Annotated in this window: 45 protein-coding genes and 2 pseudogenes (1 of these 47 running past the window's edge); 4 read left to right on the plus strand and 43 right to left on the minus strand. The window is 47.7% G+C overall.

All coding sequences use genetic code 11. The features are described 5' to 3' along the window. Positions 1-124: 124 nt before the first annotated feature. Positions 125-778 (plus strand): ferredoxin reductase domain-containing protein, encoded by a 654-nt coding sequence (locus RIF36_RS23215; RefSeq protein ID WP_350120396.1) that lies wholly within the window; start codon positions 125-127, stop codon positions 776-778. A gap of 24 nt (positions 779-802) precedes the next feature. Here RIF36_RS23215 and ablB read toward each other — a convergent pair whose 3' ends face one another. From ablB to RIF36_RS23250, 7 genes are all read right to left on the minus strand, one after another. After that, positions 803-1639 carry a putative beta-lysine N-acetyltransferase gene (gene ablB / locus RIF36_RS23220; protein WP_350120393.1) on the minus strand — a complete coding sequence of 279 codons (837 nt, stop codon included), beginning with the start codon at positions 1637-1639 and terminating at the stop codon, positions 803-805. Between the two features lie 3 nt (positions 1640-1642). Beyond that, positions 1643-2917: a peptidase gene (locus RIF36_RS23225; protein ID WP_350120390.1), complete on the minus strand. Its 1275-nt coding sequence runs from the start codon at positions 2915-2917 to the stop codon at positions 1643-1645. Next, a complete protein-coding gene (locus RIF36_RS23230; protein ID WP_350120388.1) occupies positions 2910-3560 on the minus strand; it encodes a 3-oxoacid CoA-transferase subunit B in 651 nt (216 codons plus the stop codon). Before RIF36_RS23230 ends, RIF36_RS23225 begins: the two co-directional genes overlap by 8 nt. After that, positions 3539-4237 (minus strand): CoA transferase subunit A, encoded by a 699-nt coding sequence (locus RIF36_RS23235; protein WP_350072073.1) that lies wholly within the window; start codon positions 4235-4237, stop codon positions 3539-3541. The genes RIF36_RS23230 and RIF36_RS23235 overlap by 22 nt, the downstream gene beginning before the upstream one ends. A gap of 3 nt (positions 4238-4240) precedes the next feature. Beyond that, positions 4241-5503 (minus strand): aspartate aminotransferase family protein, encoded by a 1263-nt coding sequence (locus RIF36_RS23240; RefSeq protein ID WP_350120385.1) that lies wholly within the window; start codon positions 5501-5503, stop codon positions 4241-4243. A gap of 133 nt (positions 5504-5636) precedes the next feature. After that, complete coding sequence (locus RIF36_RS23245) at positions 5637-8066, minus strand: CehA/McbA family metallohydrolase (protein ID WP_350120382.1); 2430 nt, start codon at positions 8064-8066, stop codon at positions 5637-5639. Between the two features lie 154 nt (positions 8067-8220). Beyond that, the gene (locus RIF36_RS23250; RefSeq protein ID WP_350120379.1) at positions 8221-8772 is read right to left on the minus strand and encodes a DUF3124 domain-containing protein; all 552 of its coding nucleotides are present in this window, start codon (positions 8770-8772) and stop codon (positions 8221-8223) included. Between the two features lie 174 nt (positions 8773-8946). On the opposite strand from RIF36_RS23250, the gene RIF36_RS23255 reads away from it, so the two are divergent. Continuing rightward, positions 8947-9993, plus strand: a complete 1047-nt coding sequence (locus RIF36_RS23255; protein ID WP_151997036.1) for a potassium channel family protein — start codon at positions 8947-8949, stop codon at positions 9991-9993. Between the two features lie 2 nt (positions 9994-9995). Here RIF36_RS23255 and RIF36_RS23260 read toward each other — a convergent pair whose 3' ends face one another. The 9 genes and pseudogenes from RIF36_RS23260 to RIF36_RS23300 form a co-directional block, all read right to left on the minus strand. Continuing rightward, positions 9996-10466: a DUF6265 family protein gene (locus RIF36_RS23260; RefSeq protein WP_350120376.1), complete on the minus strand. Its 471-nt coding sequence runs from the start codon at positions 10464-10466 to the stop codon at positions 9996-9998. Between the two features lie 205 nt (positions 10467-10671). Beyond that, positions 10672-10941, minus strand: a complete 270-nt coding sequence (locus tag RIF36_RS23265; RefSeq protein WP_350120374.1) for a DUF3303 domain-containing protein — start codon at positions 10939-10941, stop codon at positions 10672-10674. Between the two features lie 16 nt (positions 10942-10957). Next, entirely contained in the window at positions 10958-12484 is a 1527-nt protein-coding gene (locus tag RIF36_RS23270) for a sulfatase family protein (RefSeq protein ID WP_350120371.1), read from the minus strand. A 306-nt stretch (positions 12485-12790) separates the two neighbouring features. Beyond that, complete coding sequence (locus RIF36_RS23275) at positions 12791-14140, minus strand: DEAD/DEAH box helicase (protein ID WP_350120368.1); 1350 nt, start codon at positions 14138-14140, stop codon at positions 12791-12793. Positions 14141-14357: 217 nt separating this feature from the next. Continuing rightward, positions 14358-15944 (minus strand): annotated as a pseudogene (locus tag RIF36_RS23280) (ATP-dependent nuclease); the annotation flags it as partial. Between the two features lie 624 nt (positions 15945-16568). Next, positions 16569-17390, minus strand: coding sequence for a hypothetical protein (locus RIF36_RS23285; RefSeq protein WP_350120362.1), 822 nt, complete (start codon positions 17388-17390; stop codon positions 16569-16571). 345 nt (positions 17391-17735) lie between these two features. Then, positions 17736-19091 (minus strand): Lcl C-terminal domain-containing protein, encoded by a 1356-nt coding sequence (locus RIF36_RS23290; protein WP_350120359.1) that lies wholly within the window; start codon positions 19089-19091, stop codon positions 17736-17738. A gap of 516 nt (positions 19092-19607) precedes the next feature. Beyond that, positions 19608-19925, minus strand: coding sequence for a HigA family addiction module antitoxin (locus RIF36_RS23295; protein WP_350120356.1), 318 nt, complete (start codon positions 19923-19925; stop codon positions 19608-19610). Next, positions 19925-20065 (minus strand): annotated as a pseudogene (locus RIF36_RS23300) (type II toxin-antitoxin system RelE/ParE family toxin); the annotation flags it as partial. The gene RIF36_RS23295 and the pseudogene RIF36_RS23300, both read right to left, overlap by 1 nt. Before the next feature lie 320 nt (positions 20066-20385). Here RIF36_RS23300 and RIF36_RS23305 point away from each other — a divergent pair. After that, positions 20386-21819 carry an ATP-binding protein gene (locus tag RIF36_RS23305; protein WP_350120353.1) on the plus strand — a complete coding sequence of 478 codons (1434 nt, stop codon included), beginning with the start codon at positions 20386-20388 and terminating at the stop codon, positions 21817-21819. A 121-nt stretch (positions 21820-21940) separates the two neighbouring features. Here the strand turns inward: RIF36_RS23305 and RIF36_RS23310 are convergent, their stop codons facing one another. From RIF36_RS23310 to RIF36_RS23440, 27 genes are all read right to left on the minus strand, one after another. Continuing rightward, positions 21941-22495 carry a dihydrofolate reductase family protein gene (locus RIF36_RS23310; protein ID WP_350120350.1) on the minus strand — a complete coding sequence of 185 codons (555 nt, stop codon included), beginning with the start codon at positions 22493-22495 and terminating at the stop codon, positions 21941-21943. A 6-nt stretch (positions 22496-22501) separates the two neighbouring features. Next, positions 22502-23137, minus strand: a complete 636-nt coding sequence (locus RIF36_RS23315) for a hypothetical protein (protein WP_350120347.1) — start codon at positions 23135-23137, stop codon at positions 22502-22504. A gap of 139 nt (positions 23138-23276) precedes the next feature. After that, a complete protein-coding gene (locus RIF36_RS23320; protein WP_350120344.1) occupies positions 23277-24593 on the minus strand; it encodes an alkaline phosphatase D family protein in 1317 nt (438 codons plus the stop codon). A 503-nt stretch (positions 24594-25096) separates the two neighbouring features. After that, positions 25097-27958 (minus strand): M16 family metallopeptidase, encoded by a 2862-nt coding sequence (locus RIF36_RS23325; protein ID WP_350120341.1) that lies wholly within the window; start codon positions 27956-27958, stop codon positions 25097-25099. Positions 27959-28147: 189 nt separating this feature from the next. Continuing rightward, the gene (locus tag RIF36_RS23330; protein WP_350120338.1) at positions 28148-29314 is read right to left on the minus strand and encodes a Fic family protein; all 1167 of its coding nucleotides are present in this window, start codon (positions 29312-29314) and stop codon (positions 28148-28150) included. 362 nt (positions 29315-29676) lie between these two features. Then, a complete protein-coding gene (locus RIF36_RS23335; RefSeq protein ID WP_350120335.1) occupies positions 29677-30063 on the minus strand; it encodes an iron chaperone in 387 nt (128 codons plus the stop codon). Positions 30064-30069: 6 nt separating this feature from the next. Then, the gene (locus tag RIF36_RS23340; protein ID WP_350120332.1) at positions 30070-30438 is read right to left on the minus strand and encodes an iron chaperone; all 369 of its coding nucleotides are present in this window, start codon (positions 30436-30438) and stop codon (positions 30070-30072) included. Between the two features lie 351 nt (positions 30439-30789). Beyond that, positions 30790-32154, minus strand: coding sequence for a sulfatase family protein (locus RIF36_RS23345; RefSeq protein ID WP_350120329.1), 1365 nt, complete (start codon positions 32152-32154; stop codon positions 30790-30792). A 24-nt stretch (positions 32155-32178) separates the two neighbouring features. Further along, positions 32179-32646 (minus strand): GNAT family N-acetyltransferase, encoded by a 468-nt coding sequence (locus tag RIF36_RS23350; protein WP_350120326.1) that lies wholly within the window; start codon positions 32644-32646, stop codon positions 32179-32181. Between the two features lie 43 nt (positions 32647-32689). Beyond that, entirely contained in the window at positions 32690-33640 is a 951-nt protein-coding gene (locus tag RIF36_RS23355) for a TonB family protein (protein ID WP_350120323.1), read from the minus strand. Positions 33641-33707: 67 nt separating this feature from the next. Next, the gene (locus RIF36_RS23360) at positions 33708-35513 is read right to left on the minus strand and encodes an SGNH/GDSL hydrolase family protein (RefSeq protein WP_350120320.1); all 1806 of its coding nucleotides are present in this window, start codon (positions 35511-35513) and stop codon (positions 33708-33710) included. A 166-nt stretch (positions 35514-35679) separates the two neighbouring features. After that, on the minus strand, positions 35680-36591 hold the full coding sequence (locus RIF36_RS23365) for a carboxypeptidase-like regulatory domain-containing protein (RefSeq protein ID WP_350120317.1): 912 nt from the start codon (positions 36589-36591) through the stop codon (positions 35680-35682). A gap of 98 nt (positions 36592-36689) precedes the next feature. Beyond that, positions 36690-37964: a hypothetical protein gene (locus tag RIF36_RS23370; protein ID WP_350120315.1), complete on the minus strand. Its 1275-nt coding sequence runs from the start codon at positions 37962-37964 to the stop codon at positions 36690-36692. Positions 37965-38257: 293 nt separating this feature from the next. Further along, complete coding sequence (locus tag RIF36_RS23375; protein ID WP_350120312.1) at positions 38258-39145, minus strand: TraB/GumN family protein; 888 nt, start codon at positions 39143-39145, stop codon at positions 38258-38260. A gap of 136 nt (positions 39146-39281) precedes the next feature. Further along, positions 39282-40109: a helix-turn-helix domain-containing protein gene (locus RIF36_RS23380; protein ID WP_350120309.1), complete on the minus strand. Its 828-nt coding sequence runs from the start codon at positions 40107-40109 to the stop codon at positions 39282-39284. A 157-nt stretch (positions 40110-40266) separates the two neighbouring features. Further along, positions 40267-41808: a glucuronyl esterase domain-containing protein gene (locus tag RIF36_RS23385; protein WP_350120306.1), complete on the minus strand. Its 1542-nt coding sequence runs from the start codon at positions 41806-41808 to the stop codon at positions 40267-40269. 52 nt (positions 41809-41860) lie between these two features. Continuing rightward, the gene (locus tag RIF36_RS23390) at positions 41861-43825 is read right to left on the minus strand and encodes a sialate O-acetylesterase (RefSeq protein ID WP_350120303.1); all 1965 of its coding nucleotides are present in this window, start codon (positions 43823-43825) and stop codon (positions 41861-41863) included. Between the two features lie 162 nt (positions 43826-43987). Continuing rightward, the gene (locus tag RIF36_RS23395) at positions 43988-45736 is read right to left on the minus strand and encodes an arylsulfatase (protein WP_350120301.1); all 1749 of its coding nucleotides are present in this window, start codon (positions 45734-45736) and stop codon (positions 43988-43990) included. Between the two features lie 26 nt (positions 45737-45762). Further along, positions 45763-47223 carry a serine hydrolase domain-containing protein gene (locus RIF36_RS23400; RefSeq protein WP_350120298.1) on the minus strand — a complete coding sequence of 487 codons (1461 nt, stop codon included), beginning with the start codon at positions 47221-47223 and terminating at the stop codon, positions 45763-45765. A 151-nt stretch (positions 47224-47374) separates the two neighbouring features. Continuing rightward, the gene (locus RIF36_RS23405) at positions 47375-50005 is read right to left on the minus strand and encodes an ABC transporter permease (RefSeq protein WP_350120295.1); all 2631 of its coding nucleotides are present in this window, start codon (positions 50003-50005) and stop codon (positions 47375-47377) included. Beyond that, the gene (locus tag RIF36_RS23410; RefSeq protein WP_350094041.1) at positions 50002-50340 is read right to left on the minus strand and encodes a PadR family transcriptional regulator; all 339 of its coding nucleotides are present in this window, start codon (positions 50338-50340) and stop codon (positions 50002-50004) included. Before RIF36_RS23410 ends, RIF36_RS23405 begins: the two co-directional genes overlap by 4 nt. 11 nt (positions 50341-50351) lie before the next feature. Further along, positions 50352-50855 (minus strand): ankyrin repeat domain-containing protein, encoded by a 504-nt coding sequence (locus RIF36_RS23415; RefSeq protein ID WP_350120292.1) that lies wholly within the window; start codon positions 50853-50855, stop codon positions 50352-50354. A gap of 195 nt (positions 50856-51050) precedes the next feature. Continuing rightward, entirely contained in the window at positions 51051-51497 is a 447-nt protein-coding gene (locus RIF36_RS23420) for a YdeI/OmpD-associated family protein (protein ID WP_350120290.1), read from the minus strand. Positions 51498-51532: 35 nt separating this feature from the next. Beyond that, on the minus strand, positions 51533-51907 hold the full coding sequence (locus tag RIF36_RS23425; RefSeq protein WP_350120287.1) for a hypothetical protein: 375 nt from the start codon (positions 51905-51907) through the stop codon (positions 51533-51535). Between the two features lie 25 nt (positions 51908-51932). Further along, complete coding sequence (locus RIF36_RS23430) at positions 51933-52346, minus strand: VOC family protein (protein ID WP_350120284.1); 414 nt, start codon at positions 52344-52346, stop codon at positions 51933-51935. Between the two features lie 119 nt (positions 52347-52465). Beyond that, positions 52466-52957: an SRPBCC family protein gene (locus RIF36_RS23435; protein ID WP_350094026.1), complete on the minus strand. Its 492-nt coding sequence runs from the start codon at positions 52955-52957 to the stop codon at positions 52466-52468. Continuing rightward, on the minus strand, positions 52950-53279 hold the full coding sequence (locus tag RIF36_RS23440) for an ArsR/SmtB family transcription factor (RefSeq protein WP_350094023.1): 330 nt from the start codon (positions 53277-53279) through the stop codon (positions 52950-52952). Before RIF36_RS23440 ends, RIF36_RS23435 begins: the two co-directional genes overlap by 8 nt. A gap of 346 nt (positions 53280-53625) precedes the next feature. Between RIF36_RS23440 and RIF36_RS23445 the strand changes: the two genes are divergently transcribed. Next, positions 53626-57671, plus strand: the 5' portion of a protein-coding gene (locus RIF36_RS23445; protein ID WP_350120281.1) for a translocation/assembly module TamB domain-containing protein. 976 nt of this gene lie beyond the right edge of the window; the window shows 4046 of its 5022 coding nt (coding positions 1-4046); its start codon is at positions 53626-53628; its stop codon lies off the right edge, out of view.

The raw sequence follows: 57671 nt of genomic DNA on the forward strand, positions 1-57671 counted from the left end.
ATTTGGGATGCGATCCACACTCACTCTATCAGTGTTGTTTGAAACAATTTGGCTGGGAGCCGTTGTTAATAAGTAGGTAAAGAAAATTCATCGCCTTAATTATTCAATGTAAACCAGCAAACACATGCAATACAACGAAAAAGTTAAAACCATCAATTGGCTAGCTCATAATGTCATTCAGCTTGAAGTAACCAAACCAGAAGGCTTTAAATTTAGCGTGGGGGATGCTGTGGAGATTAAGGTAGCTGGGCAAGATCCGGGGCCTTTTACTATGACGAACTTGCCAAACGGTGACAAGCTTGAGTTCGTTATTCGTATTTATCCCGAACATCATAAGAAAACAGAAGCCATCAGTAAGCTGAAGGTGGGTGAAGAAATTGGCTTCACCGAACCGTTCAATACCTTCCAGCCTCAGAAAAGAGCTATTTTTCTTGCAGGAGGCACAGGCATTACGCCGTTCATTGCTATAATGAGACAAATGCAAAAGGAGGGCACGCTGGCTGATTGTCACTTATTTTTTTCCAACAAAACCAGAAAAGACCTCTTTTTGGAAGAGGAACTGACCGCCATGATGGGTGATCGCTTTCAAAATATCATCGCTGAAGAAAAGGATGACCCGGACTTCTACGGAAACATCGACGAAGCCTGGCTCAAGGCCCACATCGACGACCTGTCGAGGCCTGTACTGGTGTGTGGCCCTCCGGCTTTCAATAAGGCCATGGAAAAAGCCCTAAAAAGTATTGGAGTGAAGGAGGGGCTGATTGATTTGGGGAGTTAGTAAGCACGACAAGTGAGCAGCCGCTTATGTGCTGAATTTCGGCTGCACCGCCTTGTGCCACACATTCATGTCTTCCAAGCCCGAGAAAATATAACAATTGTTGATCAGCGTGCCCCCGTAGCAATATCCCAATTGATAAAAGGCCTTGTTCATGGCATACGATTCCGCCCTGGCAATAGTGTACAGGCACTGGATGTTGTCAACAGCCAAAACCTCTTCCAATTTTGACAAGAGCTTTTTTATGTGTCCTTTTCCCTGGGCTTCCGGTAAGGTGCCGCAGTCGGTCAGCTCGGCATTGCCATACTGTGCATTTATTTCAGCGGAAGCGGCACTTACGATTTTGTTTTGCTCCCGAATGACCACATACTTTGTGCCATCCTGCATGGTTTTCAGTATGTAGGCCGACTCATTGACGGGCGTTGGGTACACGTGAAAAATAGCGGCATACAGTTGCGCCAGTCCATCTGCATCTTCCACGGTAGCCACGGAAACGATTTGCGTATCAGTTTTTCTGGCAATAGCAGGCTGGCTCAGTATACTTTCAATTATTTGCTGCTCCTGGTAATGCCCGGGATTGCTACCTCTGGTTGGCTTTTGATACTTCGCCAGAAAATGCATATCTACTCCCTGGAAATACCCTTTTATCAGGGCCTCCTTTGAATAGCCATTTGATAGAAAAACCGGCAGTTCCTCTTCCCGTGCTTTGACGATGATTTTTTCTACCCAACTATATTCAGACCGGGCAATGAGTGTAAGCACTTCCTGAGCGTCGCCGGAATAGTCGTCGATCCTGATTCTTTTGTTGAAAGAATCGGAATACAAAGTGATGCTGGCTGAGCCATTTTTGATGATTGAATTCATGGACTAACCTTTTGGTTCCACTCCACACCAGGAAGTAAGGGTAAGTGCAAAGAGCTTGGCCGCCTGAATCACTTCTTTTATTTCTATATACTCGTTGGGGTAGTGAGCCATTTTGGTTTCACCTGGCCCGATTACCAGCGAAGGTATATTGCCCACCTTCCCCAACAGCCCGGCATCCGTGCCCCAGGGTGAGGCTTCTATTTTTAGCTTTCGCTTATAGATCGTCTCAAAGTTCTTTTTCATTAGTTCCGCAAATTGATGATCAGTCTCCACCGCATTGGGCACCCACTGTGCCCCAAAAAACTCCACCTTCACCGGATGGTTCTTCAGCCAGTCGTCAGTAGCGCAAAGGTTGGCCAGGTGGTCAATCAGTTCTTTTTTCACCTCCTGCATGTTCTCGTGCGGCCCCACACCCATGCGGCCTTCCATTGTTACCAGGTCGGGTACCGACGACGGCCATGAACCGCCTTTGATCGACCCCACATTGATGGGCAGGGGAATAGGAATATGGCTGTACAAAGGGTCGTCAATGGAGGCATTGCGCTTTTTCTCGAGGGCCAGAATCCCATGGTGGACTTTGATGGCCTGCTCAATGGCCGACACGCCCTCGTAGCGTGTGCCTCCATGGGCAGAACGTCCTTCTACCGTGACCCTAAACCACATAGAGCCCTGCTGTTTGATGAACAGCTTCATGTTGGTGGGCTCTGGAATGATAGCGGCATCCGCAGTATAGCCACGAAGTACAGCGGCCAGCGTGCCCACTCCCCCCGACTCTTCCTCTATCACCGAATGGAAGATTACGTCGCCTTTCAGTTTTGTGCCGCTTTTGATCACAGCCTCAATGGCCAGTAGCAGCGCCACGTTGCCTCCCTTCATGTCGGTGGTGCCACGGCCATACATTTTGCCATTCTCGATCTTACCTGAAAATGGATCGTCTGTCCATTTACTCCTGTCTCCTTCCGGCACCACGTCAATATGGCCATTGTAGATGATCGATTTGCCGCCACCTTGTCCTTTCAGCACACCCACCACATTGGGGCTGCCCACATAGGTGTCACGGGAAGCCACGAAGTAGGTGCTTTTGGCAAGTTCGTCATAAACAGGATCCCAAACGTCTACTTCAAGGCCTAGTTTGTTCAGCTTCTCGATCACGATTTTCTGCACGCCCTGCTCGTTGGTTTGCACGCTGGGCTGCTGAATTAATTGTTGCAGGTACGACATAGCTTCATCGGCATGGGCGTCAATATAGGTTTCGAGTTGCTGTTGAAGGTCAGTCATGGGCTTTGAAGTTGGTGGAGAAGGAAAAGTCAGCTTCGGTATTGTTTTTCACGTCGGCTAAAGTATAGCCTGGCATCAGCTCATCGATATGCAGCTGCTGATCGATGATGGAAAAAACGGCCATTTCGGTGATGATTTTCTTTACGCAACGATAGGTCGTAACCGGAAGTGAACACTCAGTCACAATCTTGGGTTTTCCGTCTTTGTCGCAATGGTTCATCACGGCAATGAGGTTTTTGGCACCATAGGCCAGCTCCATGGCACCACCAACGCCGGGCACTCTTTTGCCGGGCACAATCCAGTTGGCCAGGTCGCCCCGGGCGTTGACTTGGAGCGCTCCAAGGATAGACAGGTCGATGCAGCCTCTACGGATCATGCCAAATGCAATGGCGCTGTCGAAATAGCTTGCCCCTGGTAAAACCGTTACGGGCAGACCGGCAGCATTGCTCAGGTTTCCATCCGCATTTTCTTTGGGGGTAGGCCCCATGCCCAGGATACCGTTCTCTGCCTGAAAAAAGACTCGGATATCTTTGCCAAGAAAATCGGGCACCATGGAAGGAATTCCTATCCCAAGGTTGACAATCATGCCATCCTTTACTTCCAGCGCCGCTCTTTTGGCTATTATTTGTCTTTCGTCTCCCATACCCATTTCCAGTTATAGCCTTTTGACTGCACGATGTATTTCACGTAGATGCCCGGCACCACTATTTCCTCTGGGTCAAGCTCACCCATGGGCACAATTTCGTCAGCCTCCACAATGGTCACCTTGCTGGCCATAGCCACATAAGGATTGGTATTCCGGGCTGTTTTGTCGAAGATGAGGTTGCCAAATGTATCGGCTTTTTTAGCATACACGATGCCTACGTCACCGGTGATTGGAGCCTCGTAAATGTATTCTTTGGCGCCAATGGTCACTTTTGGTTTGTCGTATTCCAGCTGAGTGCCTTTGCTGAGTTCAGTTAAAAAACCATTCAGCCCTACACCGCCTGATCGTATCCGCTCCACCAAAATGCCCTGCGGCGAAAACTCTACCTGCAACTTGCCCTGGTTCATTAAATCGCCCGCCGTGGGGTTGGAACCAATGTGGGAAGCCAAAAGGTGAGTGGCCCGCTCCAGACAAACGAACTTGCCAATACCTATCCAGGGGAAACCGGCATCGTTGCCGATCAGCTTCACATCTTTCACTCCCGAGTCTATAAGGCAGTCAATCAAGCCGGGGGGCGTGCCAACACCACCAAATCCACCAAAGAGCAGGGTCATCCCATCAAAAAAAGCTGATTGTGCGGTGGTGTAGTCGGTTACTTTATTGAATAGGTGCATAGGTTAGCTGCATTCTTTTAGTGATTGCTCCAGCTTGCCAAGGAGTTCTTCTGTTTCAGTTTTGCTGATAATAAATGGAGGGGAAATTAACACGCCATTTTCATCAATACCTTCTTTTCCTCCCACAGAGGGATAAATCAACAGTCCGTTTTGATAGCAGCGTTCAACGAGTTTTGCCTGTATTCCTTTTATCGTTGGATCCAGTTCAAGCCCCATCATCAGGCCTTTGCCCCGCACAATTTGAATGACGGGATATTTCTTTTGCAGCTCATACAGGGCCGATTTGATTGTAGCTCCCTGTCTGTTGACGTTCTTCAGCAAATAATCTTCCTCTACGGTTTCCAGCACCTTCAAGGCAGTGGCACAGGAGAGTGGATGCCCGCTATAGGTGTGGCCACTCATGATCAGCCCGCTTCCTTTTTTTATCGGCGCAAAAATCTTGTCGGTCATCAAAGTGGCAGCTATGGGCGCATAGCCTGCACCCAGGCTTTTACCTATGGCCACAATATCAGCTTGAGTACCCCAATGCTCCATGCCAAACCATGTTCCGGTTCTTCCCAGGCCTGTCATTACCTCATCGGCAATGAACAAAATCTCATTCTTGTCGCAGACTGCTTTGAAGCAGGCATAGTATTCGTTTACCGGTGCCAGGGCAGTGCCGGCCGCTCCAACCATAGGCTCAGCGATGAAGGCAGCAATCTTCGAGGCTCCAATGTTGTCTATCACTTTTTCAAATTCAGCTACCTGATCCTCCAGCGAATCGTTTTCCATGTCAGCGGATAGTGCTGGGTATTTCGCCAGCATGCCTTCAAACCGCTGCCTTCTCAGGGCATGGCCCGATAAGGAAAGTGCCCCCATGGTGATGCCGTGGTAGCTTTTCCTCCGGGTAATGAAGTGTGTCTTTTCAGGTTTGCCTTTTTCCTGCCAGTACTGAATGGCGATTTTCATGGCCGTTTCAATGGCTTCGGTACCACTGTTGACGAAAAAGCTGTGGCTGAGTGACCTGTCAGGCGATAGTTCGTACAACTTAGTGGCCAGCTGTTCGGCTTCTTCAGAGGCAAACTGCGACCGATAAACAAACTGGAGCTTATCGAGCTGTTTTTTGATAAATGGCAGGAGCTTTTCGTGGGAATGACCCAACGAGCAAGTCACCGCTCCGGAAGACCCATCGAGGTATGCCTTGCCGTTTTCATCATAAATGTAGACGCCTTTGGCACTCGTTGCCTTGAGGTACGTCTTGTTCAGGTTGGGTTGTATGTTGTGCACTTTGTTGCAATTAATTCTGTAGAAAGTTGACGTCGTAGCTGGTTTTAAGAATCGTCATCTAAAATTAGCTTAAAAATCTTCCGATTCCCTTTAGGGTCAGGGTAGTGAGGAAGACTTTAAAGCCTTCCTCATGTCATTTACGTCCTTCAAATACTTTTCGAGCTTCTTTGATGTTGCTCATCACCCTGACCTTTTCAGCTTCAGTATTCCAGGTGGTGACAGCCGATGCCGCCTCTTCAATACGATCGATCCATGTCAGAAAGTAGGCAGCAGATTCAGTAGAATGTATGGGTTGCCCATCCACACTGACAAACACCGCATTGGTAGTAGCATAAGGATAGATATCAAGTACTTCAGGGTTAGGGGCACTATAGGCCCGCAAAAGTACCCATGAACTGTTAGCAATATTCAAGGTTCCAGTGAAATCAACTGTTGTGCGGTCGCCACTTAACGTAATGGTTTTCACCACCTTCCCATTTTGAATAATTTCCAGCTTATCGATAGGCACCGATGAGCGAACAAAGCCTTTATAGTTGAGCTTTCCTTTTTTCGAAAGCGCTATGTCTCCGCCAGGCTCTTGATCATCGAGAGCAAACCCAAGCATAGGTCCATTGCTGGCAAAAGTCTTGCCTTTTTTTACGCCTTCAATGAATTTCTCATGCAGTGGCCGTTCATCACCTTCCTCCATTTTCACAAACGCTCGTGTCAGTCCGACAGGCCCCCGTAGCGAGGAGTAATTAGCCATGGCGTCGGTGCCACCGACAGGAGTCAGCCTAAATCCACAGTTCATCAGCTTGTACCATACCCCGGCTGAGATATGATGATCGCTATACCCAACCGCCTCATAGTAGTCCACTTTGCCAAGAGCTACATCTACAGGCAAGGAAAAGCTCGTGGGTTGGGAGAGGTCAGGCTCCGTTTCGAAAGGATGGACATAGCCCACAATGCCATTTTGGTCATGTGCGATGTCGGCTACCACGGCGTTGGAAGGATACGGACTCTCGGCGCCAGTATGGGTATAGCCGACGTACCCTGGAAGGAGATAATTGGACGTCAAGCCCAGTAAGCCCATGTGCCCCCAAAAGCTGGTGTGGTATTCCTGACCATGCATGATGAGGGTTTGTTCGTCTGAAGCATTGTCAGGGTCTACAGAAAAATACTCAATATCAGGAATGCGCTGTTCTTTGTTAACCACCAGGTTGTATACAATGTCCAGATCTTCTGCCTTGGCTTGTAAGGCCAGGTGCTCGGGGGTGTTGCGGTAGTGCCCACCATAGTTCATATGCACATGCACGTCGGCTGACTTCCAGGTGCCGTGGTACGACGGAATGGTGGAGGGAGCCCATGAAAAAGCAATCTCTTTTTCCTCGCCTGCTTTCACTGCGACGGTAGCATCATTTGCCTTTCGGAAGCCTTTCCAGGCGGTAATTTTCACCTCACCGACAGGCACTGTCACTTTCACTTCTCCAGGAGAATGGAAATAGTAGGTTTCGAATTTTTGCGCCTCCCGGTTAAAAACCTCGTTGCCATGCATCCATGCATCGTCAGGTGCATAGCTTTTGTCACCAACCCTTACCGTCAGGCGGGCAGGTGTCGGTTGCTTGCTATCGTGGTAGGTTTTTATAGTAACAGTTGCCGTTGGGTGGATGTACTTCTTTTCATTGATCAGCAATGGCCACTTTTTGCTGGTAAGCCAATCCATCAGGTAGAGTTCCGTGTTACCGTGTTCATTGCTTATGTAGGCGATCTTGCTTCCGTCGGGTGACCAGCGGGCATGGGTGGCGTCGAAATCGCCGTATCCCATGGCAATGGGGTAGCCTTTTTCATCGGCCGGGGTCATCCAGAGTTGGTGCCACTGCTGGCCGAGGTAAGACGAGTAAATGATGCGCTTGCCGTCAGGCGACCAGTCGGGGCTGGCCCGCCAGTTTGTTTCTTCCTCACGCAGCAAAACGGGGTTGTAGTTGTTCACTTCGGTTCTGTAAATATTGCCAGACCCATGCAGCACATCGGGGTTGGTCACAAATACCAGCGATTTGCCATCGGGTGACCAGGAAGGGCTTAGCTGATGATCGGGCTGGCCGTAGTAGTAGCGGGGAATGGCGGTGGTGCGCTCCGGTGAAAGAGGTTTGGCTGCCAGCGTATTGTTGTTCAAGCTTCCTATCCAAATGCGGAAGTTGCCAGTTTCCTTTGTTGAAACAAAAGCCATTTGTGAACCATCTGGTGAAAATCGTGGATCGATATTAACAGCACCGCCCTCTGTAAGCTGGGTTGTTTTCCCGGTTTGCAAATCCAGCAGGTGAAGCTCCATGGCATCGTTATCGTACCGAACAAATACGACGGTGCTTCCATCGGGCGACCAGTCGGGCCGGTAGTCGTAGCCTGGCCCGTCGGTAATTTGTGTGGCAGTTGTTTCATCTATTTTCTGCTCCCAAAGGCTTCCTCCCATGGAGTAGATCAGGCTTTTTCCATCGGGCGACCATGTGGCAGAAGAGGGGCCTGTGGTGAGCTGCGGCACATACATTTCCCGGTAGTAGTAGGGGTGGGGGATGTCGATTTGACTCAACACCCAAGGCCTTTGAGCCAATAGAGGAGAGAATGCTAGGCACACCAGAAACAGTAGTAGATTGATCCGCTTATTCATTTAGCTAGTTCGGAAAAAAGGGATGACAATCAAAACGTTTTACAGTGCAGCGGACAGGAATCACCCTCACAGAACTCTAGTGGATGTGAACCCCCTGCGTAGTAAAAGAAATGCCCTGCTGGCCAGAAGTAGAAATCATTACGGCTTCAAACAATGGCTCATGCGTTTCATCTTTTACCGCCCAGTCAAAGATAAAATTAGCCCCGGTGCCTCCTTCATTGTCTACTTCATCAATCACTATTTCTATCGTTTCCATAGGGCTGATGAATATCGGATTCTTAAAGTATGTTCTTAGCAACTCGCCATGGGTATTGTAGTAATCAGCTTTCAGCATGTAGATGGAGTCAGTCAGGCTGGTATTTCTCATGCTGATGGTGGACGTAAGATCGTGGGTCCTGCTTTCCGACCGGCTGTAAATTTGAGAATAGACCGACAGATAAGTTGATCCTGCGACCAGCGAGTCCGACTCGTTCAGTTCAATGAACCTTTGTTTCCAATTTACCGGGTTTACCGAACTTATAGGTTCAGGCTCGCTGCAGGCAAAAAGTACAACACCTAAAGTCGCCGCCAAAAGTATGAGGCGTGCAAGTGTTTTAATTGACGAAGTTCCCCGTATTGAAATACCCATAAATTACCTGGTTTCGTTTGTGATTCAATTTACGGAACAATTGATGAAAGCCATGCGATGGATGCCTTATTGATCGATCAAAGAAAAATGTATTGTCTCCCCCTGGAGGCTTCAGCTTTATTCCTTCCCTAAATTTCTCTAATTTCCGAGAACTATTCGGAGGCTCAATCGCAGATGTCGGAACTGAAGACCATCAATCATGTAAACAAGCAACTCAGGAATCTCATCATTTCGTTTTTCCTTTTCCTTTTCAGTTTGGGCGTGGGTTTGGCTGGATTCACGCTCATAGAAGACCTGGATTTTGTGAATGCTCTCTATATGACCATTATTACTGTGGGCACCGTTGGCTTTACAGAGGTAAAGGAGTTGAGCGCAGCAGGTAGGGTGTTTACCTCCATCTATATTTTATTGAATCTGGGTATTTTTGCCTATGTGGTCTCCGTGATATCCAGCTACATATTTGAAGGGAAACTGAAATCAATTGTCAAAAGCTATCGCTCGGGTATGGAAATAAACAAACTAAAAAACCACGTAATTGTCTGTGGGTATGGCAGAAATGGCGCCCGGTCGTGCCAGGAGCTCCAAAAGAGTGGCGAGCAATTTGTAGTAATAGAAAAGGATCCTGACATGGTGAATATTATTCCTGAGTCGATGAAGCTTTTTATTGGCGACGCCACCGAGGATGACAACCTTACCACCGTCGGCATAGACCGGGCCAGGGCTATTATCATCACCACTCCTTCCGATGCGTCGAATGTGTTCATAACGCTGACAGCGAGGGCAATGAATGAAAAGATCAGAATCATAGCCAGGGCTTCCAATATTGAAACGGAGAATAAACTCTACAGGGCTGGTGCCAACAACGTCATTCTACCAGACTTGCTGGGAGGCATGTTCATGGCGCAGCTGGTGACCAAACCTATCGTTATAGAGTTTCTAAATCTGCTCAATGGCGTGTCGGGCATGAGCTACCACCTGGAGGAAGTTGGCTACGACGACCTGAAGCCGGAGTTCAAGGACAAAACGCTTCGGGAACTGAATATTTCGGCATCTACGGGCGTCATTGTTGTGGGCGTAAAAGACAATGTCAAAGGGCTTATCCCAGGCCCCTCCGCCGACACTTTTATAGGTGAAGACGACTACCTTATCGTTTTGGGCTCCAATATTATCCTGAAGAAATTCTTTGATCAGTACACGCAGTTGAAGTACGAGAAGATGTGAGGCTAATTGGCTCGCTTCATGTGAAAAGTCTCCGTTTCTATCTTGTCTCCGTTTTTTAATCTCAGCCGTATTTCCATCTCCTCGTCTGATTTTCGTTCAAACACCAGGCCCTTTAGCTCGATTTTGTCTTTGGTGAACGACACCATTTCAAAAGTGACGTAGTTTTCTTTCGTTTCCCAACCCACCAGTTCAGGCGTAAAGTGCTTGAGGCGGAGCCCTGTTTTGTCCAGCACCATAAACTCGTAGAAGTTGAGGCTGCCATCGGCATTGTGGTGGCGGTACACGCCCATCATGGTGCCGTCAGCTGAGGGTGGTGACCATATTTCTTCCGAGGTACCGCCAAAGCCATCGCCCGTCCATCGGCCAGCCAGCCAGGCGTAGTCGTTGATGTTGAAAGGTGCCGGTTCATTGCCTGCGGAAACGTAAGGCGTGAGAAAGAAAAGGCAGATGACTAAAGAGATAATTGCTTTCATCGCTTGTTTCATTAAAGGTTTTGAAGTGTAGACAACACGACACCTGGTGAATGGACAAAATTTTATATTTAACTTTTGCACTGCCTGCAAGCTCCCATTTCTGCCACGCTCCCAAGGAAAAAGGAGGACTTTAACACAACGATTGCCAATTGAAGAGCCTTGACACTCCGATAACAACCTGCGCTCTAAACCGGTGCAAAGGCTGTCAGCCTGAAAGCGCCTTTTGCTTGGCGTCAGCAGATGATATAACGGGGAAGACCTCAAACTCACAAAGGTCGCTCCATGCGTCCATCCATTCCTGTAGTTTTTCCATCGACTCGGCTTCCATTAGTTGGAAGCATACTTCCACTTTTTCGTCAATCCAGCTGTTAATGTAGGTCACACCTTCCGGCATCAGCCTGCCTTTTTCATCAAACCTTTTGTACAGTTCCTTCACCTTCCCAGGCCGGAACTTTTCAACAATCATGTAGTTCATTTTTTGTCTGTTATCATCATTCGTCCAGGCAGGGAATCTCCTCTTTTGTAAACGGAGGCGCTATGGCGTAGTCATTGATGCCATTGGCGAGGTCAAAGTCATGATACTGATAGTTGGGCGTGTAAAGCACAGTATCCCAGTAGATTGTCTGAGGATCTGTGGCCCTCAGGTCGCCGGTGGCTTCCATCCATTGTGTCAGGTCACTTTGCAGACTGCTAAGCGTTGACCGGTACTCCGGGTCAAGGGCAAGGTTGTGCAGTTGGAAGGGATCTTTTTTGATGTCGTAGAGCTCTTCTGGTTGGCGCTTCGCAAAGGTCAGGCTGAAGTAGTCGGTTGTGGTTTCCGCAGCCTTTCCTTCCATAGCCATGATCAGGTATTTGGTGATGGAATTGTCTACATCTCCATACTGCCCCACTGACTGATGAGTAGTGGGATCACCCGCAGGCCACCTGTCGGGCATATAGTTTTTGATGTAGAGATACTGCCCGGTTCGCACGCTGCGGCTGGGGTAGCTCAGGTCGCCTGCCCGCACGTTGGCATGGCGTTCTCTTTCCGAAAATCCCCGGCTTCTGTCCTTGCTGTCAGTGCCAGCTAAAAGTGGCCACAAGCTGCTGCCCGAGGTGAACATGCTGGCGTCTAACCCAGCAGCTTCCACGAAAGTAGGCGCAAAATCCACAGCGTTTGTGAACTCAGTGACCACTGTGCCCTCGGCTATTTTGGAGGGATAGCGCATCGCTAAGGGCATGTGAGCGCCATATTCATACAAGTTGGCCTTGGCTCGGGGAAAAGGCATGCCGTTGTCGCTGGTCATCACCACAATGGTATTGTCGAGCTCACCGGCTTCCTCCAGCATTCTGAGGATGCGGCCGCTTTCTCTGTCGAAGCGCTCCACCTCGAAGTAGTAATCGAGGATGTCGTTTCTCACGCAGGGTAGGTCGGGCAGAAAAGCTGGCACAATGACGTCGTCCAGCGACATGCCTGTTTGTATGCCCGTGTTGGGTACGTAGTCCCGGTGCGGATCTGTGCTGCCAAACCAAAAAGAGAACGGCGTGCCAGCAGGCTTCTGAGCAAAGAATTCCTCAAAGGAGGCAAAATCTTTTCCGGCCGGGTTGTCGGTATAGCCGCCTGCTTTGAAGTCGCCAGGCCCCCAGCCTTTCCTTGTTTTGCCGGTAAAGTAGCCATTCTCATCCAGAATCGTGACCCAGTTCGCAAACTTCTTTGGAAACACCGACCACAGGTTGCCCGCAGACTCCAGCTGGTGAGGAAAGCGACCTGTTAAGATCGCCGCTCTGGATGGGGAGCAGCTTGGTGCTGCGGTATACGCATTTTGAAACAAGGCACCCTCATTGGCGATGCGGTCGAAGGTGGGTGTACGCACCACGGGGTCTCCGTAAATCCCGGCGTGGGGGTACGACCAGTCGTCGGCAATCAGGAACAGGACGTTAGGTTGTTTGACTTCGGCCACCTTTTTGGCAGGCTGCGAATCGGGCGTGCAGCCGATAGCGAGGAGGATTGAAAGGGTAATCAGGAAAGAGTGTTTCACTTAGTTAAGTAGGTTTTGGTTTCAATAGCCTTCATTGTCAGGAATGGAACGGACACTGAAGCCAAAAAAATAAAAACCGCCTCACGTCACTCTGAGCTATTTTCGCCTGGCATCTGAGGGTGAGGAAAATGGTCGTTCCACGTCGGGTCGGAGTCCCCTCGGGGAGATTCCTACGCCTCGCCTCCCCGCAAGGCTATGCTGAGGCTCTGAATGACGGTTTTTATTTTTATGGCCTCGGACTTTTTTCGGCATCCCAAACCCACTTGAAGGTATAAAAAATCCCTCTACCTGCCATCCTGTACTTCCCTACTTCCTCTTATTATTCTTGAACTTATCGCCCCGGGTCTTGGGCTTCGTGTATTTCAGCACGATCTCCCTTTTATAAGAACCGCCCAGGTTCACCTTCTTGTTCTTGGCTATCTTTTCGTGGAAGCTTGGCCCGGCCAGGTCCTTTTTGGCATTTCGGTGAGGATTCTTGTTGTCGCCGCTTTTGGCCCTTTCTTCGGGCAACAGCTGGTGCGATACTTCAATGCCTTCCGGCATCTCCAGCAGGGGGATCTCATGCAGCATGAGTACCTCAATGGCCAGCTTGTGTTCTTCCTCTCTGTCGGTGAAGAAAAGGATGGCGTTGCCTTTTTCCTCCATTCGCCCGGTACGACCAATGCGGTGGATGTAGTTTTCCGGGAAATTGGGCGTGTCAAAGCTCACCACATGGCTCACGGTGGCCAGATCCAACCCACGTGCCATGACGTCGGTGGCGATAAGGATGCGGTTTTTGCCGCTGTCGAAGTTCTCAATGGCGTTGATCCGGTTGTTCTGCGACTTGTCGGTATGGATGATGCCCATCTCCGGAGCGTAAGGATCTTCCAGCAGGTCGTAAAGGAGGTCTGCGTTCTTTTTGCCGGTAACGAACACCAGCACTTTTTTGAAGGTGTCTTTGTCACGCAGCAGGTGGCTCAGCAGGTTGGCCTTGGTGTGGAAATTGGGCACCCGGTAGGCCACCTGGTCGATGGTTTCCAGCCGGGCACCGCTGATGGCGATGGTTATTTTGGCTGGGGCAATAAAACTATCGTTGATCAGCTCCTCCACGTCGTCGGTCATGGTGGCGGAAAACATGATGTTTTGGCGCCGCTCGGGGATGAGTTCAAACAGGTTGGTGAGCTGAAAGCGGAAGCCCAGGTCGAGCATTACGTCCACTTCGTCGATCACCAGCTTTTTGATTTCTTTGAGCTGCACAGCCTTGCTGATGGCCAGGTCGTAGATGCGGCCGGGGGTGGCCACCAGTATGTCCATGCCCTGGGCCACGGCCAGCGCCTGGGTTTTGATATTGGTTCCGCCGTATACGCCCATCACCCGCACATTCATGTATTTGGCGTAAGTGTTTACCTGCTCCACCACCTGGAGGACCAGCTCCCGGGTGGGCACCAGGATCAGGATGCGGGGATGCGCCTGCTTCGAAAACTTCAGCTCCCTCAGCAGGGGCAACATATAGGCCAGCGTTTTGCCCGTACCGGTTTGAGCAATGCCCACCACATTTTTTCCCGACAGCACCACGGGAAAAGCCTCTTCCTGAATAGGTGTGGGCTTGGCAAAGCCCAGGTCATCAAGGGCGTTGAGAAGGGGGGTAGACAGGTTGAGTTCTCTGAAGGAATCCATTGGTTGTGCGACTTATCAAACGAACTGCAAAAGTCGGGAGTATTGGCGAGGTAAAAAAATGGGGGGAGGTGATGTTCTTGGTCATAAGCCATGAGTTATCCTCTCCAGTCGGATATCATTGATGGTTCAAGCGTCTGCCTTATTCTTTCAATATTTTGGTATCGATAGAAGCGGACGCTTCCGCCAAGGGGGGAAGGCCTTATAATCTTTTGGTGTATCAACTTTGAAGAAGGGGCGGTTGTGAATCAAGCATCCCTGACAATTGATTTAGTGCATAGTCAATTGCTCTACAAACGTTGATGAACCGATTTGCCCATGATATGTTTGATTCTGCCTCTGCCATTGAAATCAACTTACCTTGTATATTAGATTTTCGATTGTCTTTGACTTTAAATGGTTCTAGGTCTCCAGAGGCATCTTCCGAATATGCATCAAACCAAGAAGGGCTTTCTTTATAAATGGCCTTAATCCACTCATCGGGGAATAAACCTTCAATTGAAAAACGTGACCGAACAGAAACGAAATGCTTATTAGCATCGAAAGAGATTTGATGCTGGCCAAAATACCCTTGCAGAGCACGTCTTTCAATTTCGCCTGCGTCATCTCCATCAAATACTGTAACACAGGCATATTCTTTTCTTATGAATTGATAAGTTGCCCTTAAGAAACCCGAAAGGTGTTTTACTCCTCCAAAATCCTCAAACTTTGCTTGCCTTAAACTATCAAAAGGGTACTGGTCTGTTGGTAGCTTTTCTAATATCCATTGGAAAATTTCACGATCGGTAGGCCCTTCAACAAAGACGTTGAATTTCGCAAGATTATAAAAGTCACTAAAGCGGATTCCTAAAGCTGTTCGAATTGCCGAGACGGCTTCGCTGAAAGTTTTATATTGTTTAATCTCGGTTCGATTCTTCTCATTTAACATTGTGCCTGAAACAAACTTGGGATCTTGGGGCACAAATGCCATTGAATGTGTGGTCTTTAGGACTATCGCATCGTTGGAAAGATTCTCCAAAATTGTATTACAGCTACTTGCCAAATTTGGATGCAAATATGATTCTGGTTCCTCAAGAAGCCATAAAACAGTCCGTCCTTCTTCGATCTCTTGCTTTGTGATCCAGCGGAAAGCAGCTAGAAGTGCAGTCGTTTGTATTCCCATTCCTTTTTCATAAACTGGCGTTCTCTGTGGATCGGATATCATGAAATCAAAGCCTGATACAAGGCGCTCAACAGACTGATTTGGAATTGAAAAACTAGCCTGTAAATCGATCAGGCCGGCTGAGAATAACTCCGCATTTAATGAATCTGCCGCATCCTTTAAGCTTTCATCAATTTGTAGTAAATGTGGCTGGATTACTTTTGATACTTTTTTTCTGAGAAATGGAGCTAAAAGATCATTGTAGATTTGTTCCACACTTTTGGCAGATGGAACGTAATGCAAACTAAATCCACCCAGCAATCTATTGACTAGCGAAATATGCGTCCTAGAGTATTGAGCTGCCTTCGCACCACTTTTTGGTCTCTTTACATTTGGAAAAAAACTATAGACTGGAGTATTAGTGTCAGTGAAGTAAAGGGTTAATGTTAGTATGCTTCCTGATCGTTCTGTTCCTTGAAGACCATGAAGTTCATCTATGGCATCGTAGATTTCATGGTCAATTTCAGTATCACCATCAAATGTGGCTGTAATACTTGTTCGAGCACGACCAACGCCAAAAGTAAGGTCTTCATCCCGAGTGTATCCATACGAGTTTGAGGAGCCAGTAAAAAAAACTTGAACTGCTTTTAATAAATTAGTTTTTCCAGAATTATTCGGCCTACCAAGGTCATCTGTCCGGGAATTCTTATGTGCTGTTCAGCTTCAATTGTTCGAAAATTTCGAATTCTAATTTCTGTTAGTTCCATTACCTAGGCCTTTTTTTAAGCTGTCGTTGTTAATTTCCATGGTGCAAGGATAACAAGCGCACATCCCTTATTGTGGATGTATATTCAAGAAAAACTAATAATCAGAAGAAGTGAGGTATCATTGTCACCGCTGGCTAATTAAAAAAGCTGTTTGAATTTAGGTAATCTACACTTATTTTTTGAGAAATAAACCGACTGGCAACCTAGCTAAATGTAACTGTTTCCGCTGAAGCTTCCACCATCACACACACACACCACTCAAGCTTCCATCCACTCCAGTTGAAGCCTGTACCACTTCTCGCAGAAGCTTCGATCGTTAATTCTTCTAGCTTGTTGCGTTAACTTTACAAGCTTGTTTTGTTTCAAGTGGAAGCCTCAACCATCCTCTATTGAAGCTTCAATGAAAAATGGGATAGAAAAGGGAGTGTTTTTATTCGCATTATAGACCGTATGATAGTCTTTCCAATTCGCTAAATGGATCTATACGAATAGATTACAAAATTGAAGATCACAGGTCTCTGACTTAGGAATTTTCCTTTTCTAGTTTTATCAATAAGTTGGGAATCAGAGTTTCACTAAAGCCGGCTACAAATGCAAATACTAATGCGCCATACATAGGCTTTGATAGTTCATTAATTATTCCGAGAGCAAGATTACTTTGAATGATAAAGTAGGCAATTACAGCACTGAACGAGGATATGATTGCCCTTTCAAATCCGTAGAATAAATACAAATACCAATCTACGTCCTTTTCGAACACCATTTGTCTTATTCTTCTCGAAACAGAGATGAATCCTCCAATTGTGCCGGCAGTTACCACGAAAATTAGATGTCGGTTGATGGGTTTACAATGAAATAAATTTAGGTTGTAAGTAAGAATTGAAAGTAAGATGCAAAATGCGACGAAGGTTAAAACAGTTCCTAGATATCTTAGCCGATTCCTAAACTGATTTCGATACACGGTGTTGATTTCCTTTATGAGATCATCGAGTTGTTTTTCGGCTTCTTCAATACTTCCGTTTATAGCTAAAGCCAAAATGGGAGCGATTCTACTTTTGACGCTTGAATCGTCGACCACTTTGTACAGAAGCCCCTTGACCTCAATATATTTTGCTCTGATTTTAAAGTAGTTGCTCTCTCGACCGTTTTTATCTTCTTTTGTCCATGGCTCGATCGCTATTCTTATCGAGTCTACCAAATTCTTTGATTCAATTTCATAGATCACAAATTCGTCAGCTCTAAGGAAGATGGAAATAATTTCGTTGCCGCTTTGATCTTTCGCACCTTTGGTGTAGCCGGATAAAATTCTTTTAGCTCTTTCTTTGAATTCTTCCTCTGGAGTCATCGTGACAAGATTTGATGAAATTAAATATACAAAACAGCACGCTTTTATCTAGATGTAATTTTAACTATTTGAATGGAGCTATTAAGACTAAGCCCATAACTCTCGTTTGCAACTCCTGCTCGCTAGGGAGGGCTGGTGAGACTTATTCTTGAAGCACATCATTCAACCAATATATCAATTAATTCTTTTCCATGGTTGTAATTCCTGACACTGCTATATACATAGTCATCTGGGCTTCAATGAAAAAGGGGGTGTTTTTTATTCGGGTCACAGCCCCTGCGACAGGCCTTCGGACTTCTCGCTCAGCGATTTCAAATCCCGAGGAGCGGTGTAAGTTTTGAAATCTTAAAAATACCGAATAGCCCTAACAGCATATAATTGGGTTTTCCAAGTTGCTCCACTAGCACCCTCCGAGAAATTTATTACCCTCACTAAAGGTGGATTGACTCCTGAATTCAGCTCATTACTAGTCCAATAGCGTTCATTTATAAAGTCACCCAAGCCATTTAAATGCAAATTGGCCTTCATTAACTCAAGCTCCTCCCTGGCTGGAAGATACCAATCATCGTATCCTTCCAATTCTAAATCATAACAAACCTTCGCTGCAGAATTTTCTTCATTGCAATCATTGACTATTTCAGGTGTATTTAGAGCACCGCCACCCACTAAATTTCTTTCACCAACGTATAATGTCCCCTGATCACCCGTAATTTCGATATCTGCACAGCCCCATTCAATATTTGTGGCCTGATCCATTTTTGCGCAAACAAAACCAGTGCCGTTATCCGTATTTAAGTAAGATATTAGACCGCCCTGATAGGAAGCACCATAAAGTTGGTCAAGTGAAACTCCGCTATTATATATTGATATGGGTGTTTCACCCTCATCAAGTCTCTCCTGGATTGTCTGTTCTGTTGCGCTTGCAGTTAATTCAACAGTTAGTGGAGTGGATGAATAGTGACCCAGGCTATCTCTGGAAAATGTGAAATTAAATGTTTCATATCCATCAAGTTCGATGGTCAAATCATAAGAAGCATATCCATCTTTAATAACTATCGAATTATTTGCAATGGGTGCTAATTCTTGATGAAATGAGTAAGATTCGCTCGTCACAATTAATTCAGCACTTAAAAGCGTCTCAAGGTTGCCTTTTTCCGAAACATTGATGTAGAACCTGAATAAGTCCACCAGAGATAGATCAAACCCAACCAAACCAAAATCTTCAAGCCCCAAATTTTCAGTTGACAACACCTCAACCTCTAAATCTAAAATATCATCCGCAGTTATAGAAAACTCGATAGGGAGTGGGTCATTGACATTCTGCGCTTGAAGAGAGCCCTCTTCAGGTGCAGCGTATATGATGTTGCTATCTTCATCGAGAATCAAAAATTCGGTCAATTTGTAGTCACCTACCGGAAGCGAAATTTTTTGACTGATAAATTCACCATTGAGTTGATACAGCTCGATTTCAGATGTTGAATACTCAGTTGGTGAGCCATCACTCTTATTAATGGTGACCAAAATTGAAACCGCTTCACTCAAATCTAGCACCCTTCCGCCGTTGGCTGACTGATTGTCAAACTTCGGTTTAAAACTAATTTTTCCTACACCGTTTGGTTGACCAGGATCATCTCCACCGCACCCTGTTATCATACATAATAAGATAATTAGGCTCAATAGTTTTGTTGCAGTATGTTTCATGGTTAGGCGGTTTGCAGTAAGATTCATTTGGTTTTTCCTTTTTAAGAAACGATTTACATGGATAAGTACGCCTTCTATTAGATTCAGTAGTTGATCATAACCGAGCTAATATACGCAACTAGTTGTATATATTTCCATTATATCTTTGCTAGTTTTTTAAGTGAAAAGCACTATTTCAGTCAATTGACATTAATCTTCCGTTTGTAAATGTCTGGTAAACGCATAAAATACTTCTATTGTAGGCCACACCGCTTTAAAAACTGAGTAGTAATTAAGTCGTACGAGGATGCCTTTTTTCCCTTTCTTTCTAGCCAGGCTCAGGCTGCTTTAGGGTCGATTTAATTCCTTTTTTGATGTTCAGGAGAGCATCATTGAGCTCGAGACAGGAAGTGTCAATGAATCTGGATTCTTTATCCGGGAGGTAGCAGCTCTTTGAATCGGGTCACAGACCCTACGATAGGTCTTCAGGATTTCAAGCCCCAAAGAGCAGAATTGCAAATTCATAAGGCCAGGGTATCATGCGGAGCCTTCAGTCGTTGCTGCTTGTTTGATAGACAGCAATTCACCTGAAATATTAGCCGATTCTTCCTCAAGATCGTAATCATTCTGTAGTCCGAGCCAAAACTTTGCGGTGGTGCCAAAGTACCGGCTCAGTCGCAAGGCGCTGTCTGCGGTAATTCGCCGGTTTCCTTTCAGGATTTCACTGATCCGGGTTTGAGGAACCTGAATGTCTTGGGAGAGTTTATAGGCACTAATGCCCAAAGGCGACAGAAACTCTTCTGCCAGCACCTCTCCGGGGTGAATATTGGGTAGTTTTTCTGTTGTATTCATCATTAGTGATAGTCTATAATTTCAACCTGTGTGGCATTTCCATCTGCCCAATTGAAAATGATCCGCCATTGGTCGTTTATCCTGATACTGTAGTAGTCTTTTAAATTGCCGCTAAGTTTCTCCAGACTGTTGGAAGGAGGTATCCCCATAGCCTTCATTTAAAACAAGGGCTGGTGGGACTTACGCTTGTAGCACATTATTTAACCAATATATCAATTAATCCTTTTCCATGGTTGTGATTCCTGACACTGCTATATACATAGTCATCTGGGCTTCAATATAAAAAGGGAGTGTTTTTTATTCGGGTCACAGACCCTAGGATAGGCCTTCGGTTCTGCCAATTGACTTGTCTGCCCTTTTTTAATTTTAAGCATTGAATTATTCGAAAACCACCTTATTTATGATTATTATTGTAAATAAGATGATTATAATGTTCTTATTTAGTTAAAATGAAGAGAATAGTATGACTTTGCAGTCTGTATCCGAGAAGCAAATCATAGAACGCCTTAAGTTTGAGAACCCGTGGTGGGTTACCGGGGCGATCGAGGATTTCTATAACGAGATGCCCAGAAGGCTGTATTTCGGCCTGTTCAAAACGCTGGCATACGAAACCGAGGTGCGCAGGGCCCTGATATTGATGGGGCCACGGCGGGTGGGTAAAACAGTCATGCTGTATCATACCGTGCAGGATTTGATTGCTTCAGGTGTTCCCGCCAATAAGATCATCTTTGTTACTGTGGAAAGCCCTGTCTATCTGAATGTAGGGCTGGAGCAAATGCTGCGGTACGCCATGACGGCAGCTGGCCAGGAGGAGCTGTCTGGTCTTTATGTGTTCTTTGATGAGATTCAATACCTGAAAAACTGGGAGGTACACCTCAAGTCGCTGGTCGATAGCTACAGGGCATGCAAGTTCATAGCGTCGGGTTCAGCGGCAGCGGCATTAAAGTACAAGAGCCTTGAAAGTGGTGCCGGACGCTTCACCGACTTTCTGCTTCCGCCGCTCACCTTCAACGAGTACATCCATTTGAAAGGGCTGGAGAATTTAATAAGACCTTCAAAAGTAGACTGGCGTGGGGCTGATATCGATTTCTATTCCACCACCCATATTGAGGAGCTCAATAGACATTTTATTGACTACATGAATTTTGGAGGCTATCCGGAAGTCATTTTTTCGGAGAAGATTCAAGCCAATCCGGGTCGGTTTATCAGGCAGGATGTGATCGACAAGGTGCTGCTGAGGGATTTACCGAGTTTGTATGGCATTCGGGATGTGCAGGAGTTGAATTCGCTGTTTACCACCATTGCGTACAATACTGGCAACGAGTTTTCGCTGGAGACGCTGAGCAAAGAATCGGGAGGTGTGAAAAAGCAGACGATCAAGACCTATGTCGAGTATTTGGAGTCTGCATTTTTGATCAAGACGGTCAAAAGAGTAGGCCAGGATGCCAAGCGGTTTCAGCGGGATAACTTTTTTAAGATGTATCTCACCAACCCGTCCCTTCGGGCGGCTTTGTTTTCGCCGATGTCCGCCACTGACGATATGATTGGCAACATGGTGGAAACGGCCATCTATGCCCAATGGATGCACCGTGACTGGTTCACTCCCTGGTATGCCAGGTGGCAAAATGGGGAAGTGGATTTGGTTGCTCTGTCGGAGGCTAAGTTTGAGCCGCTTTGGGCGCTGGAGGTGAAGTGGTCGAACAGGTACTTCGAAAAGCCCAGAGCCTTAAAAAGTCTGCTGAAGTTCAGTGCCGAAAACCGCCTGAAACATGTGTTGGTGACCACCATCGACAAAGAGGGGAGCAAAGAAATTGATGGAGTTAATTTGCACTATTTTCCGGCAGCCACCTATGCTTATACCGTTGGGAAGAATACTTTGAAAATGAAGGGCGGGTAAAAACTAGCGCTCGGGGATTTGAAGCGCCACGAGGGGATTCCAACCTGGCTGGAGCGTTTTATCCGGTTCACAGAACCTATGATCGACCTTCGGCGTTGAAATCTCGAAGAGCCGAGGTGTGTTAGTTTCTCCTCACCTCATACCACAGCTCTACCATGCCATTCTTGTAGGCAGTCACATCCTTGAGGTGCAGGGGCTGCTCCACGCCGATAGAATCAAAAAACAGCAGCCCTTCTCCCAATAGCATCGATTTGACGGTAACGATAATTTCGTCGACCAGCCTGGCCCGGAGGAAGTCTTTGGCAACAGTAGTGCCACCCACTACCCAAATGTTTTTATAGCGAGGTTTCAATTGTTCAGTCACCAGCTTTTCGATATCGCCCGCATGGAATTTTACATTTACCCTTGCGGACATCATTGATCGACTGGTAAGTACTATTACCGGCTTGTTGCCATAGGGCCAGCCCAATGCCAGGGCGTGTTCATAGGTTTTGGAGCCCATCACGTAGCAGTCGATGCCTTCGAGAAAGGTTGTGATCTGTTCGTCGGTTAGGTCGATACCCTTTTCATACGTATCAGGCGTTTCAATCCACGACACGTCGTTGTCCTTTCTGGCAATAAAGCCATCGAGGCTGGAGACCATATGCAGCGTGACTTTGGACGGGGTGGTGGTCATTACTTTCTATTTGGCCTTTAGCCGTATCACATAAATGGAGTCGGTGGAGAAAATATGAATACTGTTCCCGCTTAGGGTAAAGCCAGCATTAAAAAGCTCTTCAGCACTCATCATGCTGAGCGAATCGACGGTTTCCTGATCAAGTTTGCCATCGTACATATAGGGAAGGCCATTGCTTAGCTGGCGAGACTTAGTCAAAACTGTGGAGGATTTCGCTTGCATCGTCCGCTTCATGTCATGGGTGGTTGTGAGCAGCTTGGTGAGCCTGAGTGAGGTGCTGCTCAGTTCGGTCAGCGAAAAGATTCCCCCGAAGTTAAGCTTGTCCTGGTCTGCTTTGTCATCAAACGTATGTTCGATGTACTTGTCGTCAATCACTTTCCAGCAGCCGAAGGATCCATTGTAGAAAAACTTTCCGTTGGGGTAGTAGCACAGCGAAACATTCATGGGACTGGAAAGGGTATGGCCTTTGTTCTCAGTCGCATCCTCAAATACCCGCCAATAGCCACCGGTCAACGTAGCTAAAGCCTGATCGTTGAGTACGATGGCGTTAGGGTTACTGAGTTCAAAGCTTTTGGGTTGTGCGATTGCGATATTAAGCAGCAGACAGAAAGCAGGGGTGAGTAGGTTGGTGATTGTTTTCATGTTCCTCTGGTTTGGCAGTAATCGTTAACTAGTATTTGTAACAATATCATTGTAAGAGTAGGGTTATCTAAAATAACAATATTTTAGTCTTTTCCACGGTTTCTGCCGCAAATTGTGACTTCCGGGGAGAGTTTCTCAGTCATTTATTAGAACCAATTACTTCCTCATGTACTACCTTCCCATCAACATCGTGATGGGTAAACTTGATGAGGGGAATGCCCGCTTCCCGGTAGACCTGGGTGGTGAGAAAGCCTCCTTTTACTCGTAGAAATTTATGTTCTGGCTTCAAGTCATCCTGATCCCATCCTTGTGCGTGCGAATCGCTGGTAGGCCCCTGGCTAAACTCCCAAAGACCTGTTTTGGAGTCTGCTGACACATATTGCCAATGCCGGTCGCCATTGATGACAAGCACTTGCTGATCGGCTAAATATTGGCGAAGCCATTCTCCTTCCGTCTGAAAGGACTGATTGGAATGGTTGTCAATTTTGCCTTGTGCCCGATCAGGCCCAACAATAGGGATGGGGGAGACGAGTACTTTAAAAGTAGCATCTGATGCCTCAACTGACTCCTTGAACCAATCGATTTGTGCTTGCCCCCAAATCGTTTTGTCTTTTCCATCAGGAGCCTTATTGTCGCTGCGAAACTCCCGTACCTCGACCATCCAAACTTGAAGGTCTTTGCCCCAGCGTACGGTTCGGTAGGGCTTGCCTGATATAGGCACTTGCTCCCTCCAAATTAGTAAGCCGTCGTCGAATGTCAGCTCACCGAAAGGGTCAGAGAAAGGAGTGGCGTCGTCTTTAAGCAAGTCATGATCATCTTTTTGCAAATACAACGGTATGTGCTCGAAAAATTCCTTCAGCGATGGCCATGAGTTCATGGCGTGCCACTTGTGCCTGGCCAGTTCGATGGTGGTGGCCATGGGGCCTGGTTTGTCGTAGTACACATAGTCGCCGGTCTGGCAATGAAAAGCAGGGTGCAACTTCAGCATGCTATCGTAGATTTTGAAACCACGCAACGCATCGTCAAACGACCAGTAATACTGACAGGTGGAAGAGGTAAAAAGCACAGGCACTATGTCGTCGTCGGCGGGCGCTGTGGTGAAGAAACTCGTTAGGGCAGTAACGGGCGACCCTTCGTCTTTTCTGCCCTGAACCAATAGCGAATAAGTCGTATTTGATTGCAGGCCTGTGAACTCCCGCTTAGCAGTAAAGTCTTTGTAAGCCGAAACATAGATCCAATCGCTATCAATTGTCGATCCATTTGCAGTCAGGCTAATTTTCACCTCCCCGAAGGCACCTTCAACAGCACCCTCCATTTTACTGATGGGCATGTTTTCGTCGAAGTTGAGAGGACTTTTGAAGGGCGGCTCTTTCTGTTTGTGATAAACAGCTACAGGCTTTGGACTGCCGCAGAGCCTTGTCCAAATAACGACCGACGAGGCGGTGGCTTCACCCATCTTGAAGCCGGTTGTAAAATAAACTGAGTCGGAGCTCTGTTGGGCGACTGAGCTGAAGCAGAGAAACAAAGCTGCAAATGAAAGGGTCGACCGGATTTTGTTTGTGTAGTTCAAATGGACAAATGAATGGTAGTGATCATTCAATATACAGTATTGTTCAATCAAAGTAACTCTGAGGATGTTCGGAAAAGCCTGGTGAAAACAGAAAAGGGGTCAAGCAATGAATCTGCGGCTTAAAGCTCAAAACCAACGTTATTCCGTTCAGCATTGGTGGAAAATAAAGAAGCAAAACTGGTTCAATGCACCCCGCCCGGCCGGGGTAGGTTTGGATGTTTTGCTCCTTTATGTAGAAAGTTACTCTTGTTATAAAAATCAGTCCCCCAAAAGTACCGACTGATCCCGGAAAAGCCAGGCGAGCACCTGATCTTTCAAATGTTCGAAACGGTTGTAAAAGAAAAGCCATTCTTGCGAATGGCCTTTCAATTCGTATCAGAAGAGCTGTTTTACTTATCTACTTTAATGGAGTTTTTGTCAATCACCTCTCCTTTGGCATCCAACTCTACCACCTCGTAGCCTAGCTGCTGTAGCTTTTCCCGGTTGGTGGCGCCGTCACCCACCACCAGGATATAGATGCTGTCGTCGTCGAGGTACTTCTTAGCCAACTTGTTGATCTCATCTTTCGAAATGGTATTTATGATCTTGGTTTGCTGGTCAACGTAGCTTTTGTCGAGGTTGTAATGAGCGATTGTCCGCAGGAAACCTGCTTTCTGCCCAGGCGTTTCATAGCTTCTGGCATCCCGCTGACCAACTGAATTTCTCATAAAGGCAAGCTCGTCGTCAGTAATGCCTTTTTCACGGTAGTCTGTGATCTCTTTCATAAATTCCACCACTGCACTATCCGTAGCTGTTGCCAGCACGCCCGCATAGGCCTGATAGGGCCCCGGGTCTTCCGTCGAACTGAAATAGGCGCCAGCGCCATACGTCCAACCTTTGTCCTCTCTCAGGTTTAGGTTGATGCGGCTATTGAAAGCGCCACCCAGCGGATAGTTCATCAGATACGACTTAAAGTAGTCGCCCGTGGCATCATATTTCAGGTCGGTCATGTAGCCTACACGAATCTGCGATTGCGGTGCATTGGGCTTGTCAACCAGATAAATCTTGGTTTTGTCGCCTGACTTGGCAGGAGGCAGGGTGGGTAGCACCACTTTTTTATTGGGCCAGCTTTTCAGGAAACCTAGTTTTGGCAGAACCTCCTTTTGATCAACATCTCCCACAATCACCAGCTCCCCCAGGTTGGGAGAGTAGTACTTGTCGTAGAAAGCCTTTACGTCGTCGAGAGTTATATTGGCCACAGTTTCCTCAATGCCGGACGTGGGCACCGAATAGATGTGCTCATCGCCATACAATAGCCGATCAAATACCTGTCCGGCAATAGCCGATGGATCTTGCTGGCTGGCCTTGATGCCTTCCATTTGCTGCTTGATTACCCTGTCAAAGTCGACTTGCTGGAAGCCTGGTCGCAGGAGTTTTTCTTCGGCAAGCTGAAGCGTTTTGTCGAGATTCTTCTTCAGTGTGTTAATGCTCACCACCGTCGAGGTTCTGTTGGCGTAGATATTAATGCTGCTACCTATCTTCCTCAACTCTTCCTGCATGGCTTCGGCTGAATAGTTTTGCGTTGACTCATCCATCATGGAAGCCGTGATCTGAGCCAACCCGCTTTTCTTGGGGTCGGCCGCATCGAACTTGTGGCCACCTACCAGCGTCAACTGAATAGCAACGGTAGGAATCTCATTGCTTTTTGTTCCAATCACCTTAATGCCATTGTCGAATTTGGTTTCCCAAAACTCAGGCACTTTTACAAGCGGGCTCGGACCGGAAAGTGGCCTTTTGCTTCTGTCGAAAGGCTCGTTGGTGGGTTTCTTATAAGTAAGGCCGGTGTAGTCCGTTTTTGGAAATGCGCTGACGCCACTTGTTGGCTTCTCAAAGTTGTCGGGCTTGGCGGGGGCCGTTTCTGCATTGGGCAGATAACTGAGGATAACGCCGGGCTTGTTGTAGATATACTTATTGAACACCCGCATCACGTCGTCAGCTGTAATGTCGAGGTAGCGCTGCAGGTCTTTTTTTATCAGGTTGGGGTTGCCGAATGCATACTGGTATCTGGACAGCTGTGATACTTTGCCGCTCACACTGGCCAGCCCGTTGATGGTATTCGATTCCTGGTTGGCTTTGAATTTCTTCAGGTCGTCTTCGCTCACACCATTTTTGGCGAATTCGTCCAGTATCTGGCGCATGGCTGTTTCGAAGTCAGAAAGAGTCTGCCCGGGATAGGGCAGCACAAACATGGTAAACTCGCCTGAAAGCTCCGCCGCCGGGTGAAACACGGAGGCCTGAATGGCTTTCTGGGTTAATACAAATTTTTTGAAGAAGTAAGAGCTTTGACCAGTTCCTAAAATCTCGGAGAGGCAATCAAGCGCTGCTTCATCAGGGTGCATATTGGGTACGGTAGGGTAGGTGAACATCAACGCCGGGAAGCGGATGTTGTTGTCGATATGCGAGATATAGCGGTCGGCAGGAATCACCGGGGCGTCCAGCTTCATTTTTGCTACTTCCGGTCCTCTCGGAATGCTTCCAAAATACTTTTCAACAAGGGTGATTACCTTTTTCGGGTCAACATCGCCACCAACAGTCAGCGAGGCGTTATTAGGGCCATACCACCGCAAGAAGAAGTTCTTCAGGTCTTCCAGATTAGCCCTGTCGAGGTCCTCCAATAGTCCGATAGTCGACCAGGAGTATGGGTGACCATATGGATATACTGCAGCAATGGTCGTTTCGTTCCACATGCCGTAGGGTGCATTGAGTACCCCCTGACCTTTTTCGTTTTTCACGGTCGCTCGTTGAACTTCGAATTTTTTCGTCGTTACAGCGTCGAGGAAAAAGCCCATCCTGTCGGCCTCAAGCCAAAGCATGGTTTCGAGCTGGTTGCTGGGTGCGGTCTCAAAATAGTTGGTGCGGTCACGGTTGGTAGTTCCATTCAATGTGCCACCCGATTCGGTCACAATCTTGAAATGTTCTTCATCGGCAACATTGTCGGAGCCCTGGAACATCATGTGTTCGAAAAAGTGTGCAAAGCCAGATTTGTTGAGTTCCTCCCGGGCAGAGCCCACGTGGTAGGTGACGTCGACATGCACCAGCGGATCGGAATGATCTTCGTGAATGATTAGTGTCAGGCCGTTGGCCAGTTCGTATTTTTCATAAGGAATCACCAGCTCATCACCGGTTTTTGTCACCTTTTCGATGAGCTTGGTTTGCGCTTGGGAAGTGAATCCCAGCGAAATGGCAAGACAGAGAAGTAGCAGTTTTTTCATTCGGAGCATAGATTAATTAAAAAGTAGTATTGAGTCTTTAACGTTTGGTTACTGAAAAGTAGTGTTGCGGATATAATTTAGTACAAAAGGGTGGTTCTAATAAGTTTTCGAGAGCAAAATAACCTGAATCAGGCTTTTATTGGACTTTATGCATATATTTTCTCTCTGAGAAGGTAGACTTTGATCCGATCAAGCAATGTGGTGGTTGATGGAGGTGGGTTCCACGCTTCTATCAATACCTTCATTTAAAACCAACAGGTAATTCGTACTCCTGCCCCCGCCTGCTGCTTTTTGAAGTATCTGTTTTGCCAGCAAATCTTGTATGTCACGCAGCGCCGTGTCAGCGGAACACCCGGTTATCTTGGCCCACTTCGAAGTGGTGAGGTTGCCTTCGAAGCCGTCCAGTAGTTTGTCGAGCATGAGCTTCTGACGTTCGTTGTCTATCAAGAGTGCGTTCTTGCTCCAAAAGGTGTGCTTGAATATCACTGCATCCAGCACATCATAAGATGCATTGAGAGCGTTGAGCAGACAGTTCAGGAACCAGTCGAGCCAGTGGGTGATGTCTACGTCTCCCTGCTGGGTTTTTTCCAGTATGTCGTAATATGCTTTTCGCTCCTTCCTTATTTGCGCCGACATACTGTAGAACCTTTGGGGCATGCCGTCGGCCCTGGCGAGTAGCATATCAGCTATTGCTCGGGCTATTCTGCCGTTCCCGTCTTCGAAAGGGTGGATAGTAACGAACCATAAGTGGGCTATGGCTGCTTTTATGACCATGTCGTTGCTGTCATTTTCGTTGAGCCAGAGCAGGAATCTTTCCATTTCATCATCCACTTGTTTAGCCGGTGGCGCTTCAAAATGCACCTTTTCTTTGCCCAGCGCACCTGACACCACCTGCATAGGCCCGGTGGAATCATCCCGCCAGTTTCCCACGAGCACTTTGTACATGCCGCTTCTACCAGTGGGAAACAGGGAGCTGTGCCATGCAAATAACCTCTCTTTTGTCAAAGGGGAGTTGTATTGTTGGGTGGCGTCCAGCATCATGTCGACGACGCCGTCCACATCCCTGTCCGAGGGAATCAGCCCGGATATGTCCAGACCCAAACGACGAGCCACGGAAGAACGTACCTGCTGTGGGTTTAGCACCTGGCCTTCTATTTCTGTTGATTTCAATACATCGAGTGTGAGCGTTTCCAGCACGGCTTCGTTTTGCAGCACAAACCCAAGAGATTCCATTTTGCCTACCAGTTTTCCTTGTAAATGGCGCACTTTACCCAATAGGGGAGTTAGCTGATCCTGCTTCCATGCAAACGCTGGCCAGCTCGCTTTCTGATAGATATATGGTAATAATCTCCGCATATTATGCGGTAAATATACCTGTTATTCCCCGCATTCAGAAATAATATCCGCAAAACATGCGGTGAATGGAAGAGCTAATCGCCGCACTGGTGCCCACAGCGATAGCTGGTGGCACCAGCTACAAGAGGTTCAGCCACCCGTAGCAGGAGACTACAAAAGTTTGGATCGGTCGGCGGAGGCAGTATGACCAGCCTGGCTAATACGACCTTTCTTTTCAGTAAAACAGCCGAAACTTTTGCAGTCTTTTGATGCATCGTCACTAACCAGTCGTGCCACCAACCTGGCAAGGGCCATCGTTGTGGGCACGACTTGCGGGAGTGCTCATCTCCCCAAAAGATCGACGTGAAATAAGTTATGAAATGCTATTTCCTCTTTTTCTCTCTGGCTTTATCAAGGTTCTCCTCTACCCTGAACTTTACAATTTGTGCAATGAGGTCTAACGGCAGGGGTTTGTCGATGGGGAGTTGCACCGAGCCTTTGGCACCCTTGTAGCCACCCAGTTCTTTTTTAAAAGCAGCAATACCGGAAGGGGTGGGGTAGAACCCAATGTGCTTATCGTAGGCGGCGTAGTATACCAGCATTCCCTCAAGCATAAAGGCCGGCATATTGTAGCTGATCTTCTCTACTGCCTGGGGAGCCGCTTTTTTGATCGTTGCTCTAAGCCCTTGCATAAGTTGCTGTGTCCGCTCGGGGAACGCAGCAAAGTATTCTTCGATGGTTTTGAATTTGTGGCCGGGTGCTTTTTCCATGGTCTTTTATTTTTTTGCCTTCACTCTTTGCTCGTTTTCTTTCAGTCGGAATGCTACCAGTTGTGCAATCAGTTCTAATGGCATTGGTTCGTTTAATGGAAACTGGGCTGTCGACTTTTCAGTAGTAAAGGGAGCTATGGTTTTTTGGAAGGCTTGGTCGCCTGCAGGCACCGGATACATGCCGATGTGCTTTTTCCAGGCTGCGTACGACACCAGAAAGCCATTTTGCTTAAAGGCCGGCATATTGTAGCTGATCAACTCTTCTGCCTGGGGTGCCGCTTGCTTAATTGTTTGCCTCAGCGTCGTTAAAATCGACTGCACTTCTTCAGGAAATGTGCCGATATACTCATCGACTGATTTGAATTTTGCACCCATCAACTAATGTTTTTGTAGTGTCAGACATAACAAAAATACCTTTATCCTCATAAAATCCTCCGGTGCAGAAGCGGCAATTGGAGGGGTGGTTTGCGGCAGGTACTATCTGGCTGTTGGCATCGCTGCCTAACCAGTCGTGCCACCAACTCGGCAAGCGCCTTCGTTGTGGGCACGACTGGTAGTGGTGCCCACGGTGATAGCTGGTGGCACCACCTAAGAGGGTTTCAGCTCCCTTTAGCATGAGACTACAAAAGTTTGGATTGTCGGCTTTAGGCAGGACATCCAGCCTGGCTCATGCCGCAATGTTCCTCAGCTAAACCAGCGAAACTTTTGTAGTCTTTCCGTGCTGCATCATTTGGACAGACTTTCAATTTCCTCATTGCACTGCCTGCGAAGTGCTGCCAGTATCTTCTCCGACGCCTTGTCTTGCACCAGGTTTTTTGTTTCCCATGGATCATTCACCAGGTCGTAGAGTTCTTCTGAATCCGGGATGTCTCTGTACCTGAAGTACTTGTATTTTTCGGTTCGTATGCCTTCGCTGGCAGCGATAGGCTTGAAGTTCCAAAGGTGTTCGCACAGAAAAGCCTCCCTTCTTGGCACTGCCATTTTGGTTTTTTTGCTGTGTCCTGTCAGGCTCATTCCCTGATAAGAACCTGGGACTTTGGCCTGAGCAAAGTCAAGGATAGTAGGGGCAATGTCTACGTTCAGGGCCATGTCTTCCACGGTTTTGTTGCCAACACCTGACGGATCATAGATAATCAGCGGCACACGCAGCGACGGTTCGTACATCAGCCACTTGCCAGCGAGCTGACGTTCGCCAAGAAAGTAGCCGTTGTCACCCATTAGGATGATGACTGTGTTCTTATCCACTCCTTTTGCTTCCAGTGCTGTTCGTATTTTAGCGATAGCCCTGTCGATCCCCGTGATCATCCGGTAGTAGCCCTTTACCATCTGTTGGTATTTTTCCGGGCTATCGAACCGCCAGTTCCAGCGGGCTCGGTTGAAGCCTTCCCGAACAGGCAGGGGCAGTTTCATAAAGTAATTGTCGTCGGCCATTGAGGGGCCCGGGATAGTGACATTTTGGTACAGACTGTCCACCTCCTGGGGCCAGAAGTACTGCTGCGGGGAGCTGTCGTCAGCGTGTGGTGCATGGAAGCTGATCGACAGGCAGAAGGGCTGGTCGGCCGGTGCCTTTTCGATGAAGTCGATGGCATTGTCCCGGATCACATCGGTAGTATGCTTGTGCTTCGTTCCCTCTTCTACCAGCCTGAAGTAGGCTCCTACAGGCTCAGGCTTGTATACATCGAAGAGGCTCGTATCTCTTTTGTTCTCAAAATTGACACCCATTTTTCCCAAAAACCCACTGTAGTAGCCCTCACTTTTCAACACTGCAGGATAGCTATTGTCTATGAATTCGTTTTTGACCGGAGGCTGTTGAAAGGTGTAATTATGTTTTCTTTCGTAAAGTCCGGTGATGATGGTAGCCCGGCTGGCGGCGCAAATGGGTGTGGTGACGAAGGCATTTTTGAAATAGACCCCCTCCCTGGCCAGTTTATCCATTTCCGGTGTTTGAATAATGGAATTGCCGGCATGGCCCAGCGCATCCCAGCGCTGATCGTCAGTGAGAATGAAGACGATATTGGGCCTGGTTTTTTGGCCATACACGTAGCCAGACAAACAAATCAGGAGGAGGGTTAGTAGTTTTTTCGATGTCATGGAAGGGTATTTTGTGGCGTTAAATCAGGTTGTGGTTTGTGTGCGTAATTGCTTTGCAAAGCAAATGCTGCTGGTCATATTGACATATTGTCCATAGTTTTCAATCTCAGTGTAGCCTGCTTTTATGTATAGGCGGATAGCGTTTTCATACTGTCTGCCGGTTTCTAAAATACAATGTTCGCAGGAAAGCTCTGTAGCCCATCGCTCTAATTCGTGGAGAATTTTAGAGGCAATTCCCCGCCCTCTGCCTTCGGGTGCAGTGTACATTCTTTTTACTTCCATGGTGGCGGTGTCAAACTTTTTGATGGCGCCGCAGCCGAGAGCTGTTTCTCCATCGTAAGCCACCACCACATGCTTGATCTTGTCGATGTGATTGTACTGAGCATAAAAGGCATGGTCTTCACCGTCCATGGCTGTCACGTACACATCCAGTTGCTTTACCAGCTCGACGAAGGCTGGATTTTCAGAAGTGGTTCGTTGCAGATGGAGCATGAGGAGGAATTTGACTTAGAACCTAGCAGTTAGATAGATAATTCTAATGGATTTTGAAGGTTATAGGTAAGATCATTTTCACTTTCACCCTCTGACCTCGTTGGATGCCTGGTGTCCAGTCAGGGGCCCCTGCTACCACCTTTTCTGCAGCCTCATCGCAATCTTGACTAATTCCCTTGATGGCCTTCACATCAACTATTTTACCCTCCTCGTTGATGAAAAATTGAACGAAAACTTTTCCCTCAATACCTTGCCTTCTTGCAGCCTTAGGATACCTCAAGTTTTTCGAGATGTAGACATAAAACTTATGCATCCCGACCTTTGGTTCAGGTTGTACGGCGAGTTCTTTATAGCGGTATTCAGTTCCGATTGAATCATAGCTAACACCGCTAATCAATACATCATTTTGATACTTCTCTTTAAAAAATATGGCGCCATTTTCATATCGACCCAGCCATTCCCCCTCTCTTCTTGAGTTGACAAGTCGTCCTTGTATTGTGTAATCTTCTTCGTCGTCTGACGACTGATAATCGCCAGTGCCATTGACAACTAAGTGACGCCCGGTGGAGTCCCACAGATCAATGACTTTCCCCATCTGTGAAAGTTCTTTGGTCGGTTCAGGCGTTTCAAAAAACCGTGTTTCCTTTTTTACTCCATTTTTATACCAATAAATCCAATCTCCGGCACAATGTCCTTTTTCAAAATTTCCTTCTGACGCCTTGGTACCATTTCTGTGATAGAACACAAAGCGACCCTGCCTTATTTGGCTTTTTGGGAACGTGAAATATCCCACCATTTTAAGTTGGCCATCCAAATAGTAATCTTCAACCATTACCATTTCCTTCTCCGTAAACACTGAAGTTTCTATTCGGTAGAATTGGGCAGTTTCTTTGCTAGTTTCGATCCATTCTTCACTAAGAAAAAGAGTGTCTTGCTGGGCGACACAATTGCAGTATGAAACTAGAAATAGAAGAGAAGAAAAATAAGCTTTCATGTAGGTCGAAGTGTTTAGTCTGTAACGATATAAATTTACTAATGATAGCACTCGGCTTGGGTAATTATTACTTGCTAACCAAAGGCTTCAGCGCCTCCCTCATCTTCACATACCCAGCGGCATTAGGGTGGAGGCCATCTGAGAAAAGGCTTTCGTCAATCTTGTTGTCTTTTTTTAAGAAGATGGCACCCTGGTCAGCGTATTTCACCTGCTGCGTACTTGAAAGCCTGGCCATTTCCTGGTTTAGGCTCGCCACCCGCTGCTCGTTATTTCTTCTTGGTAAGAGCCCCATGAGCGTAATTTCCGCTTTTGGCTGGCGGATTTTGATGGCGTCAAGTAACAGACCCAACCCCTCCAGAATTTCGTTATCTGTATTCAGGTGCAGGTTATTGGTGCCTATCATGATAAAGATCTTTTTTGCTTCAAAGCCATCCAGTTCGCCATGGTATACCCGCCAGAGTACGTTCTCCACCCTGTCCCACCCGTAGGCCTGGTTGCGCATGCCCGCTGGCGTGAACAGTGTTTTCCATGACTCTTCTTCCACCACTCGTTTAGTACGTGGCAAGCCACCCCAGAAATGAATGATAGAGTTAGCCAGGAAGACCATCTTAGGTGGTTCGCTGGCGTTCATTTGCAGGATTTCGTTATGGCGTTCTTCCCAGTCGTAGTTGTTGGGCTCCCGGTATTGCGTGACTGGTTTGGTGGTGGAAGCGACTCCCACCGGTTCATTCAAAATGGCCCTCAGGCTTTTTTCGTAGCCCTGCGCATAGTGAAGCATGCCGAGGTCGGTGGGATGAGTGCCATCCACCATGTCGTCGAGCCCAAGGCCGACCTCTTCTTTGGTGAGATAGAAAAGGCCCGTCACCCCTTCTTTCTTTAGCTGATAAAAAGCTTCCTGCTGCACCCTATTGGCGGTGGTGTATTGCCATTTTCGGTCATCATTGACGAGGTCTTCGGAGTAGCCGGCATGATCCACCAGCAGGATGGGGGTAGCGGGATGCTTTGCCCTCAAAGTACGAACCGACGTCAGCACCCGATCCTTTAACCCTTGCTCCCCGTTGATGCCAAGCCTTTCCCAGGTGCCAGGGATAAGATTGGGCAAGCAGTCGAGCACAAACACTTTGGCGTCAATCTCATTCACGAAATCTACGAAGGAGCTATCGAGCCGACCGTTGCCGCTGAAAGCGAGGTTGATCAGTGGGCGATCCATTTTTCGCCCAACGATGGATGTCCAGGCCATGCCGGGCCGGGAAGCACAGGCACCATGAGCAATGGACGTGCCGTACACGACGATAGGCTTTTCTTTTCGCACAGGCAGAGGCTTGAAATGAGCACTGGTTTCCACGCCCACTTCCAGCCAGGAAACAGAATTGTAAAGTGGCAAATACAGGCGGTATTCCCTGCCCAAATCGTGGAAGTTGTCATTTGCCCTGAGCCCTTCGTAGCGGTAGACAATGGTATCACCAAAGCTTCGTTTGGCAGTGCACCAGATTTCTTGCCCCTCATTAGTAATAGCGTAGAGGTCGACGCCACTCACGCCGGTAGCTGGCATGTGGTCCATGCCGTAGTTATTGCCTTCCCCTTTTGGCCTGGAAATATATCGAACAACGATCTGTGTCGAATTAGAACGAAACCGCACCATCAGGCCAGCCGAATGCTGAGAAAGACTCCAAACGGCTGGCGGAACTTTCCCTTCGGCTCTGGCCGGAAGCCGGTCGTAGGGTTCCTTTGTTTCGCCTGCCCAGGCTTGCCCTTCTATAACGGGGAATGCATGTTCGGCTGGGTTCCACCATTTGAGCGTTGAGGCGTTTTGCGAAACTGCGTAGAAGCCAGGCAACACGAGAAGGAGAGAAAGTAGGTGTTTAATTTTCATAAGACTTTAGATAATCTGATTGACGCACAGCAATAGCCAAAAATTGAGTGTCAATCTAATAGAATTTGTTGGAAAAATTGCCCATTCTTCCGTGTTAGGTGCCTTGGGCTTATTTTGATGCCAGCGGATAATTACTTGAGCATTTGAGGGTAATTGGCTCGGTTGACTACTGAAAATAGAACAGCATATGGCTCACGTCCTCTTCATCCGGAATATGAGCGCTACCGTATGTGTTGCCATTGATGTGGTAGTCCACCAGCAGCACGAGGCCGGCTTCTTTTGTGAGCACACACGAAGGGTGTTTAATGGTGGCGGTGATGTTTCCGTTCGCATCGGCTTTGGCAATGTTAAGTGTGCCGGATCCTAATGGCTCAATGCTGGCAATGTCGCTTCCAAGGTTGATTGGCTGCCCCGCCGTTTTCTTGCTGGTGAGAAAGTCCAGCCAAAAGGTGTAGGTTCCGTTGGGGATCATTCCGGCGAGGGTAATAGCTATAGATGCGGAATTTCCATCGCATGTAGCTTTGGCAGTGCCCTGGGCTTTGCGCCATTCTAACAGCGTCACATGGTGGTTGTCGGGCGCAGTGATTGGCGTAAGCTTTCCGATGGGTGGGTCAAACACATTTCTTGCATACAGAGGCTCTTCGTCTTTGTCGGGCAGGCCTCCTGCCTCATTTCTTATTTCACCAAAGACGTCAATGCTGTTGAGTACCAGTAACCCATTCAATGTTTGAGGCTGAATAATAAACGCTGCTGTTTGCTCAATTCCTGCTTCAAGATCGAGGGAGAGTGTGTCTTTGGAAACTAGTTTTGTCGACAATGGAGGTGTTATTGTTAACCGATAGGTGCCGTCCACGCTGACGTCAAACCCGAAGCTGCCATCAGCGTCGGTCAGCATCGTTTCAGTTTCGGCAGCTCCAATAAGTTGAACCTTTGCCTTCGGGTAGGATCGACCGTCTTCATCTTTGATGGTGCCCGAAACTTCGTTCTTACCAGCGGGGGCTTCGCCGCTATCGCTTTTGCATGAGGCAAGTACGGCAGGGATGATCAGAAGAAAAGAATAAAGCTGGCTATGTCTCATGAGTAAGCTTTAAAAATATAAGATACCTAAAACTAACCAGTTTAGGTGTTTTTGCTACTGATAATCAGTCAGTAAACATCAATAAATTCATGCAAAACCTACCTCTTCCTCATTCTTCCCGGGTAAACAACCAGTTGGATGAAGTTGAATTCGATGCCGTTGAATGAGATAGATTGGCCATTGTCGATAGGCAGGTCTAGTTTGGGGAACCATCTCAGGTTGGTTCTCAGCAGCCATGTTTGTATTCGGTTCGGCCGGATATCCCACCCGAAGGTGATGCCGTAGCCGAGCTTGTTTTCTGACACGCCGGCTGTCCGCTGGTTTTCGAAAGATTCGTCAAAGGATAGCTGCTCGTAGGTGAGCACAGGGCCAACAAACGGAACAAAGCCATGGTAATCGAAGAGAAATTTGGTGGCTTCAAGCCCTGCGGATTTCCTGTGAAGGACTTGTATCGTGCCGTAGGTGTTTGTTGAAGTGCCATAGCCCCGGTAGGTCAGTGCAATATTCATATCTGGCTGGTGCATATAGTACCCAAGGCTAAAGTCGGGCATTATCGAAGTATTGTACTTTGGCAGGTAAGGTCTGTTGACGGCGTTGTAGCTGCTTTTACTCATCCAAAAGGCTGACGAAAGACCTGCTCCAATATAGAAGCTATTCAGTCTTTTTTTATCAGCCAGCAGCTGGGTTACTTCATCGGTTCTTCCCGACTCCCAACTCTTTTCGGCGCTAATAGTGGTGTCGAACATCAGTCTGTACGACAGCGTCAGATACAAAGGAGGTGTTCTGATGTTCGCTATGTCAGTTTTTGAGATGTAATAGTCTTGTTTGTTGGCGTAGTTCCATAGCACACCTGCCTCAAAGAGGTGACTTTTATGGTCGAAGGTCAATCCAGCCAATAAGGGCAGCGAGGTGTGGTTTAGTTCTGGCCCGTTGCCAAATTCAAGGTTGTTGTTGTTTTGCTCAAAGTAAAATGCCGCTACTGAAGTGCCTATAAAAGGGCGGATTTTCTGACTTTCGATCTTTAATGGATAATATTTGAACACCGTTTCCACGCCGCTCAGGTAGTTGACCACCTGATTTTCCTTTTTAAAAGTAGGGCTATGCAGTGGAATGGCGATGTAAAAGTCGGCATGTCCCCAAAAGTGAGTACCCCCAATTAGGAACCGAGGTTTGTGCAGTTGCCCCAGGGCTAGCGATTTTCTGTTGCCATCTGCATCAATGTATGCAGTCTTTCCACCGAAGTTGGTTTGGTAGTCCAGACCCAGGTTCATTTGAGCAAAGCGATGTCTGGTCTGCTTTTCGAGATAGACTTGTGCGGCAAGTTTTTGGCATATAAGAATTGAAAGGAAGGTAAACAGTAGTTTGGCTTTCATTCTTTTGAAAGGGAGGTTCGGTGATCAAATACTTGCGTTAAGGTGTGTGTTTAATAAGTATAAAAAAAACCGCCGATCCCAAGCTTTCATATCAGGCGGCAACCTGCTTTGGAATGTGTTTCGAAGAACGATTTGGGAACAGGTGCTTTAATATAGGCCGACTTTACGGCAACTTCCAAGGTCTTTTGATTGTTTGCCTGAGAAAAATGTGGAAGCGGCTAATTGTCTTGTCGATTGAGGGTTATTGTTGCCGGAGTAGTAATTGAAAGCGCTTCTCCCCAAAGGCTTTAAGGTCACTCCGTTGTAGAAATAGGCTCTACCACAAAACCTCCTTCTCTCAGCTGGCTGATCAACCCGCATTCAAACTGTAAATGACTCAGCCCGACGGCGACAAAACAGCTTGAGGACTGGAGATCACCAACGATTTTTTCCAGCCAGCGGGTGTTGCGGTCGGTCAATATCAGGCTGTTGAAGCAGGGCTCCGTTAGCCTGTAATCAAAGGCCATCTGCCGGTACATGTCGGTGGCTTCACAGATTTGGCTATTACCTCCGCTTTTTATTAATTGAATAAGCCGGGACAGACGTTTTTTATGCACTTTTGGTGGCATGCCTTCAATGTCTTTCCTGATCAACTCAAGTTGCTCATCGGCCGTTTCCAGGCCGATCACCCGCTTGCCTGCCTGCTTGGCAAGAAAGCCGATATATTCGTCGATTGAAAGATTGGGATCGGCGGCTGTTCTTGTGTTACAGGCGTTAATGGTGTATTCCCTGTTGAGAGCGGCATACAACTCTTCAGGCCGCAGCTTTTCAAAGTTGGTCGGGCTGTCATGCAGGTGCTCTCGTAAGTAAGCCAGGTCAGCTTTTGTCAGGTATTTTGACCACTGTGTCTCGGACGTACGGGCATTCACAATGTCGTTTGCCGTATGGCCGGGTTCGGGATCTGATTCTGTAATCACTATCTCCGCAGCCATGAGTTTGGCCCTCGTATTCGATAGTGTGTCAAAAAAAGACTTGCTAAATGCGTGGTGAGTACCGAACAGGTAGGATTCAGTTGCTCCATTTGGCGAAACGATGCGAAACAGGAGCGTATGGAGCACATCGCTTTGACGCTCGCTGGCAGCGAGCCTTCCGGCGATAAAGCCGAGGAATATTGCAAGAAGAATAGATGCAAGTTTTTTCATCAGTCAGTGTTGTATCTACTTACATATCTGAGTATGCCATGGTGAAATAGAGGAAGCCAATTATGATTTTAATTGCCAAAATTGCGAGGTTACGGCACAGCAGGATAGTAAAAACTGGACAAAAAGATGTTTAGCTTCAGTTTCTTGTGAAAATGGGCATCTGCAAATCCCTCGGAGCTTTCAGGTATTCGCCGGGTGTCAGCCGTGTGAACTTCTTCATCTCTTTGATAAAATGCATTTGGTCGTAAAAACCATTGTCGTGGGCAATGCTGGTGAGGTTGACCTGGCTGGCCTTGTTAGTGGCTTTCAGTGTATGAAACAGCCGAATCAACTGCCCGCACTGCTTGGGTGACACGCCCAGGTTTTGCATGAATTTTCTCTCAAAGGTTTTTATGGTCACGCCGGTTTCTTCCGCCAGATCGAGTATACGGTGAGCGCCCCTTCCATCCACAATGCGGTTAATCAGGTAGTCGAAAGTGGCATCGGCCTGCCGGTTGAGTGTCAGCAGTCTTTTCATAAAGTAGGTTTCGATAAGCCTAACCCTATTTAGCAAGCACTGGGTTTCAAAAAGCTTGCTTTCCAATTCCAGCATGTCTTTACCAAAAAGGTCTTCAATTGATATTGACTGATTCACTGTCTCCTTAAGACCTGGCTTGATAAATGGGTAGAGTCCATTCGGCTTGAAGCGAACGGAAATGCCCATTTCTCCATTTACCTTTACATCCTGGGCAATGGTTTTGAGCCCCGAGAGATGGCTACCCAAAACCTCTACTTTTCCTGACCCATCTTTTATTTGTCTTTCAAGCGTGCCAGAAGTAAAGATTAGCTCCACGGTATTGTCGGGCACCACCAGGTAGGTTCTTCCCTTGTTTTCGGGCCGCTTTGTATAGCTTTCCGTCCACACACAGTCGATATACCGACTAAGTGCACTGTTCAGCTTAAATTCCTGGTACTCATAAATCATACTGATGCTCTTATGATCGTATGGAATGAGTATACTTGGGATGTTAGAATTTGTTGCGAAACTGTGGTGAATGGCAGGAAAGAAGTATTGAGCGAGGCGCTGGCTCCCAGGTCAGATACAATGGGAGCGCAGCTTATCGCCTCTGTGGTTGTCAGGGCTACTGTGCTTTCTCGTACTTTAAAAAGCTGCTTGCCCAGGGAATGAAATATTGGAAGTTGGGAGCGTCGGTGTGTCCGCCATCGTGCTGTCTCCATGCCAGTTCGCCGTGGAGCAGACCTGTGAGGACGGGAGGCATTTGCTCAGTCTGATAATTGTTGGAGACACCAATGTCTTTGACACCTAGCAGTTTGAAAGCCGGGCCGGCAGCTACCGTAGCCATGTAGCTTCCGTGCTGATCCAGCCATTTGGCATCGCCTTTTTCAGGAATGCCATAACTTATGAATGTTAAGCGAGGGGCACACAAGGCAATTAATTGATGTGAATCAACGGGCAGATCGCAGCCAGTTTTACTACTGAAAGTTGCTTTGGAGGCGCCGTACTTCAGGTAGTTCCCTGCCATCCAGTGGTATTCTCCTGACCCGGTGAGGTTTTCTACGGCTTCACCAAAAACACGCCGGTGAAGCACGGCACCGCCCTTTCCCGACGATCCTATCAGCCCAACGGCAAACCTTTGCTCCAAAGCGAGCGTTACCAGAGCTGCCTTTCCATAGCGTGACACGCCTTCGATACCCACTTTTTTCGCATCCACCAGGGTGTCTGTTTCCAGATAATCGAGGCCTCTGGCGGCTCCCCAGGCCCAGGCACGCAGTGAGCCCCAATCTTCAGGTTTGCGTGGTTGCCCTTTGTTCACCAGGCCAATAATCCCCCGGGTAAGCCCGGCACCGTTGTCGGCCTGGATGCTGGCAGGCTCAATGGTGGCATAGCCCCAGCCTGCAGCCAGCAGTTGCTCTGTTGGAGGCGAATCGCCAGTTGGAGGAGGTGCAAAGAAATTGGGGCCAGGCAATTTTGTGAGGGGCGTATAGGCAGGATAGCGATCAAAAATCTCCTTCACTTCAGGATTGCTCCTGATCATCATCTCTTTGAAAGCTTCATTCAGGGTTTCCATGTCGGGGTTGGAGGGCTGCGCAGGCGAAGGGAATGAAGGGCGGCCAAACATCATCAAAACCGGTACGGGCCCTTTCACATTGGTGGGCACCACCAGCATCATGTTGATGTCGACGTTGATCAGCGGATAGGCGCTGTTGTCGACGTGCCCCACCAGTTGCTTGGCAATAACCGGAATGCGCCCCACAAATTCTCTGTCGGTGATTTTTACCTCCCAGGTCACCGTTGGGATGTTTTTCGGCAGGCGGCCGTACATTTCAGTTTCAATATCTTCTACAATTTCAGGTCGCCGCTGCTTCCACCACATGTCAGCCGAGGTGACCTTTTTGCCACTGTTGGTGACAAGCAGCTCCGGCAACTGAGCGCAGGGATTCGCAATGGATTCGTCGTAGTTGGCATGATTGGGCGCCGATTCATTGCCACTTGGGCCCGGCCTTAACTGCTGAATGCCCAGCTGCTGCATCATGTTGGCGTGGTCTTCCTGGGCTGTAAAAGTGACCAGGGGCGGGTATTTGCTGCTGTCAATTTTCGCCCCCTGGCCAATCGCTATATGGCCAATTGAAGCGGTAAATAATAGAGTAAGTAGGTTCTTCATCAGTTGTAATTATTTAGAGCCGAGTCGAAATATTAGTGCATACAAAGCTTCATTAGTCTGTCCGGAATGGAGAGGCTGGTAGTCCCTCCTGGTTGTACAAGTTGGGATTGTCAGGGTTGTCGGCCCAGGCGTAGCGCACAAATTTTGGCTCAGCTAATTCATCGCTCCATACAATCACTTTATCACCTTCAATCTTTGCCTGTGCCCAAACAAAATTTTTATCGGCTCCGGCAATGGCGAATTCACTCAGTTCTTCACCATCATCTGTTATCAAGCCACCAGCAACTTGTGAAAATGAGATGGTTATTTTGTTGCCCTCAATGGAGTGGCTTTGGTACAACGGGCCTGAATAAACGATGGCTTCCCCATAAGCTATTTTTAGTGCAGCAAGCGCCATTCTTTCGCCCACATCTTTTTTATTGTCGGGGTGGATATCATTCCATTCTCCCAAGTCAATATTTACCGTCATGGCAGTGTTGGGAACCGCCAGACCCTTCAACTGCGACTCTCTTAAAATCGCCCAATTACTTTCGGAAGGCAGGTAATTTACCTCCATAAAATTGGGAAGCTGGGGATATATAAATGGTGCGTTGGGGTAGTCAAACTGAGTTCTCCAGTCGTTGATGAGTGCAGGCAACAGGTCAGCATATTCGACCGGTTTACCTGCATTGCTTTCTCCCTGGTACCACAATATTCCTTTTATTCGGTAGGCAGTGATGGGAGCCACCATGGCATTGAAAAGTGACGTGGGTTGGTTTTGCGCACTGATGCCAGGAGGAAGGGCTGGCTGGGGCTCAAATACAGCGCCTACCTTGTACTGCCAATAGCCTTTCAGGTCAACTGTGTCACTGCCAGCAAACACGCAATACGGCTTGTCGGGCACGAAGCCGCCTTTGCCGTTGTAGTTGGTGACCCTGACCACAAAAATATTCTTTCCGGCTTTTAGCAGACTGGCAGGAACCGGGTACCTTCTCTGCGGGTACTGATATGTTTTGTTCCCGACTTCTTTTCCGTTGATGTAGAGCACATCGGCATCCACTATCCGCCCAAGAAACACCTTCGCTTCTTTGCCAGCCATAGAAGCCGGCACTTCAATTTCTTTCCTGTACCAAACGATGCCATTCAGGTCTTTGGCACCCTGATCTTCCCAGTAGCCGGGTATGTTGATGGTACGCCAGTCTTTTGGAACGAAATCAATGGCATACCACGGTTTTGGCCCGGTTAGCCCTTTGTCTTCCGGCTGCTTTGGAGGCTGGCTTGGCCTTGCTTTTCTATTGATGGCATTAACATAGGCTGTGTCCTTGTTGTTTTCTATGGTTTGCAGTACCGAAGGAAATTCTTTGAAGCCTTCTTCACTTGTCCACGCCTCAATAGGAGTGCCACCGACGCTGGCATTGATGAGGCCGATGGGCACATGGTATTTGTCGTAGATCTTTTTTGCAAAAAAATAAGCGACAGCCGAAAAGGGCCTCACCTCTTCTGATACGGCCTGGCTCCACGAGCCGTCGGCTAAATCGTCGATAGGGCCAGTAAGGCTGTTGCGAGTTGGAACAAGAAACTGCCTGATCTCAGGATAGTTGGCATTGGCTATTTCATCGGCATAAGTAACATCGTGGATATTGAGCTGGTGAACCATGTTCGACTGCCCGGAGCAGAACCAAACATCGCCCATCATGATATCTTCGAGGGTAATGGTGTTCTTGCCTGAAATCGTCATACGGTGCGGGCCGCCGGCCTTCATGGCGGGCAACTCAACAAGCCACTTTCCTTCTGCGGAGGTTGTTGCCTTATATCGCTTGTTGTTGAATGATACCGTGATCTTTTCGCCAGGAGATGCCCAGCCCCAGATATTGAGTTTTGCGTCACGCTGCAAAACCATGCCATTTGCAATGATTTGTGGTAGCCTCACCTGTGAAAAGGCGCTGGTCAGTGGACTCACTAGTAGTGCTAGTAAAAGCAGTCTTCTGACAGTTGTCAGGGAATTATGCTTTTTGAGCACACCTGTCTCTTTCTTCATTTGTTTCAACGGGTGGTTAGTTTAAGCTTCAAACCGAACGGCTTATCTTTACGAAAAGACTGCTTATAGGTGCCAGTGTGTTTTCAAGCCGGGCAATGAAGATATAATATTTTGCATACATGCCCTAAAGCAGCGGTCGAGAGGTCCGTGCCTATCCGAGCTTTACTCTAGCTTCTCCAGCTCCACATAAAAAGGAAAGATGCTCCGGCCATTCACTGTATAAAACGAAGTCAGGTCGCAATCCAACTGCGAGAGGCTAACGTTCTTCATTTCTATCATGTCCGTTGTGCTTCCTGCTACCTTCATCTGCTGGATAATCGGGCCTGTTTCGAGGTATAAGGTACCGCCACCTGCTACAGGCTGAGTGAATTTGAAACGGATATTGTATCGCCCTTCTTCAATACCGACTCTCCAAAGTCCATAAATTTCTTCCTGGGCCCAAATGCCTCTTTCGCCGTCAGCGTCGTTTCGGTTGAGGATCACCGGGTTTTCCTTTGCACTGCCTATGGCAATTCTGGGTGGGTTCATCAGGTTTTCGGAGGTGATGAGCTCCCTGTAGATGCGGTCCAACTCAACTTTCAGAGGCGCTGCTATGGTCTTGCTTCCTGCTATGATGTTGTTTTGCTCGTATGGATCGGCTTCGGTATTGTACAGTTCAAAAGCTTCCAGCGGGGAATCGTAGTTAGTTTTGCCTACCAGCTTGTAGGGGCCTTTTTGCAACGCCATATTGTTGTATAGCTCGGGATAGCGCCGGGTCCAGTAAAAGAACAGCGTTCTTTCTGACCAGTCGACCTTTTCGCCCTTTAGCAGTGGCCAAAGACTCCTGCCATCGATTTGCCGGTCAGCTGGAGCGGCTACGCCACAAGCCTCAGCGATGGTTGGCAGGATATCGATATGGGCAGCGGTGGTGGCAACATCTCTATTGCCTTTCAGCTTAGCGGGGTAGCGCAGGTAAAACGGCACCCTGATTCCTCCCCGGTAAACGTCACCTTTCCGCCCTCTCATGCCTGCTACATACCGGTTTTGCTGAGGGCCGTTGTCCGTCATAAAGATGACGATGGTATTGTCAGCGATTTTCAGTTCATCCAGCTTTTTGAGCAGCTTGCCTACATTGTCGTCAATATTGGTCACCATAGCGTAAACCCGGCGAGCATCTTCTTTGTCCTTTTCACTCATAGGCACGAAAGGTCTGCCATCATTGAAACCATTTGATGGGTCAATGTCTTTGTACATCTGGTAGTACTTGTCGGGCACCTGCAAGGGAGTGTGTGGTGCATTGAAGGCCAGGTAGCAGAAAAATGGAGACCGGCGATTGTTTTCGATAAACTTCACGGCCTGTTCAGCGAAAACATCCGAGCAATAGCCCTTGTATGCCTCCTGCTTCCCATTGTGCCAGAGTGTTGGGTTGAAATAGCTGCTGTCGCCCTTGAACCAGGTGGTTACATCGCCAACCTGTCCCATACCACCTGACAAGTGAATGACAGATTCATCAAAACCCTGATCGTTGGGCCTGCTGGGGTAATTATCCCCCAGGTGCCACTTGCCAAAGATGCCGGTGGAATAATTGGCTTGTTTGAGCATTTCCGCCATTGTGACTTCATCAGGGGCCATGGTGGCACCGCCGTTGTAAGTATCTCTGATGCCCGTACGCAGTGAGTATCGACCTGTGAGCAGGCTGGAGCGGGTCGGGGCGCACACCGGAGATACGTAGAAATTATTGAGTCGGGCGCTTTCCCTGGCGAACGCATCAATGACTGGGGTTTTGACATGTGGGTTGCCTGTAATTCCCAAATCGCCGTAGCCCTGATCATCGGTGAGGATAATGATGATGTTTGGTTGTTGCGCCTGCTGGGCGTAGGCAAGGGACGGAATTATCCAGCATGTGATCAAAATGGTGAACAGTGCTTTCATTGTCTGGTTGTTATACTTTGACATCATCATTCTACTTTATAGAACCTATAGTTGTTGTTCCAAAGCAAGACCACCGGGCTATTCTCACTGGCAGAAAAGACAATCTGATCTCCTTTTTCCAGGTCGATGAATTTCATAGCCTCCGTCGGCGTCAGACTGAAAGAACTGTTTTCTTCGGGGTCGATCACAGTGAGCTGACCATTGGTGAGCCTTACTTCAATATAATAGCTGCCTGATCCCGGCACCTGCTCTGAATACTGATACTTTCCGACAAATTCCTGTAGTTTTTCCGAGGACAGTTTGATGGTTTCTATGGTTCTGACATTCGACAGGCCCCAGTCGTAGTAGTCAGAAGCGGCGTTGATGATTTCGCCAATCAGGCGGCCTCCATTGTCGGCATTGGTCATTATGATAATGGCTTCTCCCTTATGGGCGAAGGCCACCATATTGTTCGTAAACCCTGCATTTTTTCCGCCGTGCTGAAAAATCAGGTCATCGCCATCGTTTTTCAATGACGGCCCCAATCCCCAGTCATTTTTGTCTTTGGTGAGCATGCGGGTCACCATTTCCTGCGATAAGATGCCACCCTTTTTGCCAGCCACAATGGATTGAATTTCGATGCAATATTTGGCCAGGTCGGATGGGGTGGTCCAGAGGCCGGCAGCTGCCTGTTCAGGGTAGTTGTGCCAAAGCCCGTCAATGAGGGTGCCATTGCTATCATAGGCAGCACTGGCTTCAGCAGCACGATCGGCAGGCAGTGGCTGCGCATAAGTGCTGTGCTCCATACCCAGAGGTTCCAAAATACTTTGCTTCAGGTAAATGTCGAGTGGCAAGTCGGTCACATCTTCCACCACCTTTTCCATGATCGTGTAGCCCCCGCCTGAGTACCTCCAAAGAGTACCGGGAGTTGTATCTACATAGATAGCGGGTGTGTTACCTCTGCCATTCAATACCGTTTCAATGCCGGGAAATATCATGCTGGGGTGATACCCCGGAAAACCATGAACCGTGGTGCCCGCCGTGTGAGTAAGCAATCGGCGAAGTGTTACTTTTTCGGTTTGAGTAAATTCGCTATCGGGGACTTTCCAGCTTGTGAGGTAAGTGTTTACATCAGCATCCAGCTCAACTTTTCCCTCCCCGGCAAGCTTTAACGCAGCCAGTGCGGCAATAGGCTTGCTGATGGAGCCTGCCTGAAACAGTGTGTTGACATCAACCAGACTGCCAGTTTGTGAGTTGGCAGTTCCATAGCCCCTGGCCCAGCTGATTTTTCCGTCCTTTACTACGGCAATACTTACTCCAGGCACGTTATAGTGTGACATTCTCTCAGCAAGCGTGTAGGTCTTCACCGGTTCACCTTTTATTTGCATGCCAGCCACCAGGCTGTTTTCGATGACTTGGGCGGCGTCTCCATCGCCCACCTGAGTTGAGGTTGAGCAGGAGTAAAGGGTGAGAAAACAAAGAAGCGCAGGAAATGTCAGAAGTTTCATGAAGTAGGCTAGGTGGGTTTGTACTAAGGGTAAAGTTGTTTATTAGTAAGCAAGATAGCAGAATGTACCGAAAGGAGGTCAATTCGAGGCGCATCAAAAAAAGCCACCCCGGGGGATGGCCTTTTGGTGGTTTGAATGCTGTTTTGAGACTTTACTCGTATCTCAGTGTTTTAGAAGGGTCCAAAACAGCCACTTTATATACCTGGTAGCCGACGGTTAAAAGCGCAATCGCCAGCACAATGAGCAGCGATAAGCCAAGAAATAGCCAGGGGAAGCCAATCCTGTAGGCATAGCCATCGAGCCATTGAGTCATCCCAAAGTAGATCAGCGGTGCGCCAACCAAAAATGCAACAGCTATCAGCGACAGGAAATCTTTGTAAAAGATGCCAATGATATTTGGTACTGAAGCTCCCAACACTTTTCTGACACCCACCTCCTTTGTACGCTGGATGGCCATGAAAGACGAAAGTCCGAAAAGGCCCAGCGTGGCTACAACCAGGGCGAGCACAGCGAATGCACCGAAAACTGCACCAAATCGTTTGTCTTCCTGATAAAGTCCCTCAAATCGCTCATCGAGAAAGGTATACCTCAAAGGGTCATTTGGGAAGAACTTCTGCCAGGTGGTTTCAAGGATTTCCAGCCCTTCCCTGTACTTCCCGGCCGCCAGTTTTACCATCACCTGAGAGGGTGTATCATTGTAAAAATAAACCGTTGGCTCCACTTCATTTTTGAGCGAGCTTCTGTTCACGTCTTTTACAATACCTACGATGTCATGCTTTCTATTTTCCGGGTTTTTTCCAAACTGCACCTTTTCATTGATCAGTGACACATCGGGCACAAGACCGAACCGCTTGATAAATGCTTCATTGACCAGCACAGTGGCAGTATCCACTCCTCTGTTTCTATCAAAGTTGCGACCATGGAGAATTTCCATATCCAGAACGCTGATTACCTCGTCATTCAAAGACAACACATAGGTAGTTGCGTCCAGCCGGTCTGTTTTACCGACGATTTTTATACCACCGCTGCTTGAGTTCACGTCGGAGCTGCCCCCACCCGGGAGGTTGGAAATCATGGCAACTCCCTGAATAGCAGGATAGGTCTTTAGTTCTTCAGCAAACAACGTCCGTTTTTGTTTGTGGGCCTCGTAGTCGGCGTCGTTTACCCGTGGGTTTCTGAACCCAACCACCTGGTCGATCGACATACCGATGTCTTTGGAGCGCATGTAATTGACCTGCTGGTAAACAATGAAGGTGCTGGCAATCAGCGAAAGCGAGGAAGCGAACTGAAGCACGACCAGGCCTTTTCTCAACCAAATACCTTGCTTTGAGTTTCTGAATTTGCCCTTCAGCACCATTACAGGTCGGAAGCCAGATAGCACAAGAGCTGGGTACACGCCCGATACCAGAGTGCCAATGATTGCAAAAATGAATACGTTGCGTAGAAAACCTGCATCATTCCATGTGTGATCCAGAATTTCTTTGCTAATCAGGTTGTTGAATAAGGGAAGTGCAAGCTCGGCAAGCCCGAGGGCCAGCAGTGAGCCGAGCACATTGATCATGAATGCCTCGGTAATAAACTGGAATGTGAGTTGATTTCTGCGAGCCCCCACTACCTTTCTGATACCCACTTCCTTTGCTCTGTCAAATGACCTGGCAGTAGAGAGGTTTACATAATTGACCCAGGCAATAATCAGGATGAAAACTGAAATAAGTCCAAGGAAACTGACGGCTTTGGCGCTGCCATGCATCTCGGGTTCAAAGGTGAAATCGGAATAGAGATGGATGTCGATCACAGGCTGAAGATTGAATACAAGGCTGCTTTCTTCTCCCATGTACTTTTTTGACAAAGCTGGTAGCAGCGGTCTGACGTTCTCAATGTCAGCGCCCTGATCGAGTTTCACATAGGTATAATAGTTGTAGCCATTCCACGCATCATCATCCAGTCGGTCTTTGATGGTGCTGATGGACATGAGTATGTCGAATTTGTAGTGTGTGCTCTGCGGCGGGTCTTCAACGATACCGACCACCTTAAAGTCTCTGTCGAAAGCACTTTGGAGGTAGATGGTTTTGCCTATTGGGTTTTGGTCGCCAAAATAGAATTTCGCTTTTGACGCTGACAGCACCAGGGTGTTGGGCTCTGTGAGCAGGCTTTCAGAATGGCCTTCAAGGACCTTATATGTGAACAGCCTCAGGAAATGTTCGTCGACTGCCAGCACGTGCTCCTCGGTCACCAGGCTTTCGCCTTTTCGGAAAATGAGTTCTCCAAAATTTTGCGTCGTAGTGGCATCTACGATCTCAGGAACCTCTTCTACCAGCACTTTGCCAGATGGTGCGAACGACATGGCATCCCTGGTGCCCAGCACACTGTCGACCACCTGATCGGTTGTGAGGCGATACAGCCGATCAGCATCGGCATAGTGCCTGTCGTAGCTTTTCTCAAACTTTACATACTGCTGAATCAGCAGGAAGGCCGCCAGCCCAACTGCCAGCCCCATCACATTGATAAAGGTAAAGGCCTTTTGTTTCAGCAGGCTCCTGATACCTATTTTGAAATAATTCTTTAACATACCTGTGTCCTTTATAATTGAGTTTTTGAATAATGGTCGCATGAGTGATGGCCGGAAGAGTACAATCACCTGAAGCACGTACCTCCAAGATGCCGTTCGTGAGGAGGTAGCTGCATGGCGCAGGTAAAGCTCTTCCAGGTCACCGCTGATGTCGGGGTAAAAGTCGGGGTGGAGGTACCACTTCAAGAGCCTGTTGGCAGCCTTTTTAATCATGTGAATTTAAAATCCAGGGCGACTGGTGGGATGGCATTATAGAGCGCCAGACGGACGTCTTTAGAATGATCCAGCGCTTTTTTTCCGTAGGCTGTAATAGTGAAATAACGCTTGGGCTTGCCACCCCGCTCTGCGTTGGGCTCGCCTTCTCTGGAGTGAAGGTATCCCTTTTTTTCCATCCTTCGCAGGGCCGACTGCAGGGCGCCCACACTCACTTTACGTTTTAGTCGAGTTTCTATTTCGTCTTTGAGCGCTACACCGTATGCCTCCGGGTAAAGCACTCCCACAGTGAGGAGTACAATCTCTTCGAACTCCCCCATTTGATATTCCTTCATATGAATTCTTCTTATTTAATGGCGACTTTGGTTTCCGTTAATCCCTTTGACTCAAAATAAGCGAGGAGCTCCAGCGCATCCTCTTTTCCCCGCTGCGCATGGTGCAGAAAAGTAAACCCGTGAGGGCCGAGCGAATGAATGACCTGCGGGTAAGCTTCCAAAATTGGCTTCACCAGGTCAGTTTTTCCCAGCATGGTCAGGGCATGCAGGGTGGGCCTGGCACCGCTGTCGATCAGAAAGTTGACCATGTCTTTATGCCCTACATGCCCTCCGGCTTCAATGGCAGATTCAAAATCGCCGTTGCCCCAATCGTGGCTGCTATAGATGAGGTTGGGGAACTCAGCCAACAGCTCTTTCACCTTGTCGAGGTTGCTGTGGCCTGCCCCCACAAACTGCGAAACAATATCCTTTTGGTACTGCGCCGGCTTGTCTTCCTGTCCCAGAATAGTATTGGGAGCAACCAGGAAGGCAGAAGCGCCCAGCCCAAGTCCTTTGATAAATTGTGATCTTTTCATATTGGGTTCGTTTCGTATGTTTTCTTCGTCTGGCAGGCATTGAACAGGTCGCCGCCGGTTGTCTCCGTAAGGCTGTATTTTCAATGTCTTATTTGTAGTATTGGTAAATGTAGGGAATTTTGTACAATATCCTAATTGTAGTATTGAGATTTGTGGTGCCAGCTAAAGGATGCTACATATGTTTTGAAGGAGAGATTAGACTTTATCCTTCTCAAGCATAGAAATGCCTTTTTCTACTCTCCTGGCTCTGGTTTCCTCGGTTTTCGCATCTTCAATCGGTAGTATCAGCAGCTTCTTTTTGCTATTAGAGAGGCCATCAAATTTGATTTTGAGAAGTGGATGCCTTTCAAGGGCTTTTTGAAGATCTTCCGGCACATCCACTATTCTAGGAGCAGTATCCACTTCAAGCGCAACCTCAACTTTGTCACCACCCCCGAGACCTGACGCAGCTCTGTGGGCTGAGCTAAAACTGATCAGGTACTTTCCTCCCATAACAGCAATAGCACTTCGATAGCTGTAATCATTGACGGTGACAACCACCAACGGTTTTTTGCCAGCACCAAGTGCTTCTACTGTTTCCGGTGGCACCTCAATGCCTGTATTGTTGCCCATTTGCAGGATGGCTGTTTTGAATTTTAGCATATCGGAAATGGTTTGAAAAATGTGATAAGCTCAGACTAATTTTTCACTCTAAGTTTTCCGCCAAGCCATGCACTTGGCCAGCCGAGAATAACAAGAGCAATGGGATACCAATGAGGAGGCTCACTCCACATAGCGATGGCTCCAAGGATACCAAGCACAGAACCTATCGATGCCAGTACAATGGTGTGCAGCATAGGGTTGGCGTGGGACACTCTTGCCGTCACGTAACCGCCGACAAACACATAAAAGGTGCGGTAGAAAGTGACGAGGAGTTTGAACCAAATTGGATTTGAGTCGAATGGCAGCAACATCAAACCCGATTTCTCCAGAACAACATCGGTGATATGAGACAATGCAAAAATGACAACCAGTCCAAGCAGAACAGCCCCTGCGCTTTTAAAGAAGTTCATAGTAGTAGGTTTAGGTTGGTGAATGTTAACTTTTCATTTTACTCATGTCCATGTAGAGCACATTCCAGCGGTGGCCGTCCAGATCAATAAAAAGACTGCCATACATCCAGCCGCTCATTGCGGACGGTTTGTGAGAGCTTTTTCCGCCCGCATCAATCGCTTTTTGAGTCAAAATATCTACTTCCTCTTTGCTCTCGGTATCTATGGAAAGCAGCACCTCGCAGCCTTTGCTTGTGTCAGCAATGTCAGCATTTGCAAAGCCCTTAAACGCAGGCTCTTCAAACAGCATCACCACCACATTTTTCTCTCCGACCAAAAGAGCCGCAGAGGTGTCAGTATCTCCAGGTCCGGTGCTGAACTGAAATCCAAGCTTGGTAAAAAAGGCTTTTGACTTCTTTACATCTTTCACAGGCAGGTTGAGCCAAAGTTGCTTTGTCATATCGGTATTGGGTTGGGTTTGTGAGAGTCAAATATCATTTTTTTTGACAATGACACTACGGTATGAATGCGACAAACACAAGGGGAGTCTGCGACTTGTCGCATTCATGAAAAGGGTTTTTAGACAAGGGTTTTGATTAGCTCGTCCAGATTGTCGTGCGCCATGGCGAAGCCCTCCTGGAAGCCCATGTTTACCATGGCTTCAAGCTCCTCTACCGAGTTATATGAGGTGACTACATTGACTTTGGTGCCAGTGCTCGATGAAGAAAAACTGACCTGCCAGTACGCTCCCGGAAAGTCTTTATTGATCTTCCCAGCCTCATCGCAAAATGCATCTTTGGCCGAATAGCTGATATGAATTTTGATTTTCTCATAGTCAAGCCTGGCCCAGGCTACTTCTCCCTCAGGCCCCACCATGCAGTAGTGCCAGTAGCCGCCTTCCTTAAAGTTCATCGATTTCGTTTTGGCCTTCCATGGGCTTGGAGCCCACCATTGATCCAGCAGCGTGGCGTCAGTCCAGGTTTTCCAAACCAGTGCTACGGGCGCATCAAAATGCCTTTCAACTAATATTTTCTTATTAGTTAAATCTTTGGTGAAAACTGTCTTATTCATCTTTGTCTTCTTTTAATTGGTTAAGCAAATTATCGAGTTGGTTAAATCTATTTTCCCACATTTTACGGAAGGGTTCAAGCCAGTCCGCCACAGCCCTCAGCTTCTCCGGCTGCACCTGGCAATAGCGCTCCCGTCCCTTTTGGTCAATGATAATGAGCCCACACTCAGTCAGTATCTTGATGTGCTGAGATATCGCAGGTCGGCTAACCTCAAAGTTTTCAGCAATGCTATTCAGGTTAAGCGACTTGTGCGTAAGCAGGTTTAATATGTCCCTTCTGGTGGGGTCGGCTATTGCCTGAAATACATCTCGTCTGATTTCCATTATATATTGCGTAAGTACTTGCTTACAAATATATATGTAAGTATTTGCTTACGCAAATAATTTTAGTTTTTCTTCCAGCAGCATGAATAGGGGCGAGCGAAAGTGTGTCGATGCCGATCACAATTCATTGACAGTCAAACAAATGGAAGCTGTTTATTCTCTAAGTGGCATTGGTAATGCCAGCCGACTTGGCTGCTGAACTCTCTTTTTCCAAAAAATGCCCTTGCCGTATTGAGTTTGAAAATAGCTGTTTGGTGATATCTTACGTTGTTATATTGCACCTTCCAACCCAGAGAGAAGATTTTGCCACATTGCCGCCTTGCACAGGCAGGGATGACTGGACTATATGCCAGAAACAAAAAGAAATAAATTCATAAAGATCATAGCGGGTATTTTGGGAGGCATCTTGTTGCTTTTCATTATTGTCGTGTTGCTTATCAGAAGTCCCTGGGGGCAGGATATCATTGTGAGCAAGGCGCTTGATTTGGTAGCCGACAAAACAGGGGCAAAGGTGGATATCCGGCGGCTTTTCATTACCTTCTCCGGCAACGCTTTTCTGGAAGGCCTTTATGTGGAAGACCAACAAGGAGACACACTCGTTTACTCCGAGAGCTTGGAGGTGTCGGTGGCGTTGATGCCGTTGATCAGGGGACATGGCCTCGACCTGAAAATGCTGGAATGGTCGGGGCTTACTGCCAGGGTGAACAGAAAAGAGCCCAGTGGGGCATACAACTTTGATTTCCTGATAGCCGCATTTGTTGCGGAACCAGACACGACCAGTCTTCCAAAAGCACCTGAAGAACAGTCTTCTTTCGCTATTGACGTAGGTACTATTGCTTTCAATGATTTTGACATTACCTATGATGATGAGGTCACTGGAATGCTGGCATCATTGAAAATCGGTGGCCTTCAACTCGAAGTGGACGATTTTGACGTAGACCAAATGAGGTTTCATGTTGAATCCTTTGTTCTGGAGCACACGGAAGTAACATACAAACAAGTAAAGGCTTTATTGCAGTCAGCAGATACGGCCGGATCATCGTCAACACTCCCTTTTTTAATGGTCGACGAGCTGACGGTGGACGACGTGAAGGGCAGCTATGTATCAATGCCAGATTCCATAGCCGTGGAGGCGCAGATTGGTCACTTTTTAGTTGAAGCGCCAGAAATCGATTTGGCCAACAACATAATCAATATCGAAACTATTGTTTTCAACCAGTCGAATCTTTCGTATATGTCCACCAGGCGTAGGCAGCCCGATACCCAGCCGACAGACACTATTGCAAACAGCCAGCAGCCTGTAACTTTCGAATGGCCAGACTGGCAGGTGGCGGTGGGATCCATTTCGCTGGCAGACAATCAGCTTGCTTATCAGGTAGACACGGTTGGCTCCAGAGAGGGTACTTTTACTGCCAACGCCATGGCTTTCGCTGACCTGGCATTCGAAGCCTCAAATGTGGCTTTTTATCCGGGTTTGGCGCAGGCGCAAGTCAAAGGTCTTTCTTTCAGCGAGGCAAGCGGACTGCACCTGGCTCATCTTGCATTTGACTTGAAAGTGGGGGGCGAAGCTTCTTCGGTTGCGAAGCTGGAAGTTGAAGTAGGCAAAAGCATTTTGAAAGGCAGTGCAAAACTTTCTTATCCTTCCATTGCGGAGGCGCTCAATTCACCAGAAACGTCAGTATTCGATCTCGACATTGCCGAGATGAGTTTCAATGTAAGCGACGCCTTCATTTTTCAGCCTGTCCTTGCTGACAACAAATACCTCGTTGCACTAGCAGAGCAAAAGTTAAGCGGCCATTTTCAGTTAACCGGGTCACTCGCTGGCTTAAAGGTTAATGATGCTTTGATCAACTGGGGTGATGAAACGACCCTGTCATGGAACGGAGAGTTGAAAAATGTTCCGGACGTGCAACACCTTCAGTTTGCAGCGGCACCTTTTACTTTTAAAACGAAGAGAGCTGATGTGCTTAAGTTCATTTCTGAAGACGAGTTGGGCGTGGCCGTGCCGACGACAATCACCCTTGACCTGACGGCCAACGGAGAGCTTGACGAGTCAACCATATTAGCCAACCTGACCACTCCCGATGGTAGAATAAACGTAAACGGTAAGTTTTCTAATAAAGAGCAGCTATCATTCGCCGCTGATATTGACGTGAAGGAACTCCGGCTCGGTAAGCTGTTGAAAAGTGATCAGATAGGCATGCTGACTTTCTCGGCGAAGGCTTCGGGTTCGGGAACAAGCCTTTCGTCACTTAATGCATCGCTCCAGTCCGACTTTCAAACATTGGAGTTCAACCATTACGACTTTTCAGGATTGACACTGGCAGGCGGCATCAAAGATGGAAAAGGCGATATAGATCTTTTGTTTAAAGATGAGAACCTGGACGTTTCGCTGAAAGCCCTGATGGAGCTGGATGCCTCTTCATCAGCGGTCAACATGGTGCTTGATTTGAAAGGGGCGGATTTGCTGGCCCTTGGTATAGCCAAAGAAGACATCAGAGCCAGATTCAGGCTGGAGGCCAATTTTGAAGGAAATGCAGATGCATTTCACCTAAAAGCAGACATTGAAGATGGTCTTGTCATCTACGATAGCCGATCCTTCCCACTGGGTGCCTTTAGTGCAGAGGGGATTGTAAGGCATGACAGCACCAGTTTACGGGTGGCGAGTCGTTCTTTGCAAATGAATGTAGCATCAAACACGTCTCCAGCGCTGCTAGCAGCTGCCATTGACAGGCAACTTAATGCTTACTTTTCTGATTCAGTGGCTACCGACACAGTTTTGCGAAATACCGTCATGGATATGTCCTTAACGATCCGGCAGTCGCCGTTGCTCAATGAGGTGCTGCTGCCGGGCCTTGAAAAGATGGATTCTGTTACAATCACCGCTACGTTTGATGAGGCCAGGCATGAGCTGGCGGCCAGGGTCAGGGCGCCGCTTATTGCCTATGGAGGAAGCAAAGTGGACAGCCTTCGTTTCGACCTCTCAGGCGGGAGAGACAGCGTGACTTTCGACTTTGGGTGGCTGGGCGTTGAAGCAGGCCCTCTAGCCGTTCAGAGAACCAACATAGCCGGAGCACTTAGGAACAAGCTGCTAACATTTGACTTCGACAGCTACGCTGAAGAGGAGCCGATTGCACATGTGCAGTCTGAGGTTAGGTTTGATGGTGATACGATAACTTACCATGTTGTTCCATCGGGTTTTGTGCTCGACAAAAGCCCCTGGTCCATTGAAGAAACAAATGAGATACGCTATGCCAATAGGCTGCTGACATTCCAGGATTTCACGTTGAGCAAGAATCAGCAGTCGCTTACCGTTAGCTCCAGCCTGCCCAATATAGAAAAGGCGCATATTGGAATTGACTTCAGGAATTTTAGCCTTGCCACGCTGCTTAGCTCACTTAACCCCGACCAGCCGCTCGTTACGGGAGTGCTGTCTGGTGATTTCATTGTGGAGGATCCGTTTGGTAACACAGGCCTCTTGGCCAGCCTCAAGATTAACCAGCTCAACGTGATGGAGGTCGATATGGGCAATATGGTAGTTAATGCGAAATCTATTGGAAGAGGTAGCTACGACTTCAACCTGGCCCTCAAAGGCGGCAATGCGGACCTTGACCTGACAGGCGACTATCTGGCTGATGAGGCAGGAGCTAAAATGAATCTCGATTTGGTGCTAAATGAAGTGAAAGCCAGCGTGATTGAGGGGTTTGCAAAAGAGGCCTTTTCCGAAGCCAGTGGAAGTGTGGCGGGCGTAGTTAAAATAAGCGGCACTACTGCTTCGCCGGAATACACAGGCACTATTCGGTTTAGTGCTGCCAGCCTTATTGTGAATAGTTTAGACACTCGTTTTACATTGCCCGACGAAACACTCAAGGTTGATAATACCGGACTGTACATGGATAATTTTACAGTAGTCGACAATGATGAAAACGCCTTTAGGCTTGATGGAAAAGTGTTGACAGAAAACATCAGCAATCCTACCTTCCAGTTGACGATCAACGCAAGAAATTTCCAGCCTGTCAATGCGTCCAAACAAGACAATGAACTGTTTTACGGAAAAGTAAAAATGGATGCTGACCTCACAGTGGGTGGTGATCTGAAAGTGCCTGTGATCAAGGGAAGGCTTGCCATTAAAGAAGGAACGGATTTCACTTTTGTGGTGCCTGAATCGCAAGTGGACGTGATGGAAAGAGAAGGCGTAGTGCTTTTCGTCAACAGAGAAAATCCCGACGATGTTCTGACCAGAGGAGATACCAAGACGGCTTCTGCACAACTGGTAGGTTACGATGTGAATACTACTTTATCAGTAGACAAAAACGCAACGTTCAAAATTGTTATTGATGAGAAGACCGGCGATAACTTTCAGGTGTCCGGCACGGGCGATTTGATAGTAGG

Source organism: Imperialibacter sp., assembly GCF_040222815.1.
GTDB lineage: Bacteria > Bacteroidota > Bacteroidia > Cytophagales > Cyclobacteriaceae > Imperialibacter.

What these genes read in the sequence shown, in the direction of transcription:
- RIF36_RS23380 (WP_350120309.1), bottom strand. Translation starts at nt 40,109, where the DNA reads ATGATTTATGAGTACCAGGAATTTAAGCTGAACAGTGCACTTAGTCGG.
- RIF36_RS23250 (WP_350120379.1), bottom strand. Translation starts at nt 8,772, where the DNA reads ATGGGTATTTCAATACGGGGAACTTCGTCAATTAAAACACTTGCACGC.
- ablB (WP_350120393.1), bottom strand. Translation starts at nt 1,639, where the DNA reads ATGAATTCAATCATCAAAAATGGCTCAGCCAGCATCACTTTGTATTCC.
- RIF36_RS23385 (WP_350120306.1), bottom strand. Translation starts at nt 41,808, where the DNA reads ATGAAGAACCTACTTACTCTATTATTTACCGCTTCAATTGGCCATATA.
- RIF36_RS23415 (WP_350120292.1), bottom strand. Translation starts at nt 50,855, where the DNA reads ATGAAAAGATCACAATTTATCAAAGGACTTGGGCTGGGCGCTTCTGCC.
- RIF36_RS23400 (WP_350120298.1), bottom strand. Translation starts at nt 47,223, where the DNA reads ATGAAACTTCTGACATTTCCTGCGCTTCTTTGTTTTCTCACCCTTTAC.
- RIF36_RS23340 (WP_350120332.1), bottom strand. Translation starts at nt 30,438, where the DNA reads ATGGGTGCAAAATTCAAATCAGTCGATGAGTATATCGGCACATTTCCT.
- RIF36_RS23370 (WP_350120315.1), bottom strand. Translation starts at nt 37,964, where the DNA reads ATGAAAGCCAAACTACTGTTTACCTTCCTTTCAATTCTTATATGCCAA.
- RIF36_RS23355 (WP_350120323.1), bottom strand. Translation starts at nt 33,640, where the DNA reads ATGAAAGCTTATTTTTCTTCTCTTCTATTTCTAGTTTCATACTGCAAT.
- RIF36_RS23305 (WP_350120353.1), top strand. Translation starts at nt 20,386, where the DNA reads ATGACTTTGCAGTCTGTATCCGAGAAGCAAATCATAGAACGCCTTAAG.
- RIF36_RS23345 (WP_350120329.1), bottom strand. Translation starts at nt 32,154, where the DNA reads ATGACATCGAAAAAACTACTAACCCTCCTCCTGATTTGTTTGTCTGGC.
- RIF36_RS23420 (WP_350120290.1), bottom strand. Translation starts at nt 51,497, where the DNA reads ATGCTAAAATTCAAAACAGCCATCCTGCAAATGGGCAACAATACAGGC.
- RIF36_RS23350 (WP_350120326.1), bottom strand. Translation starts at nt 32,646, where the DNA reads ATGCTCCATCTGCAACGAACCACTTCTGAAAATCCAGCCTTCGTCGAG.
- RIF36_RS23425 (WP_350120287.1), bottom strand. Translation starts at nt 51,907, where the DNA reads ATGAACTTCTTTAAAAGCGCAGGGGCTGTTCTGCTTGGACTGGTTGTC.
- RIF36_RS23430 (WP_350120284.1), bottom strand. Translation starts at nt 52,346, where the DNA reads ATGACAAAGCAACTTTGGCTCAACCTGCCTGTGAAAGATGTAAAGAAG.
- RIF36_RS23290 (WP_350120359.1), bottom strand. Translation starts at nt 19,091, where the DNA reads ATGAAACATACTGCAACAAAACTATTGAGCCTAATTATCTTATTATGT.
- RIF36_RS23255 (WP_151997036.1), top strand. Translation starts at nt 8,947, where the DNA reads ATGTCGGAACTGAAGACCATCAATCATGTAAACAAGCAACTCAGGAAT.
- RIF36_RS23325 (WP_350120341.1), bottom strand. Translation starts at nt 27,958, where the DNA reads ATGAAAAAACTGCTACTTCTCTGTCTTGCCATTTCGCTGGGATTCACT.
- RIF36_RS23235 (WP_350072073.1), bottom strand. Translation starts at nt 4,237, where the DNA reads ATGCACCTATTCAATAAAGTAACCGACTACACCACCGCACAATCAGCT.
- RIF36_RS23440 (WP_350094023.1), bottom strand. Translation starts at nt 53,279, where the DNA reads ATGGAAATCAGACGAGATGTATTTCAGGCAATAGCCGACCCCACCAGA.
- RIF36_RS23225 (WP_350120390.1), bottom strand. Translation starts at nt 2,917, where the DNA reads ATGACTGACCTTCAACAGCAACTCGAAACCTATATTGACGCCCATGCC.
- RIF36_RS23320 (WP_350120344.1), bottom strand. Translation starts at nt 24,593, where the DNA reads ATGGGTGAAGCCACCGCCTCGTCGGTCGTTATTTGGACAAGGCTCTGC.
- RIF36_RS23335 (WP_350120335.1), bottom strand. Translation starts at nt 30,063, where the DNA reads ATGGAAAAAGCACCCGGCCACAAATTCAAAACCATCGAAGAATACTTT.
- RIF36_RS23365 (WP_350120317.1), bottom strand. Translation starts at nt 36,591, where the DNA reads ATGAGACATAGCCAGCTTTATTCTTTTCTTCTGATCATCCCTGCCGTA.
- RIF36_RS23265 (WP_350120374.1), bottom strand. Translation starts at nt 10,941, where the DNA reads ATGAACTACATGATTGTTGAAAAGTTCCGGCCTGGGAAGGTGAAGGAA.
- RIF36_RS23405 (WP_350120295.1), bottom strand. Translation starts at nt 50,005, where the DNA reads ATGATTAAAAAGGCTGCCAACAGGCTCTTGAAGTGGTACCTCCACCCC.
- RIF36_RS23410 (WP_350094041.1), bottom strand. Translation starts at nt 50,340, where the DNA reads ATGAAGGAATATCAAATGGGGGAGTTCGAAGAGATTGTACTCCTCACT.
- RIF36_RS23285 (WP_350120362.1), bottom strand. Translation starts at nt 17,390, where the DNA reads ATGACTCCAGAGGAAGAATTCAAAGAAAGAGCTAAAAGAATTTTATCC.
- RIF36_RS23375 (WP_350120312.1), bottom strand. Translation starts at nt 39,145, where the DNA reads ATGAAAAAACTTGCATCTATTCTTCTTGCAATATTCCTCGGCTTTATC.
- RIF36_RS23230 (WP_350120388.1), bottom strand. Translation starts at nt 3,560, where the DNA reads ATGGGAGACGAAAGACAAATAATAGCCAAAAGAGCGGCGCTGGAAGTA.
- RIF36_RS23390 (WP_350120303.1), bottom strand. Translation starts at nt 43,825, where the DNA reads ATGAAGAAAGAGACAGGTGTGCTCAAAAAGCATAATTCCCTGACAACT.
- RIF36_RS23310 (WP_350120350.1), bottom strand. Translation starts at nt 22,495, where the DNA reads ATGACCACCACCCCGTCCAAAGTCACGCTGCATATGGTCTCCAGCCTC.
- RIF36_RS23215 (WP_350120396.1), top strand. Translation starts at nt 125, where the DNA reads ATGCAATACAACGAAAAAGTTAAAACCATCAATTGGCTAGCTCATAAT.
- RIF36_RS23395 (WP_350120301.1), bottom strand. Translation starts at nt 45,736, where the DNA reads ATGAAAGCACTGTTCACCATTTTGATCACATGCTGGATAATTCCGTCC.
- RIF36_RS23260 (WP_350120376.1), bottom strand. Translation starts at nt 10,466, where the DNA reads ATGAAAGCAATTATCTCTTTAGTCATCTGCCTTTTCTTTCTCACGCCT.
- RIF36_RS23275 (WP_350120368.1), bottom strand. Translation starts at nt 14,140, where the DNA reads ATGGATTCCTTCAGAGAACTCAACCTGTCTACCCCCCTTCTCAACGCC.
- RIF36_RS23315 (WP_350120347.1), bottom strand. Translation starts at nt 23,137, where the DNA reads ATGAAAACAATCACCAACCTACTCACCCCTGCTTTCTGTCTGCTGCTT.
- RIF36_RS23360 (WP_350120320.1), bottom strand. Translation starts at nt 35,513, where the DNA reads ATGAAAATTAAACACCTACTTTCTCTCCTTCTCGTGTTGCCTGGCTTC.
- RIF36_RS23435 (WP_350094026.1), bottom strand. Translation starts at nt 52,957, where the DNA reads ATGAATAAGACAGTTTTCACCAAAGATTTAACTAATAAGAAAATATTA.
- RIF36_RS23330 (WP_350120338.1), bottom strand. Translation starts at nt 29,314, where the DNA reads ATGCGGAGATTATTACCATATATCTATCAGAAAGCGAGCTGGCCAGCG.
- RIF36_RS23295 (WP_350120356.1), bottom strand. Translation starts at nt 19,925, where the DNA reads ATGATGAATACAACAGAAAAACTACCCAATATTCACCCCGGAGAGGTG.